Genomic DNA, 57671 nt, shown 5'->3' with positions numbered 1-57671 from the left:
GGCCGAAAGCTGGTTGCCGCGCGCGGCGCGAATGACGCGGGCATTGTCGATGCGGGTCATGGTCGAAAAATCCTTGCAGAAGAGGTCAGAGGAGGCCCGCGGCCACGGCGTGTGAATCGCCATGCCAGACGCGAGCGTGGAGAGGGTTGAAGCCGATCCGGTAGACGAGCTCCGCCGGCCGCTCGATATTCCAGATAGCGAGATCGCAATATTTGCCACGTTCAAGGCTTCCGATGTCATCGAAGCGTCCGAGCGCGCGCGCAGCCTCCCGCGTGACGGCCGAAATGCATTCATCGACGGTAAGGCGAAACAGCGTCGCGCCCATGTTCATCGCCAGCAGCAGCGACGTCAGCGGCGAGGTGCCCGGATTGCTGTCGGTGGCGAGTGCTATTCGTGCGCCGTGGCGCCGCATCGATTCAATCGGCGGCGCCTTCTCCTCGCGGATGAAATAGAACGCGCCCGGCAGAACCACCGCAACGGTGCCGGCCCGGGCCATCGCCGCGATGCCATCGTCGTCGGCATATTCGAGGTGATCCGCCGAAAGCGCGCCGAAGCGCGCGGCAAGTGCGGCGCCGTGCAGGTTCGAGAGCTGATCCGCGTGAAGACGAACGGGCAGGCCGAGTGCTTGCGCTTTCGTAAAAACCCGCGCGGTCTCCTCGGGCGAGAACGCGATGCCTTCGCAGAAAGCGTCGACTGCATCGGCCAGGCCCGCGGCGGCGATCTGCGGAAGCATCGCGTTGCAGACCGCGTCGATATAGGCGCCGCTGTTGCCCTTCATCTCGGGCGGCACCGTGTGCGCGCCGAGAAAGGTCGTCTGGATCGACACCGCGCGCTTGGCTCCGAGCTTCCGCGCGGCCTGTAGCTGTCGCCGCTCGGTGTCGAGTTCGAGGCCGTAGCCGGATTTGATCTCGACCGTGGTCACGCCTTCTGCGATCAGCGCGTCAAGCCGTGGCAGCGAGGCGACCGTCAATTGTTCGGTATTCGCCTGTCGCGTCGCCTTCACGGTCGAGACGATGCCGCCGCCCGCGCGCGCGATCTCCTCGTAACTCGCGCCGGCGAGGCGCTGCTCGAATTCCTGGGCGCGGTTGCCGCCATAGACCAAATGGGTATGGCAGTCGACCAGCCCGGGTGTGATCCAGCGGCCGTCGCAGTTGGTTCGTTGTTCGGCGTCGAGCGAGGGCGGAGCGTCCGCGGCGGGGCCTGCATAGACAATGCGCCCATCGGCGGCGGCGATCAGGCCGTCTTCGACCAGACCGAGGCCTTGGCGTGACGGCGAAAGCGTTGCAAGACGGCAGCCGTGCCAGATGTGATCGACCGATGCCATGAACCCCTTGGCCCATCAGAGGCGTTTAACGTGCTTGGCAGATTGCCTATTTGTCTATACATATTCGCGACGAACCTGTCCAGCGTTTCGCTGACTTCGGAGGCGTGAAGGGTGGTCGGAATATTCTTCGACGAAGCCTTGTTGCCGCAGGGCTGGGCGCGCGACGTCAGGATCACGGTTGCCAACGGCCGGATCGCGAGCATCGCGAACGGCACGGGGGCCGAGCCCGGCGACGAGCGCCACCGGATCGGGCTTTCCGGAATCTGCAATCTGCACAGTCACGCCTTCCAGCGTGGAATGGCGGGTCTTGCCGAGATTAGGGGAACATCCGCGGACAGTTTCTGGACCTGGCGCGAGCTAATGTACCGCTTCGTCGGACGCATGACCCCCGAGGAAATCGAGGCGGTGGCGGCGCAGGCCTATGTCGAGATGCTGGAGGCTGGATTTACTCGGGTCGGCGAGTTTCATTACATCCATCACGATGTGTCTGGCGCGCCTTATGGCAATCCGGCCGAATTGGCCGAACGGATCGCCGCGGCGGCGCAGGCCACCGGGATCGGCCTGACGTTGTTACCGGTGTTCTATGCGCATGCCGGATTTGGTGGTCGAGCTCCCGATAGTGGGCAAAGGCGCTTCATCAACGATATCGACGGGTTCGCACGGTTGCACGAGGCAAGCCGGCGCGCTCTGGCGGGGCATGAGGGCGCAATCGCCGGTATGGCACCGCATTCGCTCCGGGCCGTTACGCCGGTGGAGCTCACGGCCCTGGTGAGCCTTGCCGGATCAGACCCGATTCATATTCATATCGCCGAACAGACCCGCGAAGTCGATGAATGCATCGCCTGGAGCGGCCAGCGGCCACTGGAATGGCTGTTCGACCACGCCGCCGTCGGCCGCAACTGGTGCCTCGTCCATGCCACGCATGCGACCGTTGCCGAAATCGGCTCCATTGCGGAGAGCGGCGCGGCGGCCGGGCTATGCCCGGTGACGGAGGCGAATCTCGGCGACGGCACCTTCAACGCGCCCGAATTCATCAAGCGCGGCGGTGTGTTCGGCGTCGGCTCGGATTCCAACGTCTTGATCGGCGTGAGCGACGAATTGCGGCAGCTCGAATATTCGCAACGTCTCGCGCTGAGGGCGCGTAACGTGATGGCGTCGGGCGGCGCCGCTTCAACGGGCCGCACATTGTTCGACGGCGCGATGCGAGGCGGCGCGCAAGCGCTTGGCGTGAACAGTGCCGGGCTGGTGGAAGGTGCCTTCGCCGACTTCGTCAGTTTGGACGCACAGAGTGTCACCCTGGCCGGCCGCTCCGGCGATGCAATCCTCGACAGCTGGATCTTCGGCACTCGCCGATCGCTGGTCGATTGCGTGTGGGCGCGCGGCCGAAAAGTGGTACAGGACGGCCGGCATCATGGCAGGGAGGCGGCCGCCGAGCGCTTCCGTCAGGTGCTGGAGGGGTTGCTGCAGACATGACCGCGAAACTCAAGCCGGGCACGAAAGCCACGCCCAAGGCGCTGTATCAAGTTATCCGCGGGGACATCGAGGCCAAGATCACCTCGGGCGACTGGCCGCCCGGGCACAAGGTGCCGTTCGAGCATGAACTGATGGAGACCTATTCCTGTTCGCGGATGACCGTGAACAAGGTCATTTCGGCGCTCGCCGAGTCCGGTCTGGTGGTGCGTCGCCGCAGGGCCGGTAGTTTCGTTTCACGGCCGCGGGTGCAATCCGCCATCCTTCAGATTCCCGATCTCAAGGGTGAAGTCGAAAAGCGCGGGGAGCGCTATGCCTACCGGCTGATCGATCTCGGCAAGCGCGCCGCTTCGGCGCGCGACAAAGCCCGGCTCGGCGTCGACGCACGCGCGCAAGTGCTGGCGGTGCGCTGTCTGCATCAGGCCGAAGGACAGCCCTTCGCGCTCGAAGATCGGCTGATCAACCTGCAGGCGGTGCCGGACGCGCTGCGGGAGGATTTCTCGAAGACACCGCCGAACACCTGGCTGGTCGGCCATGTGCCGTGGACCGAAGCCGAGCACCGCATCACGGCCTGCAACGCCGATGAGAAAATCGCCAAGGAGCTCAACATCGAGGAGGGGACCGCGTGCCTGGTGATCGAGCGGCGCACCTGGCGCAACGGGGAGCCGATCACGGCGGTGCGGCTCACCCACCCCGGTCACCTCTATGATCTGATCGCGCGATTCACGCCGACCGGCTGAGCGCTTTCCGCACAGCCTGGCTGCCGACTCATTTCTTTGACGCGCGCTCCACGAATTGGTTGGTCCAGAGATCGTTCTCCGAGGCGGCCGCGTCAAAATCCTTGCCGAAGACGGTGCCGACTTCCTTGGAAAACAGGAACTGGTTCTCGAAGGCCTTCACGTCCAGCTTGCCGCCGTCGGCGACGCCGCTGTTCATCGCCTTGACGGCGGCGCCGATGGCCGCGGGAACGGCTTTGGCAAAGAATTGTTTCTGGATCGCCTCCGCAGTCGACTCCGGCTCCTTGACCAGGGCAGTGCTGGCCGCCTGCATGGCCCGCGCGGTCTTGGCAATCAGCTCGGATGCCTTGTCGTCGATCGGCTTCTTGGCGACCAGGACCAGATAGGGCTGATGCGCGAGCAGCGGAAAATCGTCGCCCAGCGAAACCAGGATCGTGCCGGCGTCCGATTTTGCCGCGAGATAGCCTTCCGGCGGCGACAGCACGAACGCATCGATGCGCTTGTTTTCCAGCGCCGCCTGCAGCGCGACGGGACCACCGACCTGGGCGATCTTGATGTCGGTCTTCGGATTGAGGCCGCCCTTGGCCGCGAGCCAGCGCGCGGCCGTCTCCTGGGTACCGCCGACAGCGGCGACGCCAACCGTCGCGCCTTTCAGGGCCGCAATTCGTTTCTCGAGGGGATCGCCGGCCTTCACGCCGGCCTTTTCCAGAAGGGAAGGCGCCACCACGAGCTCGAGGGTCACCTTCGACATCAGGTTATAGACGATCTCGAACGGCTGGCCCTTGGCAACGGCCCGCAGCGCCGATTCGGTTCCGACGGCGGCGAGATCGGCGTCGCCGGCGTCGAGCGCCGCCAGTGCTGCCGGATCGCCGCCGGGTGAATTCAGCACGGTAGCGGTGAGCCCCTCGGGCGCGAATGTGTTCAGCGCACGCGCGCCCCAGAGCGGGAGGAAACTCAGCGAGGCGAACCCTTGCGCGATGCGGACGCTTTGCTGGGCCGATGCCAAGGTCGGAAGCAACGACAATGTCGCCGCGAGGGTCAGCGCTCGGATCAGGCCTCTGGTCGACTGCATGCTCACTCCTGTCACGTATTTTCTGACCTTCAGATGTCGCTTGGTGCGTGGGCGATCGGGGTTTTCCAGCGCAGGATGCGGCGCTCCAGCTTTCCGGCCATAATGTTGGCCACGACCACGAAGGCGAGAAGGATGACGATGCCGGCGAACACACCGGCCGGATCGTAGGTCGACGACGCCTCGTGGATGAACAGGCCGAGGCCTTGCGTGGAAGACGTGAACTCGCCGACGATCACGCCGATGACGCTGTAGGGCACGGCCATGCGCATGCCGAGCAGGACGTAGGGTGCGGCAGCGGGAAGGTAAACGTGGTAGGTCAACTGGCGCTGGCTGGCACCCATCACCAGCGTCAGGTTAACGAGTTCGCGATCGACCGAGCGGACGCCGGAATAGACGTTGTAGAAAACCAGGAAGAACACCATGATCCCGGCGAGCGCGATCTTCGACCAGATTCCGATGCCGAACCAGATGATGAACAGTGGCGCCAACGCGATCTTTGGAATGCCGTAAAACGCCATGACGTAGGGTTCGAAGATGCTGGCCAGCCGCGGCGAACGACCAAGTGCATAGCCGGCCAGAATTCCGGCGCTGACGCCGAAGACGTAGCCGAGCACGAGCTCCTGGCCGGTGGTCCATAAATGCGGATAGATCTCGCCGGAGCTGAACAGCTCGTACAGCCGCTCCGCGACTGCGGTCGGCTTGCTGACATAGATCTCCTTGATCAGCCGGCCGGAGGCCCATTGCCAGAAGACCAGGATCGCGATGCCCGGCAGCAGCAGCGCCAGGCGGTGCAGGGCCTTGCCGAACCATGCGCGCCTCCTGGCCGCCGGCCGCTCGGCCTCGCTCGGTGGGGTCGCCGTGGCGGCGATGTCGTTCATCGTCCTGCCTTCCTTGTCAGTGCGGCCGTTGCCGGATGTCGATCTGCGACCGGAACACCGACCACACCGCATCATAGGCGGCATCAAAGCCGGGATTGCGGAACGGCTCGAACACGTCGCGCGGCCGCGGCAGGTCGATCGCGATATTGGCGAGCACGCGGGAAGGGCGCTGGCTCATGATCACGACCTTGTCCGCCAGCAGGACGGCCTCAGTGATGTCGTGGGTGATGAAGAGGACGGTGGCTCCGGCCGCGTGCGACAGCATCTGCAGGTCCTCCTGCATCACCATCCTGGTTTGCGCATCGAGCGCGCCGAACGGCTCGTCCATCAGGATGACGTCCGGCCGGTACACCAGTGTCCGGGCAATGGAGCCGCGCTTTTGCATGCCGCCGGACAACTGGCCGGGAAAATAATGTTCGAAACCGCTGAGGCCGACGGCTTCCAGCGCCGCGGCGACACGCTGCTTGCGTTCCGCGCCGGCGACGCCGCGCAGCACCAGCGGCAGCTCGACGTTTTCGGCCAGCGTTTTCCAGGGAAACAGCTGGGCCTGCTGCGGCACGAAGCCGACCTCGCGATTGACGTCGTTGACGGGCCGTCCGCGATGGCGCACGCCGCCGCGCGTCGGCATCAACAGGCCGGCCGCCATCTGCAGCAGGGTGCTCTTGCCGCAGCCGCTCGGCCCGATCACCGCGACGAATTTGCCGCTCCCGACCTCGAAGCTTATGCCGTCGATCACCCGGATGGCCGACTGGGCGCCCGGTGCCGGGAAATCCTGCCGGATGGCGTCAAAGGAGAGGACTGCTTCGCTCATGACGGCAGGGCCCTGCGGGTAAATCATGTCTAGACATATCTAACATGTATAGACATATTTGAAAAGGCTGCCCCTTGGCAAGGGGAGATGATAGGCATCCCTTGTGTAATTGCGACGCAAATTCCGGTGCGCCACGTGATGGTTTTGACTTGGACATTTGCTCTTGATCGTACGCCGTACCGTCGGCGCACTACCGGAGAACGATGTTGATGGACCGCCCGGTTCCAGCTCAGCGCCGCCTCGTCGTCGGCATTTCCGGCGCATCGGGCGTCATCTATGGCGTGCGCGTAATGCAACTGTTGCGCAACGCCGGCGTCGAGGCGCATCTGGTGATGTCAAAGACCGCCGAAATTACCTTTGCCTATGAGACCGCGCTGAAGATTGCCGACGTCAAGGCGGCCGCGCACGCGGTTCACGACATCGACGACATGGCAGCTTCCATCGCCAGCGGATCGTTCCGCACCGGCGGCATGATCGTCGCGCCGTGCTCGATCCGCTCGATGTCGGAAATCGCGACCGGCGTGACGACGGCCCTGCTGACGCGGGCTGCCGATGTCACGTTGAAGGAACGCCGTCGGCTGGTGCTGATGGTGCGGGAAACGCCGCTGCACGGCGGCCATCTTCGCTCCATGGCCGCCTTGTCCGACGTCGGCGCCATCATCGCGCCGCCGGTTCCCGCCTTCTATGCCAAGCCGGAATCGATCGAAGAGATGGTGGATCACACCGTGGGACGGATGCTGGAATTGTTCGAGATCGATGTGGGCAGCGTTCGCCGCTGGGGCGAAGACCGGGATCTGCGATCGCGCCCCGTGAAACGCTGACGGCCCGATCGATGTTACGCGTCTTGCACGGAAGCGCGAGACGCGATGCAGGAGTTAAAGTGGATGGATCGTTTTAACCTTGGCAGCCATTCTAGGACAATCTCGACGGCCTCGCCGGAAGCACAGCGTTGGTTCGACCTTGGCTTGAACTGGTGCTTTGCGTTCAACAAGGCAGAGGGCGTCAAATGCTTCCGAAAGGCGCTCGAATTCGATCCCGAATGCGTCATGGCCTATTGGGGTATCGCCTTCGGCTGCGGGCCTTTTTACAATATGACCTGGCGCGATCACAGCGAGGAAGAGGCCAATACCGCGACCAGAATAGCCCACGAGCACATTCAGCAGGCGCGAGCGCTGACACACAAGGCGACGACGCTCGAAAATTGGCTGGTCGAGGCGCTGGCCTGCCGCGTTCAGAGGCCGCATTCGGTGCCGCCGGAAGAGTTTGATCGTCGGGACGACGACTACGCCGCGGAGTTGCGCAGAGTCTATCACCAGCATTGCGACGATCACGATGTAGTGGCGCTTTTTGTCGAAGCCCTGATCATGCGGACGCCGAGACGCTTGTGGAACGTCAAGACCGGATTGGCGGCGGGAAATTCCGACGTGATCGAAGCCCTCGAAGTCTGCGAGCGCGCGATCGACGCGGCCCAACGACAAGGGAAGAGCAAGCATCCGGCGCTGCTCCATCTGCATATCCATATTCTTGAAATGTCGAATGAGCCGGAACGCGCGAAGGCCTCGGCGGTCGCACTCGCGACGATGTGTCCGGACGCGGGTCACATGAACCATATGCCGGGACATGTCTATGTCTTGTGCGGGCAGTACCGGAAAGCGCAGATCGCCAGCGAACGGGCGATAGCGGCAAACGACAAATATCTCGCTTATGCCGGCTTCCTCACCCCCTACACGACGGCTTGTGCGCATGATCTCCTTTTGATGATGCATGCCAGCATGTTCATGGGCCGATACGGGGACTCGATCGCCGCAGCGAACAAATTGCGTGGCATGCTGACAAAAGAGGTTCTCGGGGTGAAGGGCCGGCCCAAATTCTCAACGAGTCTCGAAGGCTACTATTCGATGAGCGTGCACGTGATGGTGCGTTTCGGACGCTGGCAGGAAATCATCGACGCGCCACTGCCGGACGACCCCGGGCTTTATCTGGTTTCGACAGCGATGCACCATTACGCCAAGGGTATCGCTCACGCCTCGCTCAAGCGTTTCAACGACGCCGACCGCGAGCGACAGCTCTTCCACGATAGTGTGAGACGCATCCCGCCGGAGCGAAAAGTCTTCAACAACAGCGCCCTCAGCATATTGGCGGTGGGCGAGAAGATGCTCGACGGCGAACTCGAATACCACAGGGGTAAGCATGAAGTCGGCTATGCTCACTTACGGGAAGCCGTCGATCGCGACGATAACCTCGAATATATCGAGCCGTGGGCCTGGATGCATCCACCAAGGCATGCGCTGGCGGCCCTGCTGTCCGAACAGGGTCAATACGGTGAGGCGGAGCAGGTCTGTCGCGACGATCTGGGCTTGAGCGGCCGAATTCAACGGTGCGCGCAGCACCCGGATAACGTTTGGGCGCTACATGGTCTGGCGGAATGTCTGCAGCGGCGGGGCGAGGTGGAGGAATTGGCTGACGTGCAAAGAAGGCTTGCGCTCGCGATGGCCCTTGCGGATATGCCAATCGTGTCTTCGTGCATGTGTCGGACGGCGGTTCGCACCGAAAAGCCGGGCTGCTGTTGCGCCGGCGGTATGGACGCAACTGACCGCTAGAGTCAGTCCTTGGCAGATATGCTTCTATAAACGCCTCCGTCTCCCGCCTCGAACGCAGGACGGCGAGTTGACTGACAGCAAACAGCAAAGTGAAGTCAGTTGGCTGAGCCGGTCAGCGCCGGAACTGGAACCGTTCGTCCCGGCTCGCGCGTACGGAAGGTGGATGGAACTTAAGGGGTGCTCCTTTTTAGCAGTCATTCCATCAGGTTCCCTTGGATAAAGTGTCTCGGCCTACCGGGCTCACGCCCCCCAGCCCCGGGCCCGGAAAGCAGGCGACCCTGCCAACGCCCCGCGAAGCGGGGTCGCTTTGTGCGGGACTTCCTGGAGCCAAAGGTGATGCGTCGCTCCCCCTCCATCGTGCCGCATGGCGCCGACTGCGACACCTATGTGGTGCTAAACGATTTTGGCGGCAGGCTCGGGCGCGCTTGGTGCGAAGCAGATGAGCAAGGCACTGACCGGAAGACGCTGGTCCGCCGTCTCATGGAAGACCAGTATAGTCACCCCGTCCGCATCGTCGCCTTCAACACCGCCGAGGGCTGGTCGCGCGACGTCACGGTCGATATTGCCGACGAGCTGCGCCGACGCTTTGCTGAATACGACGAGGTGCCGCGCTCTGTGCAGGAGTTCTTGGAAATCGCTGTCCGGCGCTGAGCTGTTCGCCAAAAAGGCTCTCGGCTCAAGGAGCAGAGCCGAGGGAGAGTGCCTCTTCTTTCGACCTGCCGACGATACGCAACATGTCGGCAAACGGCGAGATTGCCACCGAGCTTCCTGCCTTAACAAATGTGTCGGTTCGCATCCTGGAACGAAAGCAAAAGGCCCCAGCTCTCGGGGGCTGAGCCGGGGCCTGTGCGATCATACTGCCGGGCCGGAAACCGCTGGTCACCTTGCGCGACGCTCCGCTCTACATCACGAAACTGTCCAAGGCAGAGCACGATGCCGAGGAATGGCGGGCCGCGATGAAGGTGCTTACTACCGCTGGGAACGGATAGAGACGCAGCGGTCGGCGTGCTCCACAGAGAAGGATTTGGCTGTCACGCTATCGCTGAGCCAATAACTGACACCCGGTTGCGTCAACGCTTCATAGAAGATCGCGGCTTGCCGAACATCCCGAATGATAATCGGACCAGAAAGAACTGGGTCAATTGGACACGGACTCGGAGCGGCGCAGTTGTCACGCCCAGAAAACCCTGTACCCAACGGCGAAATGACCGGCCGGGGTCAAAGGCTAACTTGTCGGGAATGCCCGCTTATGGCGCGAAGCCGCCGTTCATGGAGACAAGGCGACGGTGAATAGGTGGTTCGCCGCTTGGATTCCGTACGCCCCTGCCATCCGGCTGAGCGTTAATTGACGGCAGAAGTCGACTACCTGAATTCGTACGAAGACACCGGCAGCACCGCGCGTCGAAGCAGTTCTCCGCTTTCCGCTAGGATGGAATGCTGTAGGCCAGTTTCGGAGAGTTGCGCGACCCGCTTGGCCGGCAGGAACCGCTTCATTTCGCCAAGAAACGCGTCGGCGGTCGCTTTCTTGGACAGCTCAGCCAGCCGTTTCTCCGCCTTCGCTTCAATGTCGGAAGTGCCGTAATCGGTGAATTTCTTCTGGACGATCTCGCGCTCGACCTTTGCATCGAGCTTGTTCTGCAGGAACCATACGTCCCAGACGTCGCGGAATTTGAGTGCGTCTCGGGCGGTGAGGGCGACGGCCTTGTCGGCGAGGATCTCGTTGGGCGTTTCGACCGTGAGGATCACGTCCTGGACTTGGACGAGGCCGGGTGTTGCGCGTACCGGCATCGGCTTGGTTTCGTAAGCGGGGACGTTGGCGAATTCGATCTTGATGCGCGATTTCGGTGCGCGCGGCGTCGCTTCGATGGGAACGATGATCTGCCAAGCGGCCACCGTGATCGGCTCCTGCTTGACGAGATCTGGATGCGGGGGCTTCTTGAGCGAGACTTGGTCGGCGGCGATGCCGAAGTCGCGATTGAGCGTCTTCTTGGTTGTTTCCAGCGCGGACTCGATGAGCTCTTTGAATTCGACGTCGGTGAAGTAGGAACCGGCTTTGCCGCAGACGAAGTCGAGGTCCTCGCTATAGCGATCGCCGCCATAGCACAGGCGTAGCGCGGTGCCGCCTTGGAATACGGCATGTCGCAGGATGCCGGCGTCCGACATGGCGGACATGAGATGGAGATGGATGGCCTCCTTGACGAGGTTCTGATCCATCTCGGCGTCGATGCCTTGTCGATGGGCGAATTCCTCGATCGAGCTCTTAAGGCTGGATGCTTTGTTGTTCATGGGTTTTCTCCTCGGCAACGGCCTCGGCAAGCGTTTCGGGGTCGATGAGATCGACGTTTCTGCCGACGCGGCGCAGATCGCGAACGGCCCGGGCGACGGTAGCTTCGAGCGAGCCGTCGTCCCGCCGGTAGACGTCTTTCTCGAGGTCGATGTCGCGATCCGTGTGAGTGAACTCGATGATACCCCATGGCGTCTCGAAGGTGCCGGGGGATCCGGTGGTCATGCAGGTGAGCGCGGTGGTGATTTGCGAGATTGCCCCCGCTTCCGACAGCTTGCTCTCGAGGCTGACGTAGCTGATCTCTCGAGGCCGCAGGAAGCGGATGAGACCACGGCGGACATCGGAAGGAAGGGAACGGGCCTGTGGATTGACGTACACGCCCCTGGCGGCTCTGATCAGAACGCCCTGATCGGTGAGCCGCTTCATCATCAGCTTGAGGTAGTTGGGTTCCACCTGGCCCAAGAGCGCGCCGAAGGTGGGAGGTGTGAAGGCCCAGATCGACTTGCGATCCACCTCAAACAGCTTTTTCGATAGGTCAGCCCTTTTCATAAGTCATATTATAGTTATCAAAAATGATAACTTCAATAGGATATAAGATAAAAAGCTGCGAGCTTTTCCCAAATTGCGGTTCGGGTCACCGGCCCCCTCCTAACAGGCCTGTCAGGGTTTCCGGCGAGGCGCCCCGCCTTCTTAGCTGCCCTGACGGCTTCCCCGATGCTTCTATTTGCGGCCGAGAGAAAATACGCATTTCGGCAAGCGCATCCAGCCGCCGAGCCTTGGGCCGGGAAATTCATGCAGCCGCTTCATAAGGCGCCCATGCGGCGAGGTATTCGGCATGCTAACCGGCCGAAGTTGTGACGCACGTGCCGCGCATCAGCGCGGTCGGACGCGATGCCCGCCGTAGCCTCACAAGCTAACATTCGGAAAATGCCGGCTAGAATAGTGCCGCGCAAACGACCTCCGGCGGGATGCCGGTGGACGACGATTAGAGCTCAATCTGCTCGGCGATATTGAGAGCGTCATCCACCTCAATCCCGAGATATCGGACTGTGCTTTCGCGCGCAGGTTGCCGGTCTTTCGATAGATCTGGGCGGCCTTCGTGCGCCGCATCGAGTGCGTGCCATAAGAGGCCGATTCCAAGCCGATGCTTTCAGCCCAGCGATGCACCAACCGGGCATATTGGCGGGTGGATATGTGAGGCCTTGAAGTCGACTTGGGAAGAGATATCGGGAGCCAGTGGCCCGGAGCATTGGTAGCCAGGCTTCAACGGAGCTCCTCGACTGCTCCGTGATCTCGAACTGGACTGGTCGACCTGTCTTCTTTTGGACGATCGTCGCTCGATGCCGCACTTTTGCTCCTGAGCAAATGTCGTCTAGTCGAAGTTTGACCAGGTCGCAGGCGCGAAGCTTGCTGTCGATGGCCAGATTGAACATGACGAGGTTGCGCCACGATCCTGCGATTTCTAGGCGAACTCGAATGGACCAGACGTGCTTCGGCTCGAGAGTTTTTTTCTGGCCGACGAGCAATCCCTTATTCCAAGGTCGTTGGTCTCTGCCGACAGGACGTACGAGCATGGGAGTTCCTCAGCCACCCCGCCCTCCGCGTCGCTCTATCGCGAGCGATTATTTATACCGACCGAGCAGTCTGGCTCTGCCCAAACAGTACTCGCGACCGACCACCTCTGGCGCGAAGCTGCCGTTCATACACAAACGGGATCTCGTGGTCGATAACGAATGAGTCGAAAACTATCCAGTTTCCAACCGGCAAGGAGATCGCAAAACCTTGTCAGTCTGCTCAGGCGCGGGCAGGGCGCTCGCCAAGGGGCATTCGCGGAATGAGCGCACAGGGCATTAATCGATTCCCAGCAGAGAACAACGTTCGATCGTTTTGCGTCAGATCACGGCAGCCTCAACGGCGACGGCAGCTACACGTAGTGCGCCATCGAGAAACGAAAGCTGCGGTTGATCTGCGAGACATTGCATCGCCGAGACGGGCTCAGCCCAGTTCAGTTCCCGTACGTACATCGTATCGGCGCACTTTCCGAGAACCGCGATCATCGGCCATGAAGATTTCATTCTGATGACGACTTAGGCCGTCCGTCGCCGGAGAGTTTGAGGCAGTTAAGCGTCTAGATTAAGAGTGCATCGGGCCCAAGCTAGTGCCAGGTCCGCTTGGCCAACGTAAGAATTATCAGCCGCCGCCCTCCACATACCTCACAAGAAATAACTGACGGCTATAAAGTCATCGCGCGATCTACCGTTCCCTGATCGTTTTCGCCCCCGAAGTTGGAGTGACAAGGATCCTTCAACTACCGAGGAAGCAGCGACCGTGAAAAATTCGTCTCTGGGGCCAAGGTTCAGAAAGGATGATGTTCTCGCACAACTATTATTTCGAGAACATTTGACCGCGCGTTGCTGCTGCGCCAGTTGTGATCGACATAATGTGCTGTCGGGGACGATACCGCCAACCGCGATTGTCATAGCCTCCTGATGCGCGCCTATCATCGCATCTGTATACCACGCGTGAAGATTGACCGGAGGCTGAGAGCGTCCTAACGCGATGCCGTGCATTTCTGGCGCTCAAAAACGGGATATCCTCGATGCAAGTCACTCTGATGAAAGGCAAGATCCACCGCGCACATGTCACGGAAGCGGATTTGCACTATGAAGGTTCGATCTCAATCGATCGGACACTGATCGAGGCTGCCGGCTTTCTCCTCAACGAGCGCGTCGATATCTACAATATCGACACCGGCGCGCGTTTTTCGACCTACGTCATCGAAGCGCCTGCCGGCTCCGGTATCATCGGGCTGAACGGCGCGGCTGCGCGACTCGCGATGGCGGGCGACAAGGTCATCATCGTTGCCTACGCGAATTTCGACGATGCTGAAGCGCGCAGCTTTCAACCGCGCGTCGTCCTCGTCAACGAGAAGAATCAGAAGCTCTAGGCGTCGACAGCGTCGAGTGCCGGCATCGAGTCGGAACGGCTCACCGCTGTGCCGACGAGACGGGCACGCAAAGCAGACAGCGGCTAAGCTAGACTTGATACCGAAGAGGACGATCCACATGGCCAGGTAGTTTCCGGCCCTGCCAACCGCGCGAGAGGAAAGATAATGCATGACGGGTTTGAAACGGATCTGCGCGAACTCGCGGGGCGGGGTCGGTTACGCTCACTTCGCGAGCGCTCCGGAATAGATTTCACGTCAAACGATTATCTCGGCTTTGCCGAATCCGAGGAATTAAGGCGGGCGGCTGCCGAGGCAGTGGCGCGTGGCGTGCCGGTGGGATCGGGCGGATCGCGTTTGCTGCGCGGCCATCACCCCGAGCATGAAGCGCTCGAAAGCGAAGCTGCAGCCTATTTCGGCGCCGACACGGCGCTCTATTTTGGCGGCGGTTATGTCGCGAATTTCACCATCTTCTCGACTCTACCGCAACGCGGGGATCTCGCGGTCCACGACGAGTTGATTCATGCGAGCGTCCATGAGGGGCTACGTCGGGGACGTGCCGATTTCTTGGGAGTTCCGCACAACAATGTCGACGCCTTCGACGCAGCAATCGTTCGCTGGCGCGCGGCCGGGGGCAAAGGACGGCCCTGGCTTTCGGTCGAAAGCCTCTACAGTATGGACGGCGACAGCCCTGACCTTGCTGAACTGCTTGCGGTCGCAGATCGCCACGAGGCTATGGTCGTCATCGATGAGGCCCATGCAACCGGCGTGCTCGGGCCGCAGGGGCGGGGGCTCGCCGCACCCTTCGAGGGTCGCGACAATGTCATCACGCTGCACACGTGCGGCAAGGCGCTTGGGACGGTCGGCGGTTTTATCCTTGCGCCAAGAATTATCCGCGACTTTCTTGTCAACCGCGCCCGCCCCTTCATCTTCGCGACCGCCCCTTCGCCGCTGATCGCCGCGATCACCCGTGTGGCCCTCGAACTCTCCCGAACCAATCCGGAGCGCCGAGATCGGCTCGGGCGTCTGGTTCAATTCGCGGGAAGCGAGCTTCGCCGTCGGTGCAACATCGAGCCCTCCGGCTCGCATATTCTTCCCGTAATCATCGGCGCCGATCAGGCAGCAGTTGCACTTGCTGCCTCTTTGCAGCGACGAGGTTTTGATATCCGGGCGATACGTCCGCCGACCGTTGCCGAGGGCACCGCGCGTCTCCGCATCGCGCTGACGGCGAACGTCGATGAGGCGATCGTCGCAGGTTTGTTCGAAGCCCTCGCTGAAGACATGCGAAAGGCTACATGACCAGGCGCATCATTGTAGCTGGTACCGATACCGGCGTTGGCAAGACTGTCTTTGCGGCCGCGCTCGCCGGTGCTCTTGGGGCGATCTATTGGAAACCGATCCAGGCCGGTCTCCAGGAGGAGACAGACAGGCAAGCGGTCCTGCGGCTTTCCGGTCTGTCCGAAGAGCGCGTGTTGCCGGAGGCCTACCGGCTGAAGACGCCGGCCTCGCCGCATTTTGCTGCCGAAATTGATGGCGTTGCCATCGATCCGGACGCGCTCATCCTGCCGAACACGAACCGGCCGTTGGTCGTGGAGGGGGCCGGCGGGTTGCTGGTGCCGTTGACGCGCGAAGTCGCCTACATCGATGTCATCGGGCGGTGGCGGGCGCCGGTGGCGCTATGTGCCCGCACGACACTCGGAACGATTAATCACAGCCTCCTGTCGATTGAGGCTCTGCGCAGCCGCGGCGTTCCGCTTCTCGGCATCGTCTTCATCGGGGACGAGAATGCCGAATCCGAGCGCATCATCGCCGACATGGGTCACGCCCGGCGGCTTGGCCGCCTTCCACATCTCACGCCGCTGACGGGTGACGTGCTGCGGGCGGCGTTTGCCCTCCATTTTAATATTGGTGACTTCCTGGAGGACTCTGCCGGATGAAATCGATGTCTCCGATATGGCATCCGTTCACTCAGCATGCCGTGCAGCCCGAGCCGACGCTGATCGCCAGAGGCGAGGGCGCCTGGCTCGAGACCGCCGATGGTCGTCGTATCTTCGACGCCATTTCGTCTTGGTGGGTGGTGACCCACGGTCATCGCCATCCGCACATCGTGCAGGCGATTAAGGATCAGGTGGACCGTCTCGATCAGGTGATTTTCGCCGGTTTCACACACGAGCCAGCGGAACGGCTCGCGCGACGTCTCATCGCGATCACGCCATCCGGGCTCGAATACGTCTTCTTTTCCGATAGCGGGTCGACATCGGTCGAAGTCGCTTTGAAAATGGCGCTGGGTTTCTGGCGACATCGCGGCGAGAAGCGTAGCCGTATCCTGGCTCTGGAGGGCGCTTATCATGGCGATACGATTGGCGGCATGTCGGTTGGTGAACGTGGTGTCTTCAATGCACCCTACGATCCACTACTGTTCGATGTTGAGCGTCTTCCGTTTCCCTCCGCAGGTCGCGAGCAGGCGACGCTGGACGCGTTGAATACGGCATGCCGGAATGGGGCGATCGCCGCGCTCATCGTCGAACCCTTGATCCTCGGCGCAGGCGGCATGCTCATCTATCCGCCTTGGGTTCTTGCGGAAATGAAACGCATTTGCGAAACCCACGGTGTTCTCTTCATCGCCGATGAAGTGATGACAGGGTGGGGCCGGACAGGCACGCTGTTCGCTTGCGAGCAGGCCAGCGTCACGCCGGATATCGCCTGTTATTCCAAAGGTCTTACCGGGGGGTCACTGCCGCTGGCGGTGACCCTCTGCCGCGCGGACATATTCGATGCGCATTATTCAACGGACCGGACCCGAACGTTCTTTCATTCCAGTTCTTATACCGCGAACCCAATCGCCTGTGCGGCCTCTCTTGCGAACCTGGAGATTTGGGAGAGAGAGCCGGTCATGGAGCGCATAGCGCGTGTTGCCACCCTGCACACCAAAAAACTCGATCGCTTCCGCGACGATCGGCGTTTTGCGAATGTCCGCCAGATCGGCACCATCGCGGTGCTCGACATCGCAGCGACTGACGCCGGCTACATGGCCGATATCGGTCCGCGTCTCTACCAGAGCTTTCTCGCGCGTGGCCTGCTGGTCCGGCCGCTTGGCAACACGATCTACATCATGCCGCCCTATTGCTGCACCGCGAGCGAACTCGACCTGGTTTATGGAGCGATCGGTGCAATCGCCGACGAGATAGAGTGAAAATGGCCGGGACACTGAAAGGCCGTGGTCATTCGGCTCTCCTCGTGCGATCGGCTTCTCAACCGGCTACTCTTCACGCATTCCGCGTTCGGCAACGATTACTGCAACCGTGCAACGCGATGCCTTTCACAAGGGCAGGAGGCGAGGTTCAAGGCTGAAACTCTATAGCGAAATCAAGCGAGCGGCTCGTAGGAAGGACTGCCGCGCTCGGAGGCGAGCGAATTACTGGATATGTTCGGCATCGGCCGGCTCGCCGATCGCTGCGTGTCCGAGCTGGCTTACGGCCAGCAGCGCCTGATCGAGATCGCGATCGGGCTGGCGCTCGATCCGAAAGTGTTGCTGCTCGACGAGCCGGCCGCGGGCGTACCGCACGACGAAGCCCCGAAGATTCTGGAAGCCATCGAACGCCTGCCGCCGGACATCGCCGTGCTGATGATCGAGCACGACATGGATCTGGTTTTTCGTTTCGCGAAACGGGTTCTCGTGCTGGCCGACGGCAAACTGATCTTTGCGGGAACGCCGGCCGCCGTCACGGCCGACGAACAGGTCCGCCGCGCCTATCTGGGGAGGTATGCCGATGCCCGCCGCACGGCTTGACGTCGTAAACGTGAGCGCCGGTTACGGAGCTACACGGATCGTTACAGATATGTCGTTCGACGTTCCCGCCGGAGATCGCCTGGCGATCCTCGGCCGCAACGGCATGGGCAAGACCACGTTGCTGGCTACGTTGATGGGGCTTTCAACCTGCCATGCGGGCAAAATCATGATCGACGGAACTGATCTGAAGGATCTTCCCACGTCGTCGCGCTCACGTCTTGGCGTCGGGTATGTTCCGCAGACCCGTGGCATCTTTCGCTCCCTGACCGTGGAGGAGAACCTCTCGGCGGGATTGAAGGACCGCGCGCGTGATGCGATCACCGAAGCCTACGAGATGTTTCCGAGATTGGGTGAGCGAAGGCGTCATCTCGGCATGCAATTATCCGGTGGCGAGCAGCAGATGCTGTCGATGGCGAGAACCCTTCTCGGCAAGCCTTCGATACTGCTGCTTGACGAGCCGCTGGAAGGTCTTGCGCCTGTGATCTGCGACGAACTCATGGCCATGATCTCCGGTCTGGCCGCGTCAGGCGAAGTGACGGTCGTTCTTGTTGAGCAGCAGATCGAACGCGCTTTGGAATTCGCCGGCCGCGTATTGATTCTGGAGCGCGGCCGGGAGGCTTAGCTCGGCCCTTGCAGCGAACTCAGATCGAACCGTGCTCTCGTCGATCGCCTGTTGGGAGTCGGTATTCATTGAGCGGATCTCGATTGTTGCTGAACAGCAGCCATTCGAGCGTACCCGCCATGATGTCGAACGTCGGCGAAGTCATCTCTGCTCAAAAAAATGGCGATGCGCCTACGGTGTTGGCGCATGTACCAAATGCTGTACCTGGCCGCTGACAAGCTTTGGTTGGCGCACGAATTGCCGCCTCAGCGTGCCTTGGGTCGCTTTCGCGCATCGCAGCGTAACATGCAAACCCACAATGGCGTCTATGCGCGCAATCTGCTGCAAGTTCTGGAGCGCCGCGAGCTTTGCAGAGGTCGGTGCGCGGATTGCCGGCGAAACCGGTCTTAGGTTTGCTGAGATCAAGGCGGGCGACCGGTTGACCGGGACCTGTCGGCGGACGCTGACGCTGAACAGTGGGCGGTTTGCCCTGATCGAGCGCGCGCAGGAATTCAGCCTGGTACCATGGCGGCCTGTGCTTGAACGCGCCAAGGGCCAGAGCGTCACTGGTGAGAAAATTTCATGGTCGATCGGACAAAAGCGCGGCTTGGGCTTATCGGTCAGCGGGCGTCAATTCTATTTAAGTATTTGATATGTAAGTGTATTATACTATTTTAGCGATTTTAGTATAACTAGCTTGCTCCTTGCCCTTCAGCGATTATACTATTTTCGCGTAAATAGTATAACGGATCCTCCGCCATGGCTCCTACCCAACGTCTCGATATCACCTACCAGACGCTCTATTCCGAACTGGTCCAGCGCAGCCTCGACGAGAGCTTCACCTCCGAGTTCTCCTCGAACGGCAGATTCGTGGCCGTGGAGGTCAAGGGCAAGAAATACTGGTACTTCGACACGCCCAAGCCCGAGGGCGGCGCCCAGGATCGCCGCTACGTTGGTCCCGTTGACGATCCTGAAATCACCAAAAGGGTCGAGGCGTTCAAGGATCTGAAGGCCGACCTGAAGGGACGTCGCCGTCTCGTCTCCACGTTGACGCGCGAGGCCTATCTGCCGCGCCCCCTGCCGGTGACTGGCCAGGTGGTGGAAGGACTGGCGAAGGCCGGCTTCTTCCGTATGAGGGGAGTGCTCGTCGGCACCGTTGCCTACCAATGTTACCCCGCCGTGCTCGGTACACGCCTTGATGCGGTCGCCATGCAGACCGGCGACGCCGACTTTGCGCAATTCCACGAAATTTCGGTGGCCATCAAGGATTCCATGCCGCCCATCCTGGAGGTGCTTCGACAGGTCGACGCGACCTTTCGCGAGGTTCCAAGCCAAATCGACGGCAGGGTCTCCACCCAATTCGTCTCAAGGGGCAACTTCAAGGTGGAATTCCTGACGCCCAACCTGTGGTCCGATGACCAGGAAGGCAAGCCAGTCCCGATGCCAGCGTTGGGCGGGGCGGCGGCATTCCCGCTACGCTTCCTCGACTACCTGATCTACCAGCCCATCCGCGCCGTGCTGCTGCACGGTGCCGGCGTGCCTGTCCTCATCCCATCACCGGAAAGATACGCCATCCACAAACTCATCGTTGGATCTCGCCGGAAGGAGGACCGCGACGCGACCGCAAAGAGTTCGAAGGACCGGCTTCAGACCAGATCAATCATCGAAGCGATGATCGCGAACCGGCAGCACGCTGATCTCGCCTCTGCCCTTACGGAAGCCTGGGATCGCGGCGATCATTGGAGAGCAGCGATCCGCACTAGCATCGCGACCTACGACGATGACTTCCAGAATTCGTTCCGAACCGAACTTGCCAAGGGCGTAACCGAGCTCGGCTCCGACCCCGCCGATTACGATCTTGTAGATAAGCCAACCGATGCCTCTACGCCGCGCCCAAAATGACGTGCGAATTACGGGCCCCGCGTACCGGTCCCGAGCTGCCGGCGCTAAAATGAATGAATGGCCTCAAAACCCAAGATTGCCGAATAGAATCGGACGATCGCTGGGTCGTGGAGAACGCAGACTCAGGTGTCGGCATGGGTCTGGGAATGCCGAACGCGACGGTCGTTGTTCAAAATGCCGTTCCCCCGGCGAGGCTCGGAATTGCGACCGCCCCCATGTCGTTTCTCAGGGCACTGGGAGGCGCCGTCGGGGTCGTTTTGTCGGGCTTCGTCATGCATTACGTGCTCACTGCTCTGAGTGGTTCATCGTCCCTGCAAAATCTTCAGCACGGGCCGACGTTGCCGCAAAACTATCTTGAACATACCGACCCTACGGATCCTCTTCGCCTCTCCATTGCGGCCAGCTTTGCGCTGGGAGCCGTCATAATGCTCATGGCGTTCATAACGGTTTCGCGGTTGTCGCCGGGTCGTCGGGGCCAATGTCCAAGTGATCGCTCGCGCAGCGTCTGCATTTCCGCGCGGCCGCGCTCATAATTCTTCGTCGTCTTCTGCTCGTCGTGGACGCGGAAGCAGGCGAGGAAGCGCCAGCCGCGCCATTTTGAACCCTGCGGCTTCGGCACGCAGCATGAAGTCCCAGTCCAGCGCCTAATGAAATCTGGTATCGATCGGTCCGATCTTGTCCCATACGCGGCGGCGCCAGAACATGGTCTCCTGGGGAACATAGCCGGCATATGTGAGCGTTTCGGTATTGTGAGCCGGGAAAACGGCGCGGCCGATTTCCCGGCCGGCGTAATCGATAAAGATGCGATGCCCATAGACAAAATCGATGTCCGGCCGCCGCTGGAAGAAATCGGCAACGTAAGCAAGCATTCCCGGCAGCAACGTATCGTCACTGTTCAGGTACGCCATGACCTCGCAGTCGACGCCTGCGAACCCCAGATTGATCGCGTCTGCCTGCCCTTTATCCGGCTCGCTCCGCCACGAGATCCTGTCGCCATAGTTCTTCAGGATATCGACGGTGTCGTCGACAGATCCTCCATTCTGGACATGATACGATAGCCGCGGATGGTTTTGAGCGAGCACGTATCGATCGTCGCGCGCAGGAAACGGCCGTGATTGAAGCTCGCCGTTACGATGGCAATGCGCGGCGGCTGTTTCGGCAGGGCTGGCGGCGCCGGCAGCGAACGCAGGTCGAGCGGACGAGGCGGATGCTGCTCATATGTCCACATCGGCGGACGCAGCCACAATCGTCTGAGATGGGCGCGCGATCTCGCGTAAGCGTCCTTCAGCTGGCTCTGACTGGCGTCGAGGGCGTCGAGCCGTTGCTCGATCGCCTTCAGCCGTTCCAGAAGTTGCTGCCTGAGCTCGTCCATTCCGTCCGTATCTGATCAATTGCCGACCGCAGCCGGTCGGTAGCTAGCCCGCGTTCGCCTTCAGTCCGGCCGCCTCGATGCCCGCGACCGCGCAAGTCTCGTCATTGTCCGAGGTGTCACCGCTGACACCGACGGCCCCCAGCAGGACGCCGCCGTCCTGAATCAGCACTCCGCCGGGCACCGGCACCATGCGGCCTAGCGCCAGCGTATTCACGGCGTCGATGAAAAAGGCCTGCTCCTGCGCGCGCTGAAACAGCGCCCGCGACCCCATGCCCATCGCGAGCGCGCCATAAGCTTTACCGTGCGCGATCTCGGCCCGCATCAGGCTGGTGCCATCCTGCGCCGCGGTCATTTTGACGCAGCCGCGCGCATCGAGAATGGTGATGACCAGCGGTTTAAGCTTTTTCTCGACGCCTTTCGCGAGCGCAGCATCGAGAATCTTGCGGGCGACATCGAGGGTGAGTTCAGCCATGGGTCGGTTCCTTTACAACGGGTGAGGGGGTGAATCGGCTTTTGCGCGGTCGAGGCTCATGGCCAGCACGCGCGCGACGTGAAGCGCGGAACGCTCGCTCCCATCCTTGATCTGATGCCGGCACGAGGTGCCATCGGCAACGATCAGGGTTGCCTGATCGGCGCGGCGCACCGCCGGCAGCAGCGACAGCTCGGCCATTTCCATCGAGGTCTGGTAGGTGTCGGCGCCATAGCCGAACGCGCCGGCCATGCCGCAGCAACTGGATTCGATGGTTTCAACCGCGAGATCGGGAACGAGACGAAGCACTTGTTCGACCGGCCTGAAGGCACCGAAGGATTTTTGATGGCAGTGGCCATGAACCAGGGCCTTGCCGGCGATCGAGCCGAGTGGCAGTTGCAGCCGGCCGGCCTCCGCCTCGCGTACCAGAAATTCCTCGAACAGCAGCGCATGGGCGCTGACGCTCCGGGCGTCATTGTCCGAACGCAGCGATAGCAGTTCGTCGCGGAGCGTCAGCAGGCAACTTGGCTCAAGTCCGACGATCGACACGCCGCGCGCCGCAAACGGCGCGTAGGTCGCGACCAGCCGGTTCAATTCCCCGCGGGCTTCATCGACGAGACCCGCCGAGAGGAACGTCCGCCCGCAACACAACGGCCGGGTTCCGTCTGCGGGCTTCGGCATGTGCACCCGGTATCCGGCTCCGACCAGCACGTGGAGCGCGGCGTCCAGATTTTCCCGCTCATAGGCCCGGTTGAAAGTGTCGGCGAACAGCACGACTTCGCGGCCATCGATGGGCCCGATCACCTCGGCATCGGGTTTGAAAATGTCACGCCGGAACGCAGGCAATGCGCGTTGCGCGCTGATACCGGCAAATTTCTCGAACAGCCTTCGCAACGCCGGACTGCGGTTGCGCCAGTTGGCAAGTGGGGCGAGGCGCGACGCCAGTCCGGCATAGCGCGGGAGATAGCCGACCAGCCGGTCGCGAAGCGAAAGACCGTGCTTGGCCGCACGCGCGGCCAAAACCTCGATCTTCATCTTGGCCATATCGACACCGGTTGGGCACTCGTGGCGGCAAGCCTTGCAGGATACGCAGAGTTTCAGCGCATGCATCATCCCGTCGGAGGACAGCGCGTCCGGTCCAAGCTGGCCTGAGATCGCCAGCCGCAACGTATTGGCACGGCCTCGTGTGACATCCTCCTCATTGCGGGTCGCGCGATAGGACGGGCACATCACGCCGCCCTCGAGCTTGCGGCAGGCGCCATTGTTGTTGCACATCTCGACCGCGCCCTGGAATCCGCCGCCGGCGCCGGGATAGGCCGACCAGTCCAGCGCGGTTTTCAGTTCATCGATGCGGTAGTCCGGCGGATAGCGGAACAGCACCCGGTCGTCCATTTTGGGCGGATCGACGATCTTGCCGGGATTGAGGACGTTGTCGGGGTCGAAGCGCTGCTTGACCTCCCTGAAGTCGGCAACGATGCGCGAGCCGAACATCACTTCATGGAATTCGGAGCGGACCAGGCCGTCGCCATGCTCGCCGGAGTGCGACCCCTTGTATTCGCGCACCATCTCGAACGTTTCCTCGGCGATGGCGCGCATCGCCTTGACGTCCTTCTCCAGCTTGAGGTTGAGCACGGGGCGCACATGCAGGCAGCCTTCGGACGCATGCGCATACATGGTGCCGCGGGTGCCGTGCCTGGCGAAGATGGCATTCAGGCGCTCGGTATAGTCGGCGAGATGGGGCAGCGGCACCGCGCAATCCTCGACAAAGGAGACCGGCTTGCCTTCCTGCTTCATCGACATCATGACGTTGAGGCCGGACGTGCGGAAATCCGAAATCGCCGCTTGCGTCGCGGGCTCGACGACATCGACCACGCCGCCCCATTTGCGTTGCGAATTGTTCCAGCCGAAGCCGAGATCCGACATCAGCTCGGAAAGCTGCTTGAGTTTTTGCAGATTGTCAGCCTGATCTTCCTCCGCGAATTCGACGATCAGCAGCGCATCGGGATCACCGCGCACGGTCGCATCGATCACCGGCCTGAACATCGCAATGTCCCGTCCAAGCGCGATCATCGTGCGGTCGACCAGTTCGACTGCGATCGGACGCAGTTTCACCAGATGCTGGGCGGCATCCATCGCCTCGTAGAAGCTGCCGAAATGGCAGACGCCCAGCACTTTGTTGCGGATCACCGGCCACAGCTTGAGCTCGACCTGGGTAGTGAAGGCCAGCGTCCCCTCCGAGCCGACCAAAAGATGCGCCAGATTGTTGGGCGTATTGCGCGGCACCAGCGCGTCGAGATTGTAGCCACCGACCCGGCGTTGCACCTTGGGGAATTTTTCGGCGATCTCCGTGGCCTCGCGCTCGCCGAGATCGAGCATATCGCGAAACAGGGCAAGTCCGCTCTCGGGCGAATTCACCCGCGCCAGATCGCGCGGCACCTCGCCAAAATGCAGCCGCGTGCCGTCGGCCAGCGCAGCGTCCATCGCGCGCGTGTTGTCGCGCATGGTGCCGTATCTGAGCGAACGTCCGCCGCAGGAATTATTGCCGGCCATCCCGCCGATGCTGGCGCGCGAGGCCGTGGAGACGTCGACCGGAAACCACAGCCCGTGTTTTTTGAGTTGCCGGTTGAGATCGTCGAGCACGATGCCGGGTTCAACCACGCAAGTACGGCCTTCGACATCGAGCGAGAGAATGCGGTTCAGGTGTTTGGAAAAGTCGACGACGATCCCCTCATTGACGGTCTGGCCGCATTGCGAGGTGCCGCCGCCGCGCGGGGTAACGATCCGGCCCGCATCCTTGGCGATGGCGAGCGCCAGCAGCGCCTCGTCCATAGTCCGGGGGACCACCACCCCAAAGGGCATGATCTGGTAGAACGAAGCGTCGGTCGCATAGCGGCCGCGATTGAACGCGTCGAAGAACACGTCGCCGGTAATCTCGCGGGCAAGCCTGTTTTCGAGCGTCACTGAGCCTTTGTTGGACATTCCACCCCCGCTGCTACCTGCAAACGTCGCTCGCTCGTACTTGGGCGGTGAAATAAATGCAATTATTTTGTCTTTGTTTCCGTTTTGAATTCAAAACTGCTAGGCTCGTGAGCGGCGCCCTGTCCGGCCTCGACGGCGACGCCGTCCTTCAGATGTTCGACGGCAGCAGTCCGCTTGTTGCGCAAATGTATAAACAGAATGTCGCTGAGTTCGCTACCAGCGCGGCGACGCAGTGCGTCCAGGATGGTCTCGTGTTCGCGCATGGCTTCCCCCCACCGCTCGCGCTTGCGGGCAAAATTGGCGGAGTAGCGGACCCGGCGAATGCGGCCGGCGAAGTTGGCGTAAGTGTTTCGCAGCGTTGTGTTGCGCGAGGCTTCGACGATCTTGTGGTGGATCAGCTGATTGACGCGGAAATAGCCGTGCATGTCGCGGTTCAGGTAGAATCCGTACATCTCGTAATGCAGCCGCTCGATCTCGGCGATTTCGGTATCGGTGATGTTTTCGCAGGCGAGACGGCCAGCCAGGGCTTCGAGCCCGCCCATGACGTCGAACAGTTCGGCGAGATCGTGCTCGCTCAATTGCCGGACGCGAGCGCCGCGGTTGGGTAGCAATTCCACCAGCCCTTCGGACGCCAATACTTTCAGGGCCTCGCGCAACGGCGTACGCGAGATGCCAAGCATCTCGCAAAGCTGGCGTTCGGGAACGCGGCTGCCGTCCGGAATGTTGCCTTCGACGATGTGGTCGCGCAGTCGCGTCAGGATCTCGTCGTGCAGGGATTGGTCTTCGCGGCCGGGACTCGTGCCGCCTGCAAGCGTTGTCGAATCGGTATCGTGGGGAATCAGCGGTTTCATAGCAGGAGAATAGGCCTCGAACGCGCAATCGTCGATCCAAAACTGTGTACAATATTTTAGTTGATATCATAAAAAATGAATGCAATATTCCTCACCCAACAGACTCAGGCGAGGAATTCATGACTCAGGGACGCCATTTCTTGCAGATTCCCGGGCCAAGCCCGGTTCCGGATCGCGTGCTCCGCGCCATGGACATGCCGGTCATCGACCACCGCAGTTCCGAGTTCGCCGAACTCGGCAGGGCCGTTTTCACCGGCTGCCAAAAGATCTTCAAAACAAACGGACCTGTCATCATCTTTCCTTCGTCGGGTACGGGTGCCTGGGAGGCGGCGATCGTCAATACGCTCTCGCCCGGCGATAAGGTTCTGATGGTCGAGACCGGCCATTTTGCCACGCTGTGGCGGCAGATGGCGGCGCGCTGGGGCATCGAGGTCGATTTTCTGCCGGGCGACTGGCGCCACGGCGCCGACCCTGCGGCGATCGAAGCTGCGCTGGCGCAGGATATCGCGCATGCCGTCAAGGCGGTGATGGTGGTGCATAACGAGACTTCCACCGGTGTCACCAGCCGGATCGGCGACATTCGCGCCGCGATGGACAAGGTCGGCCATCCGGCGCTGCTGCTGGTGGATACGATTTCCTCGTTGGGCTCGGTCGATTACCGGCATGACGAGTGGAGAGTTGACGTCACCGTCAGCTGTTCGCAAAAGGGATTCATGCTGCCGCCGGGGCTCGGCTTCAACGCCATCTCCGAGAAAGCCCGCGCCGCTGCGAAGACCAACAGGATGCCGCGGTCGTATTGGGATTGGGAAGAGATGCTGAAGCCCAACGCGGCGGGCTTTTTCCCCTACACGCCGGCGACCAACTTGCTCTACGGATTGCGCGAAGCCACTGCGATGCTGCTCGAGGAAGGGCTGGACGCGGTGTTCGCTCGACACCAGCGCCTGGCCGCGGCCACCCGCGCTGCCGTCGCGCATTGGGGCCTTGAAGTTTTGTGTCTCGAACCGGCCGAATATTCACCCGTGCTGACGGCTGTGCTGATGCCGCCGGGACACGATGCCGACAAGTTCCGCAAGACCGTGCTCGACACCTACAACATGTCGCTCGGCTCGGGTCTGAGCAAGCTCGCCGGCAAGGTGTTTCGCATTGGTCACCTCGGCGAGTGCAATGAACTGACGTTGATTGGGGCCCTGTCCGGCGTCGAGATGGGTCTCTCCGCCGCGGGCGTGCCGCATCGGGCCGGCGGTGTCGAAGCTGCGATGAAATCGCTGGAAGAGCGGACGCAGTCAAATTCTCCGGCGCACCTGAAGGTGGTCAAACCTGACAGGGTCGCAGACCGTCAGGGCGTTTAGCGCCGTGGGTTCAGCGCAGCCGTTGAAGCAACACAATAAAAAGCGGAACGGGGAGAGAAATATGCGGCTTCGGTTCAAAGCCACCCATGTCGTGCTGGCGATGTTGTGCATCATGTACTTCATCACCTATGTCGACCGGGTCAACATCGGCACGGCGGCCAGTGATATCCAGAAAGAACTCGGTCTGAGCAACACGCAGCTCGGGTTGGTATTCTCGGCCTTCGCCTACCCCTATCTCCTGTTCCAGGTGGTCGGCGGCTGGGTCGGAGACCGCTTCGGGCCGCGCAAGACCTTATTCTGGTGCGGCATGATCTGGGCGGCCGCGACCATCATGACCGGCTTTGTAACCAGCCTGCTGACGTTGTTCATTGCCCGCGTCGCACTCGGCTTCGGCGAAGGGGCGACTTTTCCGACCGCCACGCGCGCCATGCAATACTGGACTCCCGAGACCAAGCGCGGTTTCGCGCAGGGCCTTACGCACGCCTTTGCACGGCTCGGCAACGCGGTTACCCCGCCGTTGATAGCGGCGCTGATAGTTTGGCTTACCTGGCGCGGCTCGTTCATCGCGCTGGGACTGGTCAGCCTGGTTTGGGGTGTGATCTGGGCGCTGTATTTCCGCAACGAACCCAAGGATCATCCCGGGATCACCGAGGCCGAGCTGGCGTCGCTTCCGCCACGCCCGGTCAATATGCGGCCGCAGGTACCATGGGGGCCGCTGTTGCGGCGGATGTGGCCCGTCACGCTCACCTACTTCTGCTATGGCTGGTGCCTGTGGCTATACCTGAACTGGCTGCCGTTATTCTTCAAGAACAGCTACAATCTGGACGTCAGGAATTCGGCGCTGTTCGCCTCGGGTGTCTTCTTTGCCGGCGTCGTCGGCGACAGCCTGGGCGGAATCCTCTCTGATCGCATTCTCAGGAACACAGGCAATGTTCGCCTTGCGCGCTTGAGCGTCACGATCGTCGGCTTTGCCGGCGCCTTCCTGTCGCTGCTTCCGATCCTGTTCATTCACGACATCACGATCGTCGCGCTATGCCTTTCCGGCGGCTTTTTCTTTTCTGAACTCGTGATCGGTCCGATGTGGTCGGTGCCGATGGATATTGCTGCGAAATATTCCGGTACGGCCGCCGGGCTGATGAATACCGGCTCGGCGCTGGCGGCGATCGTTTCGCCTTTGGTCGCCGGTTACGTGATCGACGTCACGGGCAACTGGTACTTGCCGTTCCTGATGTCGATGGGATTGCTCCTGCTTGGCGGATTTTCGGCGTTTCTGATGCATCCTGAAAAACCCTTCGAAGAACTTGCGGAAGTGAATTCGGCCAAGCGAGGTGTACTAGCTCGACAGCTAAAATGATTTCTTTACCACGACAGAGGCGGTCGAGGTCCCATCCGATCATTTTCAGATTGTGAGAGTGCCTACGCGGCGAGCCTTGCCGATATCCAATCAACACCGGAGCCAAACTATGCCCAACTACAAGATTCTTATTCTCGGTGCGTCATACGGTTCGTTACTTGCGTCCAAAATGATGTTCGGCGGCCACAACGTGAAACTTGTTTGTTTGCCGGCTGAGGCTGCTCTCATCAATTTTGAAGGCTTTCGCGTGCGGATGCCGATCCGGGGCCGCAAGGAGCAGATCGAGATCGATTCCCGCAAGTTGCCGGGCAAGGTGTCTGCTTCCGGTCCGGCCGATATAGATCCTAAAGACTATGACCTGATCGGGCTGGCGATGCAGGAGCCGCAATACGGCTCGCCCGGTGTGCGCGAATTGCTCGATGCCGTGGCGAAGTCGCGCGTGCCGTGCATGTCGATTATGAACATGCCGCCGCTGCCTTACATGAAGCGTATCCGCCATCTGAACAGCGAATTGCTCGCGCCAGCATACACCATGCCGGCGGTCTGGGACAGCTTCGATCCCGGCACGTTGACATTGTGCAGCCCGGATCCGCAGGCGGTCCGGCCTCCGGAGGAGAAGGTCAACATACTACAAGTAACTTTGCCGACCAACTTCAAGGTTGCACGCTTTGACAGCGAGAAGAGCAATGTGATTCTTCGCAACATCGAAAAGGATATCGATGCCGTTCGTTTCGATGCCCCGGAAGGCAAGATCGAGCTGCCGGTAAAGTTGCGTGTTCACGACTCGCTTTTCGTGCCATTGGCCAAATGGGCCATGCTAATGGCCGGCAACTACAGGTGTATCACCCGGGACGGCATGCGAACCGCACAGGAAGCGGTGCATACCGACCTCAAGGAAGCGCGTTCGATATACGAGTTCGTCGTGGACGTGTGCGTCAAGCTCGGTGCCTCGCGCGATGAACTTGTACCATTCGAGAAATATGCCGCGGCTGCGGAAAGCCTGTCGCGTCCTGCTTCGGCTGCGCGCGTGCTTAACAATGGCGCGACCAATATCGAACGTGCCGACAAGCTGGTGCAACTCGTCGCCCAACAACAAGGCATGAGCCATCCCGTCCTCGACGCCATTGTCATCCTCGTGGACGAAAGGATCGCAGCAAATCGTAAGAAGGCTGTGGCGGCCTAACAGATCAATGGTCGACAAGAGACCGGTGGGATTGACTTAGACAAGATTTGCGGCCAATCGCGGGATCAATCCTGCTCCTACCCGTCGGGAATACCGCGAGCCTGTCTGCCTTTGAAATGGGGATCAAAATCACAAACGGCCGTAAGCCGTAAGCACGTCAAACATTGTGCAGCGCGTCGTCGACTTCCGCCGAGTTTGCCGATCACAAACTTGAATTTTACGGAAGTTGGGGCCTCGCCGCTCCCGGTAAACCTTCTTATGTATTGACGGCACCCGCCGGGCGCGGGACAAGCCCGCCGAATGGTGATATTCGAGCGGCTCGCGAGACCGCGGCTCTACCGGGAAGGACGCCTATGACCCTGCATACTGGAAGGCATTTTCTGCAGATTCCGGGACCAACCAATGTGCCGGACCGGGTGCTGCGGGCCATGGATATGCCGACCATGGACCATCGCGGTCCCGAATTCGCCGAGATCGGACATGCGGTGCTGGCTGCCATGCAGCGGGTGTTCCGCACAACGCAGCCGGTGATCATTTATCCGTCGTCCGGGACCGGTGCCTGGGAGGCCGCGATCGTCAATACGCTGGTGCCTGGCGACAAGGTGCTGATGGCCGAGACCGGGCAGTTTGCCCTGCTGTGGCGCGGCATCGCCGACAAATTCAAGCTGGACGTCGATTTCCTGCCTGGTGACTGGCGCCATGGCGCCGACCTCGATCAGATCGAGGCGCGGCTCACGGACGACCGCCAGCACAAGATCAAGGCGGTGATGATCGTGCACAACGAGACCTCGACCGGCTGCGTCACGCACCCGCTCGACGTCCGCAAGATCATGGACCGGGTCAAGCATCCGGCGTTGTTGATGGTCGATACCATCTCCGGCCTCGGCTCGCTCGAATATGAGCACGATGCCTGGGGCATCGACGTGTCGGTGGCCGGATCGCAGAAGGGATTGATGCTGCCGCCGGGCCTCGGCTTCAACGCGGTGTCGGAAAAGGCGCTTGCGGTGGCGAAGGCCAACCCCGCCATGCGGTCCTATTGGGACTGGCAGGAGGTTATCGCGATCAACAAGGCGGGCACCTGGCCCTATACGCCGGCGACCAATCTGCTGTTCGGGCTGCGGGAAGCGATCAAGATGCTCGAGGAGGAGGGGCTTGAGAACGTTTTCGCGCGCCACAAGCGCCACAGCGCCGCGACGCGCGCCGCAGCCAAGGTGTGGGGCCTGGAAACGCAGTGCCAGGAGCAGGGCGCCCACTCGCCGGCGCTGACCGGCGTGGTGATGCCGGAAGGCCATGACGCCGACAATTTCCGTAAAGTGGTGCTGGAGAATTTCGACATGTCGCTCGGGACCGGCCTGAACAAGATCAAGGGCAAGGTATTCCGGATCGGCCACATCGGCCACTTCAACGATCTGATGCTGATGGGCACGTTGTCGGGCGTCGAGATGGGTCTCGATCTCGCCAAGGTGCCGCATCGTGGCGGCGGTGTATTGGCGGCGATGGAAGTCCTCAAGGGACGCGATGTCGTGCCGATGCCGAAGACTGCCGTTGCCTGAATTGGCCTGGATCCAAGCATAGAACACAACAGAAAGAGCTGCGATGAACGCCCCGGTAGCTGCGACCGAAGACCTGATCTATTCCGTTGAGGACGGCATCGCCCGGCTGACGTTCAACCGTCCGCAGGCGCGCAACGCCTTGACCTTCGCGATGTACGAGCAAATGGCCGTCATTTGCGAGACCGTCAACGCCGACCGCTCGATCAAGGCCATGATCCTGACCGGCGCCGGCGACAAGGCGTTCGCATCGGGTACCGACATTTCGCAGTTCCGTGCCTTCAAGACCGCGCAGGATTCGCTCGATTACGAGGCCCGGATCGATCGCGTGCTTGGCACGCTGGAGCAGTGCAGGGTGCCGACGATTGCGGCCATTGCCGGCGCCTGCACCGGCGGCGGTGCCGGGATCGCAGCGTGTTGCGATATCCGCATCGGCACCGAGTCGACGCGGATCGGCTTTCCGATCGCGCGCACGCTCGGCAATTGCCTGTCGATGTCGAATATCTCCAGGCTGGTGTCGCTGGTCGGCCCGGCGCGGACCAAGGATCTGATCTTCAAGGCGCGGCTGGTCGAGGCGCCGGAAGCGCTGGCGCTGGGGCTGCTCAATGAAGTGGTGCCCGACGTCGCGACATTGCAGCGCCGCGCCGACGAAACCGCAAAACTCGTGGCCGGTCATGCGCCGATCACGCTCGAAGTCACCAAGGAAGCGGTGCGGCGGATTCGGCGGACGTTGACCCGCGATGAGGGCGAAGATTTGATCCTGCGTGCCTACATGAGCGAGGATTTCCGTGAGGGAATGGATGCCTTCCTCAACAAGCGCGCGCCGAATTTCAAGGGCAAGTAGGGTTCCGCGCCGGGACTTGAGCAAATACCGGAGCGGCTATTTGCGCGACACGCAAATAGCGTTTGTCTCCGGATTTGCGTTTTGGTTCAAAAAATTATTTTCGGTGAATTGAATTTTCCGACGCGGCGTGCTCGATGGCACGCGCATGTTGACGTCACGACAACCTCTGGAATAAGATCGTGAAGGTTGCAGATCGTGGCCTCACATTTTTCAGCCGATACTCGTTACTCGTAAAGCGTTTTGATTTCCGTTGTGACCAGCCGCGCCGCAATCACCAGTCATTAAACTGAGAAACTGCGCCTATAATTTCGACAACGCGACCGCGCCGGCCCTTATTGCCGTTCACCTATCCTGACGCCGACCGCGGCTTGCGAATACGCCAAAATTGATAATCGCGTCGCTGTAGCTCAGCGCGGCGGCGCTCGTGTGGCAAACGCAGGCAGGGGTTTCCTATGACCAATCATACTCCGGTTTTCACGTCCTCATCCGCAACGGGCAGCTTCACCGAAACCGCGAACACCACGGATTCGAACGCGCTGCATCAATTATCCGGCGCGATGAATTTTACCGACGCCGATCACAGCGATACGCACACCACGTCCGCAACGCTGCATTCGGCGGTGTTGTCGAGCGGATCCGTGATCCCCGCTGCATCGCTGGCACATTTCCAGGCCGCGATGACGTCGCATATCACCAGTGACAGCAACGGGTCAGGCAAGCTGACATGGAGTTTCAGCGACGCCGACGACGACTTTGATTTCCTGTCCAAGAACCAGACGCTGGTCCTGACCTACGACATCACGGTTTCCGACAACCATGGCGGCACGACCACGCAGACCGTGAAGGTCACCGTCACGGGTACCGACGACACGCCTGTCATCAACGTGGCGCCGGTCGCGACAGTCACCGAGCAGGCCAATCGGACGCTGTCGCTGTCGCCGGACACGACGCATCTCGCGCTGAATTTCACCGACGACGATCTGACCAACACCGGGCACACCGCGACCGTGATCACCGCGTCCGCGTCGGGGGTAACGACCGGAATGCTGCCCGGCGGATTGGGAACCGCCGAGTTGATGGCGTTCTTCAACGTCGACAGTGTCGTGAAGGCGTCGGGCTCGAGCAGCGGCACCATCAACACGACGTTTTCTGCGCCCGATCTCGCCTTCGATTATCTGGCGGCCGGCCAACACCTCAACATCACCTATACCGTGCAGCTCGACGACCACGCGGGCGGCGTCACCACGCAGAACGTGATGGTCACCGTGATCGGCACCAATGACAAGCCGATCTATCTGAGTGGGCCGGAAGCCGCGCACCTGGTCGAAGGTCAAAACGTCAATCCTTCCGGCAATCTCACCTCCCATGGCGATTTGTTTTTCAGCGATGTCGATCTGTCCGACACGCACTCGGTGTCGACCACCGTCTCGGCCACAGTTTCGGGCGGCGGCCCGGTCCCGATCTCGGACGCCGCGCTGCTCGCCGCTTTCACGACATCGCTCGAGGATTCGACCGGCCATGTGCTCGGTGAGGTCGACTGGAACTTCGCCATGCAAAATGCCATGGCGGGCGCTCTCGGTGGCGGCCAGACGTTGACGGCCACCTATCACGTCACCGTTGTCGATTCGTCAGGCGCATCGGCCGTGCAGGACGTCACGATCACGATCCTCGGCACCAACCATCCGGTGGTCATCGCCAGTGGTCCGGAATCATCGACGGTATCGGAACTCGCCGACACCACCGGCTCAGCGACGGTCGACACCACGCCGACCGTGCCGGCCGGAACGCTTGCTTTCACCGATGCCGACACCGGCGATATCCACGCTGTCGCGGTGACGCTGGCGTCGACGACAGGCGTAGCCGTCCCGGCGGCGACGCAGGCTGATCTTGCCGCCGCGCTCACGACGACCTTGCACGACTCCACCGGTACCGGGACCGGCAGCGTGGACTGGAACTTTGCGATTGCCGACCACGATCTTGACTATCTCGCAGCCGGCGAGACGACGACGCTGACTTACAACGTCAAGGTCAGCGATGCCTCGACCAGCGCGATCCAGACGGTATCGGTGGTCATCACGGGTGCCAATGACGCGCCTGTCATCACCAGCGGGCCGGAATTGGCGTCGCTCGCCGAGCAGCCCGGCGTCACCGGATCGGCTTCCCTGGACACCACGAGCCCGGTGCCAACGGGGACGCTGAACTTCACCGATGTCGATCTGAGCGACAGCCACTCGGTCGCGGTCACATTCGGTTCGGCGGTCTGGTCGGCGAATCCGAGCGTCGTGCCGGGCGGCACACTAGCCGACCTGCAAACAGCATTGACAACTATGCTGCACGACTCGACTGGAACCGGCACCGGGGGCATAGACTGGACATTCAGCGTTCCGGACCGCGATCTGGATTTTCTCAGCGTCGGTGAGACCTTGACGGTGACCTATGACGTCACGGTTATGGATGGATCGACCAGTTCGACCCAGACGGTTACCGTAACCATCGATGGCGCGTCGGACCCACTCGTCGTGACCCCGGTCGACGTGGGTGCCGCGGACACACCTTTCACGGATGCCGGCATCGTCATCGCCAGTGGATTGATTTCCGACGTCTCAGATCCCATTGATTTGAGTACGCCGCGCATGATCACCGAAGTAAATGGAAGTGCAGCTAATGTGGGCAACCCGGTTGCCGGCACCTACGGCTCGCTGTTTCTCGACGCGCAGGGATCTTACTCATACATCGCGAACTCCGCGGTCGATGCGCTGCAGGTCGGCGACAATGCCACGGACCAATTCACGTTTACTGTCGACGACGGCCAAGGTCATCAGGCCACGACCACGCTGACATTCGACATCGCCGGGGCAAACGACAATCCCATCATCACCGGGGCGAATGCCAGCGGGTCGGTTACGGAGGACGCCGGTCCGGCGGCCATCGTCAACGGCGATTTCGAGACTGGCGATCTCACCGGCTGGACCGCCAGCGGTTCGCACATTCATGTCGAGCAAATGGAATTCGGCGGGGCCTTCGGTCACTTCTCGGCACAATTGGCGCCGACCAATATTCCCGAAACACTGTCCCAGGAAATCGCGACCACGCCCGGTCAGCACTACTTCGTGAGCTTCGACATCATCGGCGATGCAGAATCCATCAACAGTCCGCTGTCCGTTACGTGGAACGGCGCGACACTGCTGTCGCTCAGCAATGTGCCGGCCGGCGTCAACCACTACGCATTCGACGTCGTCAGCAATGCAATTCTGTCGAGTACGTCGCTGAGTTTTACCTATACCGACGATACCGATGGCATGGTCCTGGACGCCGTTGCCGTCAATCCGGCGACGGGACCGGCGACCGAGTCGACGTCAGGAACGATTTCGTTCTCCGACGTCGAAACCGCGGATACGCACACGGCAGCTTTTACCCCGCTCGGCAACGGCTACGTTGGAACGTTCTCGCTCGATCCGGTCACTGAGGCGTCGGGCACCGGCTCGGTCGGCTGGCATTTCACGGTCGATAATTCGGACATCCAGTTCCTTGCCCAAGGCCAGACCCTGACCCAGGACTATCTGGTTTCGGTGACCGACGCGCACGGCGGATCGACGATGCAGGATGTCACCGTCACCCTCAACGGCACCAACGATGCGCCGACCGCGGTGAGTGAGAACGTCGTGACCGATGCGGGCGCGAGCGGTACCGTCGACATTCCCACCTGGACGCTGGCGGCGAACGACACCGATCCGGATACGACGGACCATCTGTCCGTCAACAACATCGTTTCGAGCACCGGCGGCACCGCTGTGCCGTTTGGCGACGTCTTCTTCATCGACGACGCGACGCCGGGGGGATCGTTCACCTACACGACCACGGATGGCATTGCGACCAGCGGCAATGCCGCGACCGCGACCGTCATTAACAACGCCGCATCGGCCACGACGCTGACCGGTACCAGCGGTGACGATATCATCATCGCCACCAATGGCACCGAGACGCTCGACGGCGGCGGCGGCAATGACATCCTGATCGGCAATTCCGGCAGCCATACGATGACCGGCGGCAGCGGCAACGATACCTTCGCCTTCCTGCAGACCACGGACGGTCCAGGTATCATCACCGATTTCAACAACACCACCGAGCACGACCATATCGCGATCTCCGCGAACGGATTCGGTGGAGGCTTGGTCGCAGGCATGGACGTAACGCCGCTCTTCGAGACCTCGGCCGACAACCAGTTCTCCGGCTTCGGTCCCGAATTCCACTTCGATACCGGAAACCAGACGCTCTACTTCAGCGCTGACGGGTCCACGGCGTCGGCGATTGCGGTGGCAACGGTCCAGTCTGGCGTGACCCTCAATCCGCACGATCTGCTGATCGTGTGAGCGGGCGATAGCGGCTGACATCGAATAACAGCGCGGGCCCGCGATGAGCCCGCGCTTTTTTGCGGATGCCGAAAACCAGCCGACCAGGGTGGGCGATCTTGGTCTCATGCGAAAGCATAAGCGGCACCGGTGCGGTTCAGCTTGAACTGGCGTCCGTTCCCACGCACAATGGCGCAGCAGGCCAGTTTCGGATTTTGCCAAGCAGAACAAGAACATAGGGAAGAAACACGTGGGACAGTTTCTAAAAGCCACGGCCGCTTTGGCGGCCATGATCGTCAGCGCGCCGGCGTTTGCCGCCTGGGAGCCGACCAAGCCGGTTGAAATCGTCGTCGCGGCGGGCGCCGGCGGCGCCTCCGACCAGATGGCGCGCATGATGCAGGCCGCGATCCAGAAGAACAATCTGATGAAGCAGCCGATGGTGGTGTCGCTCAAGGGCGGAGCGTCAGGCGCCGAGGCGCTGATGTACATGAAGTCCAGCGACGGCGACGCCAACAAGATCCTGATCGCCTACTCGTTGATCTATATGCTGCCGCTGTCGGCAAAAATTCCGTTCAACTGGCGCGAACTGACGCCGGTGTCGGTGATCGCGCTGGATCAGTTCGTATTGTGGGACAATGCCGCCGGGCCGAAGACCGTGAAGGAATTCATCGAAGCCGCCAAGGCGGCAAGCTCGCCGTTCAAGATGGGCGGCACCGGTTCGAAGCGCGAGGATCACGTGCTCACCGTGTTCATGGAGCAGAAGACCGGCGCGAAATTCTCCTATCTGCCCTACAAATCCGGCGGCGAGGCCGCGACGCAACTGGTCGGCAACCACACCGAATCCAACGTCAACAACCCATCCGAAAATCTCGAGGTCTGGCGCGCCGGTCAGGTTCGCGCGCTCTGCGTGTTTGACAAGGAGCGCATTTCCTACACGGCCAAGGTGACCGACACCCAGTCGTGGCACGATATTCCGACCTGCAAGGAAGAGGGGCTCGATGTGCAGTATCTGATGCTGCGCGCGATGTTCCTGCCCGGCAAGGTGACACCGGAGCAGCAGGCGTTCTATGTCGACCTGTTCCAGAAGGTGACGCAAACGGCCGAGTACAAGGACTATATGGAGAAGCAGGCGTTGAAGCCGATCTTCCTCACCGGCAAGGACATGGTCAAGTTCCTCGAGGAGGACGACAAGTTGAATGTCTCGCTGATGAACGAAGCAGGCTTTGTCGCGAAATAGTTTCTCCGCAAGCCACCTATTTCCCGGCCGGGCCGTACCCGGCGATCCGGCCGAGAACATTCTTGATTTCCTTTTTCGACAGCAGTCGTGGTTTGCCGATTTGAAGGCAGCCATGATATTGCCGCGCCAGCGTCTCCACCTCGACGGCAATCCACATCGCTTTCGAGAGCGACGGCCCGATCGCAATCATGCCGTGATGTTCCAGCAGGCAGGCCAGCCGGCCCTCAAGCGCGCGGACGGCATATTGCGAAAGTTCCTGCGTGCCGAAGGTCGCGTAGGGCGCGCAGCGGATCGTATCGCCGCCGGCAACGGCGATCATGTAGTGGATCGGTGGAATCTCCAGCCCCATGATGGCCAGGATCGTCGAATAGGGCGGATGGGCATGAACCACGGCGTTCACTTCCGGCCGGGCCTTGAGGATATCGAGGTGAAAACGCCACTCGCTCGACGGACGCTGGGCGGGATCGAATGAGCCGTCGAGGCCCATGTAGACGATCTGCTCGGGCTGCATCGTCTCGTAGGGCACGCTGGTCGGCGTGATCAGCATGCCGGCCTCGTGGCGCAGGCTGATATTGCCTGATGTGCCCTGATTGATGCCGAGCGCGTTCATGCGCAGACATGCATCGATGATGGATTGGCGCCTTTCCCGGTCATTTGCGGCTAGCATCAATTTTCTCCGAAGCCTGACGGCGCAATGCCATTCAATCACAAGCCCTTTGCAGGCCGAGAACAATGGTTGATTATTGTGTCGCAGTATAGTCGAACATCTGGATGCTTTGGGGGCGGGCTGGAGCAGCCGTCTGCCGTTGAAAAATTCTGGGAGAAATCATGACGAATGCCGTGCTTGGCATTATCGGCGGATCCGGCGTCTACGACCTGCCGGGGCTGGAAAACGTCCGCGACGAGACGATTGAAAGCCCTTGGGGTGAACCTTCCGCGCCGGTCCGGCGTGGCACCATCGCCGGCCTGCCGATCGTGTTTTTGCCGCGGCACGGCAAGGGGCACGTGCTGTCGCCTTCCGACATCAACTACCGCGCCAACATCGACGTGCTGAAACGGGTAGGGGTCACCGACCTGATTTCGCTGTCGGCCTGCGGATCGTTCAGGGAGGAACTGCCGCCCGGCGCGTTCGTGCTCGTCGATCAGTTTGTCGACCGGACGTACAAGCGCGAGAGTTCGTTCTTCGGCAAGGGCTGCGTTGCCCATGTCTCGATGGCGCATCCGGTGTCGCCGCGATTGCTGGCGCATCTGGCGGCGGCCGCGAAAGCCGAGGGCATCGCGGCCGTGCATGGCGGCACCTATGTCTGCATGGAGGGTCCGCAGTTCTCGAGCCTCGCCGAGAGCCTGACCTACAAGGCGCAAGGGTTTTCGGTGATCGGCATGACCAACATGCCGGAGGCCAAGCTCGCCCGCGAGGCGGAGATCTGCTACGCCAGCGTGGCGATGGTCACCGATTTCGATTGCTGGCATCCCGATCATGACGCGGTAACGGTGCAGGACATCATTCGCGTGCTGAACTCGAATGCTGAGAGGGCGAAAGGTCTGGTTGCGCGGCTGGCGCGGGATTTTCCGCGCCAGCATGAGCCATGCCCGGTGGGTTCGGACCGGGCGCTCGACACCGCGCTGATCACGGCGCCTGAGGCTCGCGATCCCGCGCTGTTGCAGAAGCTCGATGCGGTGGCGGGACGGGTGTTGCGGTCGTGAAAATGTCTTCTAGCAGGCGCGCGACGCGAAGGGCGTAGGACATGAAGGTCGATGGTCGGCATTTCCGCAGTATCTGGCTCGAGCCCGACGGCTGGTCGGTCGGCGCGATCGACCAGCGGCGGCTGCCGCATGAATTTGTTGTCGCGCGGTGGACCAGCGCCGATGACGCGGGCGAGGCGATCCGCTCCATGCTGGTGCGCGGTGCGCCGCTGATCGGCGCCACCGCCGCCTATGGCGTCGCGCTGGCCATGCGCGCCGATGCTTCCGATGCGGCGCTCGATCGGGCCTATGAAATGCTGATCGCCACGCGGCCGACCGCGATCAATTTGAAATGGGCACTCGAGGAGATGCAGCGGACGCTTCGGCCGCTGGCGCCTTCGGCCCGTATCGAGGCCGCCTATCAGCGCGCCGCTTCGATTGCCGAAGAGGATGTGGCGATCAACCACGAAATTGGCCGGCATGGTCTGGCGCTGATCGAGGCGATTGCCGCGACCAAAAAGCCCGGCGAACCCGTCAATATATTGACGCATTGCAACGCCGGCTGGCTCGCGACGGTGGATTGGGGAACGGCGACGGCGCCGATTTATTTGGCGCAGGATCGCAGCCTCGCCGTTCATGTCTGGGTTGATGAAACAAGACCCCGCAATCAGGGCGCTTCGCTGACCGCGTGGGAGCTTGGCCATCACGGGGTGCCGCACACGGTGATCCCCGACAATACCGGCGGCCATCTGATGCAACACCGGATGGTCGATCTCGCCATCGTCGGAACCGACCGGGTCGCAGCCAATGGCGACGTTTGCAACAAGATCGGGACCTACCTGAAGGCGCTCGCCGCCCACGACAACGGCGTGCCGTTCTACATCGCGCTGCCGTCGCCAACCATCGACTTTAGTATCGACGATGGCGCACGGATCCCGATCGAGCAGCGCGCGGCCAGCGAAGTAACGCACCTTACCGGGCGCACCGCCGACGGACGGATCGAAACCGTGCGCGTGGTTCCCGAGGGCTCGCCGATCGCCAATTATGGTTTCGACGTAACGCCGGCACGGCTGGTGACCGGATTGATCACCGAACGTGGCGTGCTCAAGCCCGAGCGTGCTGCACTTGCAAGCGCGTTTCCCGAGCGAGCTCGCACACGCTGAAGGCTGCATTGACGCCGGCAACGCCGGCACTGTATCCAGTATGCCAGCGTAGCCAGCCGGATCAATCTCATCCATGTCCAATACCGATATCGAAATTGTCGTCGAGGATCCGACCGCGCCGGAGGCGGATTCGCCGGCGGTGGCCAGCACCGGCGTCGTCGATGTCGTGGTGTCGCTGTTGCTGCTGGCGCTGGCGCTGACGCTCGGATGGGACAATTGGCGCACCGGCGCCGCCTGGGACTCGACCGGCCCGCAGGCGGGCTATTTTCCATTCTATCTGTCGGTCATCCTCGGCGCCGCCAGCCTCTATGGCCTCGCCACCGCCTTCCTGTCGCGCAAGGAAGCCTCGGAGGCCTTCGTTACGCGCGCGCAACTTCGCCGTGTCATGGCGGTGTTCGTGCCGACGCTGCTGTTCTGCCTCGCGACCCAATTTCTCGGCCTCTATGTCGCGAGCTTCCTCTTGATCGCAGCCTTCATGCGAATGGTCGGCAAGATCGCGCTGTGGAAGTCGTTGCTGACCGCCTTCGTGTTCACCGCCGCGATGTTCGTGACCTTCGACATCGCCTTCGACGTCATCATGCCGAAGGGGCCGCTCGAAGCGGCCTTTGGCTATTAAATAGATCGACAGGACTCGCATCATGGAAGCCTTCGGTCTGCTCATGCACGGCTTTGCCGTTCTGCTGACATGGAAAACGCTGCTGCTGATGATGGTTGGGCTGGTGCTCGGCATTTTTGTCGGCGTGCTGCCGGGGCTGGGCGGCCCCAACGGGGTCGCGATCCTGCTGCCGCTGACCTTCACCATGGACCCGACCTCGGCGATCGTGATGCTCTCCTGCATTTACTGGGGCGCGCTGTTCGGCGGGGCCATCACCTCGATCCTGTTCAACATCCCCGGCGAAGCCTGGTCGGTCGCGACCACCTTCGACGGCTATCCGATGGCGCAACAGGGCAAGGCGGCGGAAGCGCTCACCGCGGCTTTCACCTCGTCCTTCATCGGCTCGCTGGTAGCGGTGCTCCTGATCACGTTCCTGGCGCCGATGATCTCCTCCTTTGCGCTGAAGTTCGGGCCGCCCGAATTCTTCGCGGTGTACCTGCTGACCTTCTGCTCTTTTGTCGGGCTCGGCCGCGAGGCCAAGCACAAGACCGTGATCTCGATGTCGCTGGGCCTGCTGCTGGCCGGCGTCGGCATGGACACGGTGTCCGGCCAGTTGCGCATGACATTCGGGTCCACCGACCTGTTGCGCGGCATCAATTTCCTCGTCGCCGTCATCGGCCTGTTCGGCATCAGCGAAATCCTGCTGACGATGGAGGAGCGCCTCGCGTTGCGCGGACACGCCGCCGCCATCAGCCTGCGCGTGGTGCTGTCGGTGTGGAAGGACTTGCCGAAATACTGGGTGACGCTGCTGCGTTCGTCCTTCATCGGTTGCTGGCTTGGGATCACCCCGGGGGGCGCGATCGCGGCCTCCTTCATGGGCTACAATCTGGCAAAGCGTTTTTCCAAGGACCCGGACAGTTTTGGCAAGGGCCGCATCGAGGGCGTGTTCGCGCCGGAGACCGCCGCCCATGCCTCGGGCACCGCGGCGCTGCTGCCGATGCTGGCGCTCGGCATTCCCGGCTCCGGAACCGCGGCGATCCTGCTCGGCGGCCTGATGGTGTGGGGCCTCAATCCCGGGCCGCTGCTGTTCGTCGAGCACAAGGATTTCGTCTGGGGGCTGATCGCCTCGATGTATCTCGGCAATGTCGTTGGCCTGGTGCTGGTGCTGACCACGGTGCCGATCTTCGCCTCGATCCTGCGCGTGCCGTTTGCCGCGGTAGCTCCGATGATCGTCGTGTCCTGCGCGATCGGCGCCTATGCGATCCAGAACGCGATGTTCGACATCTGGCTGATGCTGGGTTTTGGCGTCGTCGGCTATGTCTTCAAGAAGATCGGCATTCCCTTGGCGCCATTCACGCTGGCGCTCGTGCTCGGCAACCGCGCCGAGGATGCGTTCCGGCTGTCGATGATCGGCTCCGGCGGCGACATGAAAGTGTTCTGGTCCAACGGACTCGTGGGTTCGATCAGCACGCTCGCCATCGTTCTGTTGTTCTGGCCGGTGATCGACAAGGCCTTTGGCGGCTTCACGCGCCTATTGCGGCCGGCGAAGACCGTAAGTTAGACCGGCAAGGCGTATTGAGGCGGCACGTCGCAAGAGGTGACGTCACGAGAGGCCCGATGTGCGCTGGAAATACGCGATCGTCTCCTTCAGCCCGTCGTCGAGCGTGACCTTCGGTTGCCAGCCCAGAAGCGCCTTGGCGCGGGAAAGATCGGGTTGGCGCTGCCGCGGATCGTCCTGCGGCAGCTGCTTGAATATCAATTTCGCTTTGGAGTTGGTGAAGCGGATGACCTTCTCCGCCAGCTCCAAGATCGTGAACTCCGAACTGTTGCCGAGGTTGACAGGCCCGGTGCACGCATCTTCCGTCAACATCAGGCGGCTGATCGCCTCGACCAGGTCATCGATGTAGCAAAACGACCGGGTCTGCCCGCCATCGCCAAAAATGGTGATTGGATCGCCCCTGAGCGCCTGCACGATAAAGGAGGAAACGACGCGCCCGTCGTCGGGCTGCATCCGCGGGCCGTAGGTATTGAAGATGCGCGCCACCTTGATCGGCAGCGCGTGCTGGCGCCAATAGTCGAAGAACAGCGTTTCGGCGCAGCGCTTGCCTTCATCATAGCAGGAACGGATTCCGACCGGATTGACGTTGCCCCAATATTCCTCTGTCTGCGGGTGGATCAACGGATCGCCATAGACCTCGCTGGTCGAAGCCTGGAAGATCCGGATCTTGAGACGCTTGGCGAGGCCCAGCATGTTGATCGCGCCGTGGACGCTGGTCTTGGTGGTTTGCACCGGGTCGCGCTGATAATGGATCGGGGAGGCCGGGCAGGCCAGGTTGAAAATCGCATCGACTTCGACATAGAGCGGAAAGGTCACGTCGTGCCGCATCGCTTCGAATAGCGGGTTGTGCAGAAGATGGGCGATGTTGCGGCGGCTGCCGGTAAAGTAGTTGTCAACGGACACCACTTCCGCACCCTCGGCCAGCAGCCGTTCACACAAATGGGAGCCGATGAAACCAGCGCCGCCGGTGACGAGTACTCTGCTGTCCTTGTAATGCTCAAACGACATGATTGCGTCCGGGTTCGTCGGTTTCGACTAGTTCCGATGGGCTTCAGAGTGGTATCGGCAATCGGCCAGTCAGCCAATTGTCATATTTCGGATTGCGGTAACGTGATACTGTTTCGAGGCCATGTGCTCGGCCCGTGTGGCCGTCACCTCGGACCCGTCTCAGCCGCCCCTGCAGCAAGGCGACGTGCGGGCGGCCTTCATGGGAGCCTTTTCACGTTCAAGCCTCATCATGGTCGAGGCCGCGAGATGTACCAGCGAAGACGGGAAGACCTTCGCGCGTGGCGCCAAGAGGGCTTGGAGCAGGGCAGGCCGCTTCGAGCCCGACCGTCGCGATCTTGCCGTTAGATACCAAGCCGCCCAAGCCAAGTTGCGGATTTGACCGATATTTGTCGCAAGACCCGGTCACGGCCGCGAGTACCTCGGGAACAACGACCTCGGCATAGGTGCCGGTTACCGGGTTTTCGTTCTCGCGATTTCACGCGTCTGCTGCGGCAAGTGAAGGCGTAACGCTCACACCACCTTGCGCTGCCTCAAGCCCGCGATCTCGTCCTTGCTGAAGCCGAATTCGGCCAGCACTTCTTCGGTCTGCTCGCCGAATTCCGGCGGGCGCGCGGCCATCTTGCTCGGCGTGCGCGACAGCGTCAGCGGCTGGCCCACCAGTTGAATGTGCCGGTTCTCGTCATTCGGTACATGCTGCGCGATGCCGAGATGTTTGACCTGCGCGTCCTTGAACATCTGATCGATGGCGTAGATTGGTCCGCAGGGCACACCGGCGGCATTGAGTTCGCTCACCCATGTTTCGGTGGATTTCTTCGCGGTGAGCTTGCCGATCGCCGCATTCAGCGCGTCGCGGTTCTTCGAGCGTGCCGGCGCGGTGGCGTAGTCGGGATTGGTGAGCAGTTCGGGCGCGCCGATCGCCTGCGCGCAGCGCTCCCAGATCCGCCCACCGGTGGTGGCAATGTTGATGTAGCCGTCGGAGGTCTTGAAGACGCCGGTCGGGATCGAGGTCGGGTGGTTGTTGCCGGCCTGTTTTGCCACCTCTTTTTCCATCAGCCAGCGCGAGGCCTGGAAATCCAGCATGAAGATCTGGGCCTGCAGCAGCGAGGTCTGCACCCACTGGCCTTCGCCGGAGACGTCGCGTTCCAACAGCGCGGTGAGAATGCCGAGGGCGCAGAACAGTCCGGCCGTGAGATCGGCCACGGGGATGCCGACCCGCATCGGCCCTTCGCCCGGCGCACCGGTGACCGACATCAGCCCGCCCATGCCTTGCGCGATCTGATCGAAGCCTGGCCGCTTGTGATAGGGGCCGTCCTGCCCGAAGCCGGAGATGCTGCCATAGACGATGCGCGGATTGATCTGGCGTAGGCTCTCATAATCGATGCCGAGTTTTGCTTTGACGTCGGGACGGAAATTCTCGACGACGACGTCGGCCTTCTCGGCGAGGCGCTTGAACACCTCGAGGCCTTTCGGGTCCTTAAGGTTGAGCGTCATCGCCCGCTTGTTGCGGTGCAAATTCTGGAAATCCGATCCCTGGCGCGGTCCACCCGGCTGCTCACCGGCGGCGTCCTCCAGCAGCGCATCGATCTTGATGACGTTGGCGCCCCAGTCCGCAAGCTGCCGTACGCAAGTCGGCCCGGAGCGGACGCGGGTGAGATCGAGCACGGTGAAGCGGGACAGGGCTTGCGAGGCACGCGGGAAAGCCATTCAAGGGACTCCAGACTGTAACGCGGGAAGTAGCGGCCTTTTGATCGGCCAGATCTTCCTCAAATTCAATAGCCGATCGCGGGTATGCGGGGCGCGATGGAGCGGGGTCTACCAGGCGCAAAAGGATTCGAAGCGGTGTGGCCGTTGAGGGCGCGGGAGGAGGCCGCCCCGCCCAGACGTGGCAGGAGCCTGCCACCTTGCTGCGGGTCGGATGTCGGAAATCGAGCCGAATTACGCCGTGATTCGAAACCACAAATTAACACGGAGAAAGCATTGTATCGACATCCGGAGGGGTCATACTACGCACGGACCGTTGCGCTCGCTATGACCGCCTTCGACACTTGGGGCTCCGAAAACTATTCCCCGAACGTGGTCGAACAGGCCGGAATTCTTGTTGAGAACCAAAGACTAAGCGATGAAGTCCAAGCTCGGAACCGAACTGCAGGACAATTCTGACTTCGGTCTCAAGATGAGTGAGGCCGTATTAAACGCGGGCTTCTCATTCTCGCCTTCGTTCAACTTCGTTGGAGTTTCCCCGTCCGACACGACTTCCGATTCGACTTCCCCCGTCGAGATTCCTGGGACGCCCGCTCTGACGAGCGAAGCGGTCGCATCCTCGAGCGCTCAAAGCGGCTCGATCTCCGTCGTTTCCATGACGACGGGTGGCATCATCATCAATCTGTTATTCGATGCCGCAGCCATGGCTGCGCCGGCAAGTTTTAGGGCGGGCATCCAGCAGGCGGCATCGTTATTGACCGCGGCGATCTCCGACAGGATCACCGTCAACATCAAGATCGACTATAGCGGCACCGGCGGCGGCGCCGCCGCCGGCCCCGATAACGGCCTGTACGAAAGCTATTCAACTGTCAGGTCCGACCTGATCAACCATGCGACGCTGGGCGATGCGATCTTCAACGCATTACCGACCGGAACGTCGATCCAGGGACAATCCAATGTCGCTGTCTGGAACGCGCAGCTGAAGCTTTGGGGGCTGTTAGGCGCTAACGACACCAGCACCGACGACGGCAGCGCGACCTTTGCGACCGACATCAGTTCGAACCTGCTGGTCGGCGTTGCCCTTCATGAACTGACCCACGCGATGGGCCGCGTGCCGTATGGCTCGCCCTACAGTTCGTCGCCCGATATTTTCGATTTTTATCGTTTCACCAGTGCCGGCGTGCGGCTGTTCGACGGCAACAACACGGCCGTGGCCGCCTACTTCTCGGTCGATGGCGGCAACACGAAATTGGCCGACTACGGCCAGAATTCCGATCCCAGCGATTTCCTCAACAGCGGCGTGCAGGGAGCGAACGATCCGTTTGATGAATATTATTACGGCGGCACGCTTCAGAGTCTTACGGCCGCCGACAAACAACAGCTCGATGCCCTGGGCTTCCATACGTCAACGCCCGTTACAACAGTCATCGAGGCGCTTGGATCGACCAGCCTGGTCCAGGCCGGCTCGTATTATTTTCTTGATACTATCAGCACCGGCTCTGGCCCCGAACTGAAATATGGCGGTTCGCCGGTCCTGGCGGGACAGTTCGCTCCTTATGCGCCGGTCGGCGTGGAGCAGACGGCCAGCGGCTACGAGGTCGCCTTGCAGAACTCCGGCGCGAATCTGTTTTCGATCTGGAATACCGACAGCAACGGTAACTTTCTCTCATATACCGTCTATTCGGGCAGCAGCACGGCGCTGGAATCGCTGGAGACCAGCTTCCATCAGGATTTGAATGGCGACGGCGTGATAGGCATTCCCACGCCTGTGACGATCGAGGCGCTCGGATCGACCAGCTTGGTCCAACTAGGCGATCATTATTATCTCGATAACATAAGCAGCGGGACCGGCCCCGAACTGAAATTTGGTGGCGCCGGCGTTGTCGCGGGGCAGTTCGCTCCCTATACGCCGGTCGGCGTGGAGCAGACGGCCAGCGGCTACGAGGTCGCCTTGCAGAACTCCGGCGCGAATCTGTTTTCGATCTGGAATACCGACAGCAACGGCAACTTCCTCTCCTATACCGTCTATTCGGGCAGCAGCACGGCGCTGGAATCGCTGGAGACCAGCTTTCATCAGGATTTGAATGGCGACGGGGTGATCGGCATTCCCGCTACGGTGATCGAGGCGGCTGGAGCGACCAGCCTGACGGAAGTCGGCAATAATTATTACCTTGATAGCATCAGCAGCGGGACCGGCCCCGAACTGAAATTTGGTGGCGCCGCCGTGACGGCGGGGCAATTCGCGCCCTATACGCCGGTCGCCGTGGAGCAGACGTCGAGCGGCTACGAGGTCGCGTTGGTGAATTCCGGCGCCAATCTGTTTTCGATCTGGAACACCGACAGCAACGGCAACTTTCTCTCCTATACTGTCTATTCGGGCACCAGCTCGGCGCTGGAATCGCTGGAGACCAGCTTCCATCAGGATTTGAATGGCGACGGCGTGATAGGAATTCCCGCCGCCACCGCTGCCGTGATCGAGGCGCTCGGATCGACCAGCCTAGTCGAAGTCGGCAATAGTTATTATCTCGATAACATAAGCAGCGGGACCGGCCCCGAACTGAAATTTGGTGGCGCCGCCGTTGTCGCGGGGCAGTTCGCTCCTTATACGCCGGTCGGCGTAGAGCAGACGGCCACCGGCTACGAGGTGGCCTTGCAGAACTCCGGCGCCAATCTGTTTTCGATCTGGAATACCGACAGCAACGGTAACTTCCTCTCTTATGGCGTCTATTCGGGCACCAGCTCGGCGCTGGAATCACTTGAGACCAGCTTCCATCAGGACTTGAACGGCGACGGCGTGATCGGGATTCCCACGCACCAGGCACCAGGCAATAGCTCCTCGCCGGATGTTACTGCTCAAGGTGCTGGTCTGAGCAATACTGCGTCCCAGCCGGCCTATGCGACCGCGGGAGCCGGCGGCAACGACTCATTTCTTTTTCGCGGCGCTGCTGATCCTCTTTGGAATATTGGCAGCAAAGGCACGTTACAATTCGATGCGCTGTTCTCCTCCATACAGCCGACGCCGAGTTCGACTGATGGCCAGACCGGTCTGCCGCACACGAATTTTCAGCTCGCGGATATCGCTCATGAAACGAGCGACCACGGCCACGAGGCCGTCACGAATGCCAACTTCACCGATCTCCTTTCGGGCCTTTTCATTGTTCACTGAACGTCGTCTTGTTGATCACCCGAACGTCCCGCACCGGCGAAAAACCCTAACAACTTGCTCTCATCGGTTTAATCGCAGCGAATTCCATACGTGCGCGGGGCGTCATCAGGCGCACGTACCTCTGACAACAAATCCGGCCGATATCTTGCCTAAAGGGCCTCGTCGTCGCCGTAATCTGGTTCGGCACCACGGCGCGTCAATGCGTGCCGAAATTCCACCGCTTTGGTCCGAGCCTCGCGCGAAGACGCTCAAAATGGAACTCCGATCCGTCCTCACGGCAGCACCTATCGATTCGCAACATTCCTGAGCCGCAAATTACGATCGGGTGGCTGCCATTCAAATTCCAGATCTTTCCGGCTTCTCGAATTTCAAAGAGCATGTCGGGAAGCGCAGTGACGTCAAGCACTCGAATTGTCTCCCCAGAGCTCACCGTGGTGCGGGCACCAGCGTAGGGGTGACCGACCGCGTTCACAAAGCGCTCGATTGCGTCGGCGCTTTTTGACCATTCAATTTCGTAATCCGCATCATCGCGCCAAATGCTAAACGTCGCATTATCTTCCCGCTGCGGCGTCGATGATAATTCGCCGGCTCGCCATTGCTCGATAATATCGGCGGCGATCTCAACCATCAAACCTGCCTGCAGCTCCAGCGCGGTCTTGATCTTGATGGGGTACGATATCGGCACCCCTCGTTGAGCGATGATCGGCCCTTCGTCTATCGAACCGGTCGGGCTAAGAGCAGTCACGCCAATCTCGCGGTCGCCGTTAATCAGGGCGGTCACTGTCGGTGCAAATCCGCGATACCGGGGCAAAAGAGAGTCGTGGAATACAACGGTCGATGCCGTTGGCGCCGGAAGGAGATACTGCCAGCCGACCAAAAAAGTAAGACTTTCAGGCCGTGGAACGGGATGACGGGTCTCCGTCAGCGTGATCGACAGCCGTAGTGCAAGGCTGCGCAATCGGTCCAAACTTTGGGCCTCATCATCCGGTTGCGGATACGTAACGATCGAACCAATGTTGATCCCTTTTTGAAGGAGACCTTCAATGAATGTTGCGCCCTTCAATCCGGCACCACAGACAACTATGCTTCCAGGCTGCAACATTATTTGGGGGTTCCATCAGCAGGTGATGGGCAATCGCGATTTTCGGAGCGTGCGGCACTCACGTGTATCAGCACTCGATCGACGATGAAGCTCGGCCGTCCTTTTGCCTCGACGAGAATCCGGCCGACATAGAGGCCTGTCAAGCCGAGAGCAAACAGCAAGCAGCCCGCAAGGAACCACAGCGACAGAGCGATGCTGGCCCAGCCCTCAACTGTAAGAATTCCCGTCAAATGCGAAATGAGAATGAGCAGAGTCATGCCGAAGGACAGGAGCGCCATCGCGAATCCCGCGATCATGACCAATTTCAATGGTTTGTCGGAAAAACCGACAATGACATTCAAGCCCAGCTTTACAAGCTTCGCGAAACTGTAGCTTGAGCGGCCGCTGAAGCGTCGATCTTGTTCAACCGCAAGCACCGATTGTGAAAACCCGACCCACGACACGATGGCGGGAAAATATTTCGTTTCTTCCTGCCATTGCGTGAGGACGTCGATAACCTTCCGGCTATAAATTCCAAAATTGGAAAATTCAGGACTCTGATAAGTATCCGTCAGATAGCTCAGAAGCCAGTAAAACGAGGTGGATAAAAGTCGTCGATATCCGGGATCGTTACGATTGATGCGTTTGGCGCGAACGACATCGAATCCTTCGAGCGCCTTGGCCCATAGCCGCGGGACCTCTTCCGGGCGATCCTGCAAGTCGCAATCCATCACAACAATCCATTCGCCTCGCACCCGAGACAGGCCTGCCTGAATTGCCGCATGTTGTCCAAAATTTCGCGAAAGACGAACGCCAACTATCGCATGGTCATTGGCCGCAAGACTGTCGATCGTCTGCCAGGAGTTTTTCGGGCAACGATCGTCGACGAGGATCAATTCGTAAGATGCGCCCATTCCGGTGCAGGTGTCTTTCACGCGTCGGCACAGTGGTTCGAGGCTTTCGGGCGAGCCATAGACGGGGACGACAAAAGATAATGTGGGCTGTGAAGGAACCCCCGTTTGTTGATCGCGGCCTGTCGAGTCGCCCGTATTCGCCGTTGCCCCCGAATCAGTCATCTTATCGCGCTCCGAAGTGCATGGGTCTGAGGTACGTGAGGGCCTGCGAGGCGCGAGGTAATTTCAGAATATCTGGCGCAAAGAAATTGGGCAATTCGCATGAATCAGATAGCGCAGTGCCGGTTGGCATTCCAGTCAGTATTGTGGCCGAATTCCGGTACGGAATGACCGGACATTCGATTCGGAAGCCTTGCTCGGCTTGCGCGAAGGATGGTCCGTCTCCGGAGGGCTTGCTCGGCAATCGAACCTGTTCCTGGTCATCTCACGCTTAAAGAGGTGAAATCTGTTGAACCTTGGGTGGATTACAACGACGTAATATCGTAACGGGTGTGCCGCTTGAATTTTGTCCACGCTCAATTGAAGGTTGTTTGTCGCGGGTTTCCCCCCGTGTTTTTGGACCTGCCGTCCTAAAAAGCCTAGAATAAGCAAATAGGATATGGAAGGTGGGATGCTTGATCGGGGCTTTTTGAAGCGTGCGGCAATATTGCCGTCGCCGGGCGAAATGAAATTTTTCTAAACTATTGTAAATGGCCGAGAAGTGCTCTCGGCAGAACCTTGGGAGGTCGCTAATGCGTCGAATTGCACTATTCACTTTACTTATTGGTTTTGTTCCGTTTTTTGCGTCGGCACCGGCCCACGCCCAAGCGACCCGAACCTGGGTCTCCGGCGTCGGCGACGACGCCAATCCCTGCAGCCGCACTGCGCCGTGCAAGACGTTCGCTGGCGCGATCTCGAAGACGGCCGCGGCCGGAGAGATCAACTGCCTGGATCCCGGCGGGTTTGGAGCTGTCACCGTTACCAAGTCGATGACCATTTCTTGCGATATTGGAACAGCTGGCGTCCTGGTGGCTGGCACCAACGGTATCGTCTTCCAGGGCGCTTCGACCGATTATCTCTATCTAAAAGGTCTTGATATCGAAGGCTTGGGCACCGGTCTTAGCGGCGTCGTGTTCAATTCCGGCAATCTTCTTCATGTTGAAGACTGCTCCATTCGCCACTTCACCGGGTTCGGAGTCCTGGTCAAGCCCAACACTACCGCCTCGTTTGTTGTGACCCGCACCACGGTCTTCGACAATGGCAACGGCACGACGGGTGGAGGAATTGGAGTTCAGCCGACAGCTACGGTTGAAGGGACAATCGACAGGCTCGTGGCCAACCGGAATACCTTTGGAATCTTCGCCGATGGAACCGCTGGTGGCAGCTTCAACATTGCGGTCCGCGACAGCGTACTCAACGCAAACACCCAGGCCGGGTTCTCGCTCTCATCAGGAGCGCCGGTAACCTGGGCGATGCTCACGCGCGTTGTGGTGATGAACAGTCCTATCGGCATTCAGGCTGTCGGGGGGACGAATCAGGTGCGAGTCGGTCAATCTGAGATCACCGGCAACTCAACCGGAGTAAGCGGTACAGTGCTGTCCTTTGTGACTAACCAGCTAAATGGCAACGGCACTGACGGCACCCTGACTCCGATCGGGCCTCCAGCGTTGCACTGATATTTCCGCCAGGGGGCTCCGGACGACGATCAATTCGTCCGGAGCCTCTTTTTGTTGCCTGGGCTCGGAAACATTGGCGTAGAATGGGGCGTTTGAGATCGCGACGCTCGACCCGGCCCAACTGCGTCTGTAAATGCGCATGTCTGGCCACTCCCGTCGGCAGTGGATATAGTCACGTCATGGGAAATTACCCGTCCTCATGAATGTGGCCAATGACAACGCGTGGTTTGTGCCTGGAATGAGCGACGAGTCTGCGCCGGTGCGGCGATGTCTTGTGTGCCGTGGGCTAGAGCCGGTTGCCGAGAATCAGCCGGTCTGGCCGCTCGGCTGGCGATGTTCAGTTTGCGGACACATTGTCGAGCAAGCTGGGGGTATTTCGATGTTCGCACCGGAGCTTGCCGACACGATCGCAGGCTTTGATCCAAAAGCGTTCGACGAACTCGCCGAACTGGAGGCCGAGCATTTCTGGTTCGTCTCACGCAACCGACTGATTGCCGGCTTGGCAAACAAGTTCTTTCCGAATGCGCGCTCGTTTTTGGAAATAGGCTGCGGTACCGGCTTCGTATTGCGGGCCGTCGCTGAATTGCGCCATTGGGAACGGCTGGTCGGTTCTGAATTGCATCCAGCGGGACTTGCTCACGCGCGAAAACGTCTGCCATCCGCAGTGGAGTTCGTGCAGATGGACGCACGGGATATCCCGGCTGCGGGCGTCTTTGATCTCACAGGCGCATTCGATGTCATTGAACATATTGCCGACGACGAGGCTGTATTGCGCGGACTGCGAGCGGCGACGCAAACCGGCGGCGGAACGATCATCACCGTGCCGCAGCATCCGTGGCTGTGGAGTCGCGCTGACGAAGTTGCGCATCATGAACGCCGCTATAGGCGCGGGGAACTGGAGACGAAACTTCGCCGTAACGGATTCGAGGTTTTGTTTTCGTCGTCGTTCACGGCGTTGCTTCTGCCTCTTATGGCCGCTAGCCGTCTGAAGAACCGGGGAAAGAAAACGACCGAAGATATCTACGAGTTCAAGTTGAACCCTGCTCTTAACCGGATTTTCCTCGAGGTGCTGCGTGCGGAAGTTGGGATAACGCTTGCAGGGGTTCGCTGGCCGGCAGGTGGTAGCCGGATAGTGGTCGGGCAAGCAATATAGATTTCCGCATAGCGGAAGACGGGCCCGTCCGAAGCGGCGGCCGAGATTGCACGAATCCAACCTGCCGCCCTGGATCGTATTTTCTAGGAGTTGCGCGCAATCATGATGAAATGGTCATATGGAATCCGGAGCAGATCGTGAAAAACACGGGTTTGAATGTCGAACCCCAGACCGCTCAATAATCCCAGATAACCTTCGGGAGTTCTGATGTTGATCCCGGAGTCAAGTTTATTGATAAGCCTGACCGCGGCGCGCTGACCGGGTAGCCAAACATTGTCGAACGTGACGATCCTTCCATCTGCTTTCAGGAGGCGCTTCAACGAGGTGAAAAGTGAAACAGCTTGGTCGTCATCGAGATGATGGAGCAATGCGGAGACATTTATCAGATCGAACGTCTTTTCTTCCTGCTTCAAATCATCGGCGGCATTCCCGACCATGAAGCGGCCACGGTCTCCGTACCGCCGTCGCGCGTAGTCGATGTGCTTCTCGTTCAAATCGATGCCGGTGTAATCGACCGCGGGAAGATACGCGAGGACATTTGCCGGCCCGCAGCCGACGTCTAATATCTTCATGCCTGCCTTTGGTTGCAGGGCCTCGTCGACATATCGGGTAATCGCATTATCCGCACCGAGCGAAAACATCAGCCCTTTATAGATCGATGGTATCGTAATCAGTCGGTAAGCGCCGGAAATTCGCTGCGCCACTTCACAAACCTCCAGTCCGTGCGCTTCCTGATGCGCTGATCTCAAGTGCCGGGTTGGCGAACATATCATCGCGCGCCTATCGCGAACAGCCGACATATTCCCTAATCGTGCCGTCTGCGGAGCTTTCGCCCATGGCGCGACCGGCAGCGGTATGGATTTTTCGCGCTTTGCGTGATTAACATGCCGGCGCGTCGGTGAGATGGGATTTGCGATGAATAGTGTCTGCGGCGAACATTTGGAAAGGAAACCTGCGATGTCGCCGGGGCTCTCGTTCGCGAACCGGGTCCCTGTCGTCAGGATTGTTCTTGTCGCGGTCGCCGCGGCGATGCTCGTGCTTTCAGCCGGCAGCCTCGCCCATGCCCAGTCGTTCCGGCAGGGCGTATCCGCCTTCAATCGGCAGGATTATCAGCAGGCGTCGCAAATCTTTATTCCGCTGGCCGAGCGCGGCCAGCCGTCGGCCCAGGCCTATCTCGGTTTCCTGTTCGAAACCGGCCGCGGCGTTCCGCAGAACTTGACGGAAGCGGCGATGTGGTACCGCCGGGCCGCGGAACAGGGCGACAGCCTCGCGCAATATTCGCTCGGCCTGCTCTATGACAGGGGGCAGGGGGTGCCGCGCGATATCGTCGAAGCCAGCAAATGGCTCAATCTCTCGACCGCGGGCGCTCCGCGCAGGGCGCGGGAGGCGCGCGCGCGTATCCGCGACGCCGTAACCACCAAGATGACGCGCGGCGAGGTCGCGCGGGCACGCCTGCGGGCGCTGGAGTGGGCGCCGGTTCGCGAACGTTAGATCGCGTATTCGAGCCAAGCATGCCCCGGACTTGATCCGGGGTGGGTACCGGTTCGCATAGCAATCAAGTTTACGTAGATTGCGTGGACTTATCTGCGGTAGAAAACGCGTCAGAATAAAGATGCCAGTTCAACAACACCTCGACCGGAGACACCTTCCTGACGACGCGCGGCTCAGCAGGCGCCCACGGATGCCTGATTCAGTCCATCGACGATGACCTTGCGCCAGGCGAGGCCGTTGCAGGTATCGGTATTGGGGATGCAACTGTTGCCGCCAAACCAGGGACGGTTGAGATTGGAGCTCGTCCAATTGATACCCACCGGTTTGCCGTCCGCGAGTTTATTGACGTTGGTGACCCACGGCAATTTCGCGCGCCCCTGTTCAAACGGCGCGGCGTCCAGCTCAAAGCCGATGAAATTCGACACCGGCGCCTTGAGCACGAACTGACAGAAATAATCGCCCACCGGCAGATAATTGTTCGGCATCGGGCTGGCCTGGAAAAATTGCGTCGCGTCCGTCGGTGCGACGCTTGGCCAGACGATCTTCCGGGCGCGTCCTTTGGCCTTCAACCAGGGAAACAGGAACAGATTCCCCGCGCTGTAAGACCCTTGATTCCCGCGAACGAAGGTCATGCTGACGACGCCAGCGAGCCCGAGATCGGTAGGGTTCTGCCGGAACAGCCGGAAGTTCATCCGTGAGGCGCAGTCGACGGTCAGCCGATTTGGCAAGAAGCCCGGCAGCGAACCGCTGACACACTGAGGTGCCGCGATCGCTGAAACCGAATAAGGTAAAGTCCCTACGGCGACCAACGACGCGCCAATGAAGGCGCGGCGACTAAAATGATCAAACACGACGTACCCCCGTACAACGCAGAAAATAACTTGGCGATAATGACCTGATACCTAGACCGATGATGTTAGGCGAAGACCATCCATCGTCAAACAATCATGGATAGTAAGAAATTCTTGCTGCCACCTGAGCTTTAACAGCTGCTTGGGCGGGACCAGTGACGGCGCGCGGAAGCCGGCTGGGTGCGCCGCACGATCAATCGACCATAACCGGAGTTCACCATTCCTGTTAATTGATGCGGCGCAGGCGTGGGTTCAGGCGTCAGCCGCGGCCGGCCGCCAAAAGCAAGACAGGCTCGTTATCTCAACATCGCCTCGACCAGCCAGCCGATCCAGATCGCCGGCGCGAGGAACAGCCCGAATGGAAGCCGCGCCGTTGCCTTGATCGGACGCTTCCTGAGATAGCCGCTCACGAAGTAGGCGCCGAGCGCCGACAGGGTCGCGAGCTCGACCACCGCAAAGACCGTTACGAAGTTGAGCCACACGCCGGCGACGGCGGCGAGCTTGATATCGCCAAGCCCGAGCCCGTCGCGGCCGCGCCACCATCGGTAACCGGTCATCAGGGCCAGGAAAGGCAGCGCGACGGCCAGCCCCCTCCCGGCGGCCCAGATCACCGCCTCCCAACCCGCCTCCGGTCCGGCCGCCCCGGCGCGGAATAGCGCCAGCGTCAGCGCCGCGCCCGTCAGTTCGTTGGGAATGATGTAGCGGCGGAAGTCGCTGGCCGCGATTGCCAGCATCAGCGCGCCCAGGAACGCGCCCAGCACGCCGTCGAGCCCGGGCGCCGCGGTAAGGCTGACCCCAACCGCCGCCAGCAGCATCAGGCCGAGAAGGGCTTGCCGGCCTGTCGATTGGACGATCACGCGATCAGACCGGCTTGCGGATAATGCATTCCCAAAGCCCGCACCGCTGTCGCGACGGCGCGCTAGCGCGTGGCGCGCGGCGGATCGACCACGACCACGGGATTGCTGGTGCCGACCAGGCGGTTGTTCATCTTGCTGCGCATTTCCTCGGCGATGACATGGGCATCGATGGGGTCCCTGATCACCGTCGGGCGGATGAACAGGATCAACTCGGTCCGCGCCCGCGAGTTGATCTGATGCGAAAACGCGTCGCCGAGGCCGGGAATGGAATCCAGCACCGGAATGCCTTGCCGTTGCTTGTTTTCGGTCTCGCTGATCAGGCCCGCCAGCAGCACGGTCTGGCCGCTCGTCACCGCGATCGAGCTCTTGACGCGCCGCTGCGAAATCGTCGGCGTCAGCGATCCCGCGCTTCCCGCAGCCACGCTGGAGATCTCCTGCTCGATGTCCAGCACGACGTTGCCGTTGGCATTGGCGCGCGGCAGCACGCGAAGGATGATGCCGGTGTTCTTGTAGTCGATGGTGTTGACCACGGTATTGTTCGCGGTCAGCACGGTCGCGGTGCCGGTCGAGAACGGCACCTGGTCGCCGACCTGCAAGGTCGCGGCCTGATTGTCGAGTACGACCAGCGACGGGTTGGACAGCACCTTGACGTTGGTGATGTTATGCAGCGCGTCGAGAATGACGCGCGGCGAATTCTCCGCGCCGACCAAGAGATTGAATCCGGGAACGACACGCCCCAGCAGCGCACCGGCGGCGGCGTTGACGGCGTTGCTGGCGGGCTCGATCGCCGTGGTGGTGCCACCGGTGGTCGTGGTACCGGTGCCGGAAGTGGCGACGCCGGGAAT

46 protein-coding genes and 4 pseudogenes (2 of these 50 only partly in view) are annotated in these 57671 nt (G+C 60.9%); 28 read left to right on the top strand and 22 right to left on the bottom strand.

Annotated features, from left to right (window positions below; translation table 11 throughout):
- Positions 1 to 60, bottom strand: partial view of a urocanate hydratase gene (hutU, locus tag V1289_RS05375; RefSeq protein WP_334395967.1) — the 5' portion only. 1605 nt of this gene lie to the left of the window's left edge; 60 of the gene's 1665 nt are visible here — the first part of the coding sequence; the start codon lies at positions 58 to 60; its stop codon lies off the left edge, out of view.
- A 25-nt stretch (positions 61 to 85) separates the two neighbouring features.
- Entirely contained in the window at positions 86 to 1324 is a 1239-nt protein-coding gene (gene hutI / locus V1289_RS05370) for an imidazolonepropionase (protein WP_334395966.1), read from the bottom strand.
- A 111-nt stretch (positions 1325 to 1435) separates the two neighbouring features.
- Here hutI and V1289_RS05365 point away from each other — a divergent pair, with 111 nt between their 5' ends.
- Together V1289_RS05365 and hutC are read left to right on the top strand one after the other, a co-directional pair.
- Positions 1436 to 2797 (top strand): formimidoylglutamate deiminase, encoded by a 1362-nt coding sequence (locus V1289_RS05365; protein WP_334395965.1) that lies wholly within the window; start codon positions 1436 to 1438, stop codon positions 2795 to 2797.
- Positions 2794 to 3534, top strand: coding sequence for a histidine utilization repressor (gene hutC, locus V1289_RS05360; protein WP_334395964.1), 741 nt, complete (start codon positions 2794 to 2796; stop codon positions 3532 to 3534). The genes V1289_RS05365 and hutC overlap by 4 nt, the downstream gene beginning before the upstream one ends.
- Before the next feature lie 28 nt (positions 3535 to 3562).
- Here hutC and V1289_RS05355 read toward each other — a convergent pair whose 3' ends face one another.
- The 3 genes from V1289_RS05355 to V1289_RS05345 are packed head-to-tail and all read right to left on the bottom strand — an operon-like array spanning position 3563 to position 6292.
- Positions 3563 to 4603 carry an ABC transporter substrate-binding protein gene (locus tag V1289_RS05355; RefSeq protein WP_334395963.1) on the bottom strand — a complete coding sequence of 347 codons (1041 nt, stop codon included), beginning with the start codon at positions 4601 to 4603 and terminating at the stop codon, positions 3563 to 3565.
- 29 nt (positions 4604 to 4632) lie between these two features.
- Complete coding sequence (locus V1289_RS05350) at positions 4633 to 5481, bottom strand: ABC transporter permease (protein ID WP_334395962.1); 849 nt, start codon at positions 5479 to 5481, stop codon at positions 4633 to 4635.
- Positions 5482 to 5497: 16 nt separating this feature from the next.
- Positions 5498 to 6292 (bottom strand): ABC transporter ATP-binding protein, encoded by a 795-nt coding sequence (locus V1289_RS05345; protein WP_309178386.1) that lies wholly within the window; start codon positions 6290 to 6292, stop codon positions 5498 to 5500.
- A gap of 209 nt (positions 6293 to 6501) precedes the next feature.
- Here V1289_RS05345 and V1289_RS05340 point away from each other — a divergent pair, with 209 nt between their 5' ends.
- The 3 genes from V1289_RS05340 to V1289_RS05330 all read left to right on the top strand — a co-directional run bounded on the left by V1289_RS05340 (position 6502) and on the right by V1289_RS05330 (position 9543).
- Positions 6502 to 7113, top strand: coding sequence for a UbiX family flavin prenyltransferase (locus tag V1289_RS05340; protein ID WP_334395961.1), 612 nt, complete (start codon positions 6502 to 6504; stop codon positions 7111 to 7113).
- Between the two features lie 63 nt (positions 7114 to 7176).
- Positions 7177 to 8892, top strand: a complete 1716-nt coding sequence (locus V1289_RS05335) for a hypothetical protein (protein ID WP_334395960.1) — start codon at positions 7177 to 7179, stop codon at positions 8890 to 8892.
- A 336-nt stretch (positions 8893 to 9228) separates the two neighbouring features.
- On the top strand, positions 9229 to 9543 hold the full coding sequence (locus V1289_RS05330; protein WP_334407282.1) for a hypothetical protein: 315 nt from the start codon (positions 9229 to 9231) through the stop codon (positions 9541 to 9543).
- 711 nt (positions 9544 to 10254) lie between these two features.
- Here V1289_RS05330 and V1289_RS05325 read toward each other — a convergent pair.
- From V1289_RS05325 to V1289_RS05315, 3 genes and pseudogenes are all read right to left on the bottom strand, one after another.
- Entirely contained in the window at positions 10255 to 11178 is a 924-nt protein-coding gene (locus V1289_RS05325) for a nucleotidyl transferase AbiEii/AbiGii toxin family protein (protein ID WP_334395959.1), read from the bottom strand.
- Positions 11153 to 11725 carry a type IV toxin-antitoxin system AbiEi family antitoxin gene (abiEi, locus tag V1289_RS05320; RefSeq protein WP_334395958.1) on the bottom strand — a complete coding sequence of 191 codons (573 nt, stop codon included), beginning with the start codon at positions 11723 to 11725 and terminating at the stop codon, positions 11153 to 11155. Before abiEi ends, V1289_RS05325 begins: the two co-directional genes overlap by 26 nt.
- 436 nt (positions 11726 to 12161) lie before the next feature.
- A pseudogene (locus V1289_RS05315) lies at positions 12162 to 12750 on the bottom strand (tyrosine-type recombinase/integrase).
- A 1025-nt stretch (positions 12751 to 13775) separates the two neighbouring features.
- Between V1289_RS05315 and panD the strand changes: the two are divergent.
- The 8 genes and pseudogenes from panD to V1289_RS05275 all read left to right on the top strand — a co-directional run bounded on the left by panD (position 13776) and on the right by V1289_RS05275 (position 20413).
- Positions 13776 to 14123: an aspartate 1-decarboxylase gene (panD, locus tag V1289_RS05310; protein WP_334395957.1), complete on the top strand. Its 348-nt coding sequence runs from the start codon at positions 13776 to 13778 to the stop codon at positions 14121 to 14123.
- A gap of 165 nt (positions 14124 to 14288) precedes the next feature.
- Entirely contained in the window at positions 14289 to 15419 is a 1131-nt protein-coding gene (locus tag V1289_RS05305) for an 8-amino-7-oxononanoate synthase (protein WP_334395956.1), read from the top strand.
- Complete coding sequence (gene bioD, locus V1289_RS05300; RefSeq protein WP_334395955.1) at positions 15416 to 16057, top strand: dethiobiotin synthase; 642 nt, start codon at positions 15416 to 15418, stop codon at positions 16055 to 16057. Before V1289_RS05305 ends, bioD begins: the two co-directional genes overlap by 4 nt.
- Positions 16054 to 17313: an adenosylmethionine--8-amino-7-oxononanoate transaminase gene (locus V1289_RS05295; protein ID WP_334395954.1), complete on the top strand. Its 1260-nt coding sequence runs from the start codon at positions 16054 to 16056 to the stop codon at positions 17311 to 17313. Before bioD ends, V1289_RS05295 begins: the two co-directional genes overlap by 4 nt.
- A 210-nt stretch (positions 17314 to 17523) precedes the next feature.
- Positions 17524 to 17910 (top strand): annotated as a pseudogene (locus V1289_RS05290) (ATP-binding cassette domain-containing protein); the annotation flags it as partial.
- Positions 17891 to 18604: pseudogene (locus V1289_RS05285) on the top strand (ABC transporter ATP-binding protein). The pseudogenes V1289_RS05290 and V1289_RS05285, both read left to right, overlap by 20 nt.
- Positions 18564 to 19163, top strand: coding sequence for a DUF3363 domain-containing protein (locus V1289_RS05280; RefSeq protein ID WP_334395953.1), 600 nt, complete (start codon positions 18564 to 18566; stop codon positions 19161 to 19163). The pseudogene V1289_RS05285 and the gene V1289_RS05280 overlap by 41 nt, the downstream one beginning before the upstream one ends.
- A gap of 107 nt (positions 19164 to 19270) precedes the next feature.
- A complete protein-coding gene (locus V1289_RS05275; protein ID WP_334395952.1) occupies positions 19271 to 20413 on the top strand; it encodes a nucleotidyltransferase family protein in 1143 nt (380 codons plus the stop codon).
- Positions 20414 to 21057: 644 nt separating this feature from the next.
- Here the strand turns inward: V1289_RS05275 and V1289_RS05270 are convergent.
- The 5 genes and pseudogenes from V1289_RS05270 to V1289_RS05250 all read right to left on the bottom strand — a co-directional run bounded on the left by V1289_RS05270 (position 21058) and on the right by V1289_RS05250 (position 26084).
- The gene (locus tag V1289_RS05270; RefSeq protein WP_334395951.1) at positions 21058 to 21495 is read right to left on the bottom strand and encodes a glycosyltransferase; all 438 of its coding nucleotides are present in this window, start codon (positions 21493 to 21495) and stop codon (positions 21058 to 21060) included.
- Complete coding sequence (locus V1289_RS05265) at positions 21417 to 21785, bottom strand: hypothetical protein (protein ID WP_334395950.1); 369 nt, start codon at positions 21783 to 21785, stop codon at positions 21417 to 21419. The genes V1289_RS05270 and V1289_RS05265 overlap by 79 nt, the downstream gene beginning before the upstream one ends.
- Before the next feature lie 43 nt (positions 21786 to 21828).
- Positions 21829 to 22257, bottom strand: a complete 429-nt coding sequence (locus tag V1289_RS05260) for a GlcG/HbpS family heme-binding protein (RefSeq protein WP_334395949.1) — start codon at positions 22255 to 22257, stop codon at positions 21829 to 21831.
- Positions 22250 to 25233 (bottom strand): annotated as a pseudogene (locus tag V1289_RS05255) (FAD-binding and (Fe-S)-binding domain-containing protein). The gene V1289_RS05260 and the pseudogene V1289_RS05255 overlap by 8 nt, the downstream one beginning before the upstream one ends.
- A gap of 62 nt (positions 25234 to 25295) precedes the next feature.
- Entirely contained in the window at positions 25296 to 26084 is a 789-nt protein-coding gene (locus V1289_RS05250; RefSeq protein ID WP_334395947.1) for a GntR family transcriptional regulator, read from the bottom strand.
- A 119-nt stretch (positions 26085 to 26203) separates the two neighbouring features.
- On the opposite strand from V1289_RS05250, the gene V1289_RS05245 reads away from it, so the two are divergent.
- From V1289_RS05245 to V1289_RS05215, 7 genes are all read left to right on the top strand, one after another.
- Entirely contained in the window at positions 26204 to 27433 is a 1230-nt protein-coding gene (locus V1289_RS05245) for a pyridoxal-phosphate-dependent aminotransferase family protein (RefSeq protein ID WP_334395946.1), read from the top strand.
- Between the two features lie 61 nt (positions 27434 to 27494).
- Positions 27495 to 28787 (top strand): MFS transporter, encoded by a 1293-nt coding sequence (locus tag V1289_RS05240; RefSeq protein ID WP_334395944.1) that lies wholly within the window; start codon positions 27495 to 27497, stop codon positions 28785 to 28787.
- 109 nt (positions 28788 to 28896) lie between these two features.
- Positions 28897 to 29970 carry a hypothetical protein gene (locus V1289_RS05235; protein ID WP_334395943.1) on the top strand — a complete coding sequence of 358 codons (1074 nt, stop codon included), beginning with the start codon at positions 28897 to 28899 and terminating at the stop codon, positions 29968 to 29970.
- A 353-nt stretch (positions 29971 to 30323) separates the two neighbouring features.
- Positions 30324 to 31523, top strand: coding sequence for a pyridoxal-phosphate-dependent aminotransferase family protein (locus V1289_RS05230; protein ID WP_334395942.1), 1200 nt, complete (start codon positions 30324 to 30326; stop codon positions 31521 to 31523).
- Between the two features lie 43 nt (positions 31524 to 31566).
- Positions 31567 to 32364 (top strand): enoyl-CoA hydratase/isomerase family protein, encoded by a 798-nt coding sequence (locus V1289_RS05225; RefSeq protein WP_334395941.1) that lies wholly within the window; start codon positions 31567 to 31569, stop codon positions 32362 to 32364.
- A gap of 452 nt (positions 32365 to 32816) precedes the next feature.
- On the top strand, positions 32817 to 36734 hold the full coding sequence (locus V1289_RS05220) for a beta strand repeat-containing protein (RefSeq protein WP_334395940.1): 3918 nt from the start codon (positions 32817 to 32819) through the stop codon (positions 36732 to 36734).
- 268 nt (positions 36735 to 37002) lie between these two features.
- Complete coding sequence (locus tag V1289_RS05215; protein ID WP_334407281.1) at positions 37003 to 37950, top strand: Bug family tripartite tricarboxylate transporter substrate binding protein; 948 nt, start codon at positions 37003 to 37005, stop codon at positions 37948 to 37950.
- A gap of 16 nt (positions 37951 to 37966) precedes the next feature.
- Here V1289_RS05215 and V1289_RS05210 read toward each other — a convergent pair whose 3' ends face one another.
- Positions 37967 to 38620 (bottom strand): class II aldolase/adducin family protein, encoded by a 654-nt coding sequence (locus tag V1289_RS05210; RefSeq protein ID WP_442895947.1) that lies wholly within the window; start codon positions 38618 to 38620, stop codon positions 37967 to 37969.
- A 158-nt stretch (positions 38621 to 38778) separates the two neighbouring features.
- On the opposite strand from V1289_RS05210, the gene V1289_RS05205 reads away from it, so the two are divergent.
- The 4 genes from V1289_RS05205 to V1289_RS05190 all read left to right on the top strand — a co-directional run bounded on the left by V1289_RS05205 (position 38779) and on the right by V1289_RS05190 (position 42952).
- The gene (locus V1289_RS05205) at positions 38779 to 39654 is read left to right on the top strand and encodes an S-methyl-5'-thioadenosine phosphorylase (RefSeq protein ID WP_334395938.1); all 876 of its coding nucleotides are present in this window, start codon (positions 38779 to 38781) and stop codon (positions 39652 to 39654) included.
- A 41-nt stretch (positions 39655 to 39695) separates the two neighbouring features.
- Positions 39696 to 40796, top strand: coding sequence for an S-methyl-5-thioribose-1-phosphate isomerase (gene mtnA, locus V1289_RS05200; RefSeq protein WP_334395937.1), 1101 nt, complete (start codon positions 39696 to 39698; stop codon positions 40794 to 40796).
- 73 nt (positions 40797 to 40869) lie between these two features.
- Positions 40870 to 41412 carry a tripartite tricarboxylate transporter TctB family protein gene (locus V1289_RS05195; protein ID WP_334395936.1) on the top strand — a complete coding sequence of 181 codons (543 nt, stop codon included), beginning with the start codon at positions 40870 to 40872 and terminating at the stop codon, positions 41410 to 41412.
- A 22-nt stretch (positions 41413 to 41434) separates the two neighbouring features.
- Complete coding sequence (locus V1289_RS05190) at positions 41435 to 42952, top strand: tripartite tricarboxylate transporter permease (protein WP_334395935.1); 1518 nt, start codon at positions 41435 to 41437, stop codon at positions 42950 to 42952.
- 42 nt (positions 42953 to 42994) lie between these two features.
- Here the strand turns inward: V1289_RS05190 and V1289_RS05185 are convergent, their stop codons facing one another.
- A complete protein-coding gene (locus V1289_RS05185; RefSeq protein WP_334395934.1) occupies positions 42995 to 43957 on the bottom strand; it encodes a UDP-glucuronic acid decarboxylase family protein in 963 nt (320 codons plus the stop codon).
- 510 nt (positions 43958 to 44467) lie between these two features.
- Positions 44468 to 45661: a CaiB/BaiF CoA transferase family protein gene (locus V1289_RS05180; protein ID WP_334395933.1), complete on the bottom strand. Its 1194-nt coding sequence runs from the start codon at positions 45659 to 45661 to the stop codon at positions 44468 to 44470.
- Positions 45662 to 46076: 415 nt separating this feature from the next.
- On the opposite strand from V1289_RS05180, the gene V1289_RS05175 reads away from it, so the two are divergent.
- The gene (locus V1289_RS05175; protein ID WP_334395932.1) at positions 46077 to 48824 is read left to right on the top strand and encodes an NF038122 family metalloprotease; all 2748 of its coding nucleotides are present in this window, start codon (positions 46077 to 46079) and stop codon (positions 48822 to 48824) included.
- Between the two features lie 196 nt (positions 48825 to 49020).
- On the opposite strand, the gene V1289_RS05170 is transcribed toward V1289_RS05175, so the two are convergent.
- Positions 49021 to 49926, bottom strand: coding sequence for a methionyl-tRNA formyltransferase (locus tag V1289_RS05170; RefSeq protein ID WP_334395931.1), 906 nt, complete (start codon positions 49924 to 49926; stop codon positions 49021 to 49023).
- Positions 49926 to 50981: a glycosyltransferase family 2 protein gene (locus V1289_RS05165; protein ID WP_334395930.1), complete on the bottom strand. Its 1056-nt coding sequence runs from the start codon at positions 50979 to 50981 to the stop codon at positions 49926 to 49928. Before V1289_RS05165 ends, V1289_RS05170 begins: the two co-directional genes overlap by 1 nt.
- Before the next feature lie 569 nt (positions 50982 to 51550).
- Between V1289_RS05165 and V1289_RS05160 the strand changes: the two genes are divergently transcribed.
- Positions 51551 to 52474: a right-handed parallel beta-helix repeat-containing protein gene (locus V1289_RS05160; RefSeq protein ID WP_334395929.1), complete on the top strand. Its 924-nt coding sequence runs from the start codon at positions 51551 to 51553 to the stop codon at positions 52472 to 52474.
- A 199-nt stretch (positions 52475 to 52673) separates the two neighbouring features.
- Positions 52674 to 53627 carry a class I SAM-dependent methyltransferase gene (locus tag V1289_RS05155; protein ID WP_334395928.1) on the top strand — a complete coding sequence of 318 codons (954 nt, stop codon included), beginning with the start codon at positions 52674 to 52676 and terminating at the stop codon, positions 53625 to 53627.
- A gap of 83 nt (positions 53628 to 53710) precedes the next feature.
- On the opposite strand, the gene V1289_RS05150 is transcribed toward V1289_RS05155, so the two are convergent.
- Positions 53711 to 54331 (bottom strand): class I SAM-dependent methyltransferase, encoded by a 621-nt coding sequence (locus V1289_RS05150; protein ID WP_334395927.1) that lies wholly within the window; start codon positions 54329 to 54331, stop codon positions 53711 to 53713.
- Positions 54332 to 54584: 253 nt separating this feature from the next.
- Here V1289_RS05150 and V1289_RS05145 point away from each other — a divergent pair, with 253 nt between their 5' ends.
- Entirely contained in the window at positions 54585 to 55118 is a 534-nt protein-coding gene (locus V1289_RS05145; protein ID WP_334395926.1) for a tetratricopeptide repeat protein, read from the top strand.
- Between the two features lie 173 nt (positions 55119 to 55291).
- On the opposite strand, the gene V1289_RS05140 is transcribed toward V1289_RS05145, so the two are convergent.
- The 3 genes from V1289_RS05140 to gspD form a co-directional block, all read right to left on the bottom strand.
- Positions 55292 to 55969: a hypothetical protein gene (locus V1289_RS05140; protein WP_334395924.1), complete on the bottom strand. Its 678-nt coding sequence runs from the start codon at positions 55967 to 55969 to the stop codon at positions 55292 to 55294.
- 296 nt (positions 55970 to 56265) lie between these two features.
- Complete coding sequence (locus V1289_RS05135) at positions 56266 to 56826, bottom strand: A24 family peptidase (RefSeq protein WP_334395923.1); 561 nt, start codon at positions 56824 to 56826, stop codon at positions 56266 to 56268.
- Positions 56827 to 56888: 62 nt separating this feature from the next.
- Positions 56889 to 57671: the final stretch of a type II secretion system secretin GspD gene (gene gspD / locus V1289_RS05130; protein ID WP_442896168.1), read on the bottom strand. Its footprint extends 1581 nt past the window's final position; 783 of the gene's 2364 nt are visible here — the last part of the coding sequence; its start codon lies beyond the right edge, outside the window; it ends in the stop codon at positions 56889 to 56891.

The organism is Bradyrhizobium sp. AZCC 2289, assembly GCF_036924615.1.
Classification (GTDB): domain Bacteria; phylum Pseudomonadota; class Alphaproteobacteria; order Rhizobiales; family Xanthobacteraceae; genus Bradyrhizobium.
Note: the sequence above shows the minus strand (reverse complement) of the source record. Positions and strands in the feature narration are given on the sequence as shown.

Excerpts from the sequence above, each read along its gene's own strand:
- hutI (WP_334395966.1), bottom strand. The coding sequence starts at position 1,324 with ATGGCATCGGTCGATCACATCTGGCACGGCTGCCGTCTTGCAACGCTT.
- hutC (WP_334395964.1), top strand. The coding sequence starts at position 2,794 with ATGACCGCGAAACTCAAGCCGGGCACGAAAGCCACGCCCAAGGCGCTG.
- V1289_RS05355 (WP_334395963.1), bottom strand. The coding sequence starts at position 4,603 with ATGCAGTCGACCAGAGGCCTGATCCGAGCGCTGACCCTCGCGGCGACA.
- V1289_RS05350 (WP_334395962.1), bottom strand. The coding sequence starts at position 5,481 with ATGAACGACATCGCCGCCACGGCGACCCCACCGAGCGAGGCCGAGCGG.
- V1289_RS05345 (WP_309178386.1), bottom strand. The coding sequence starts at position 6,292 with ATGAGCGAAGCAGTCCTCTCCTTTGACGCCATCCGGCAGGATTTCCCG.
- V1289_RS05340 (WP_334395961.1), top strand. The coding sequence starts at position 6,502 with ATGGACCGCCCGGTTCCAGCTCAGCGCCGCCTCGTCGTCGGCATTTCC.
- V1289_RS05335 (WP_334395960.1), top strand. The coding sequence starts at position 7,177 with ATGGATCGTTTTAACCTTGGCAGCCATTCTAGGACAATCTCGACGGCC.
- V1289_RS05330 (WP_334407282.1), top strand. The coding sequence starts at position 9,229 with ATGCGTCGCTCCCCCTCCATCGTGCCGCATGGCGCCGACTGCGACACC.
- V1289_RS05325 (WP_334395959.1), bottom strand. The coding sequence starts at position 11,178 with ATGAACAACAAAGCATCCAGCCTTAAGAGCTCGATCGAGGAATTCGCC.
- abiEi (WP_334395958.1), bottom strand. The coding sequence starts at position 11,725 with ATGAAAAGGGCTGACCTATCGAAAAAGCTGTTTGAGGTGGATCGCAAG.
- panD (WP_334395957.1), top strand. The coding sequence starts at position 13,776 with ATGCAAGTCACTCTGATGAAAGGCAAGATCCACCGCGCACATGTCACG.
- V1289_RS05305 (WP_334395956.1), top strand. The coding sequence starts at position 14,289 with ATGCATGACGGGTTTGAAACGGATCTGCGCGAACTCGCGGGGCGGGGT.
- bioD (WP_334395955.1), top strand. The coding sequence starts at position 15,416 with ATGACCAGGCGCATCATTGTAGCTGGTACCGATACCGGCGTTGGCAAG.
- V1289_RS05295 (WP_334395954.1), top strand. The coding sequence starts at position 16,054 with ATGAAATCGATGTCTCCGATATGGCATCCGTTCACTCAGCATGCCGTG.
- V1289_RS05275 (WP_334395952.1), top strand. The coding sequence starts at position 19,271 with ATGGCTCCTACCCAACGTCTCGATATCACCTACCAGACGCTCTATTCC.
- V1289_RS05265 (WP_334395950.1), bottom strand. The coding sequence starts at position 21,785 with ATGGACGAGCTCAGGCAGCAACTTCTGGAACGGCTGAAGGCGATCGAG.
- V1289_RS05260 (WP_334395949.1), bottom strand. The coding sequence starts at position 22,257 with ATGGCTGAACTCACCCTCGATGTCGCCCGCAAGATTCTCGATGCTGCG.
- V1289_RS05250 (WP_334395947.1), bottom strand. The coding sequence starts at position 26,084 with ATGAAACCGCTGATTCCCCACGATACCGATTCGACAACGCTTGCAGGC.
- V1289_RS05245 (WP_334395946.1), top strand. The coding sequence starts at position 26,204 with ATGACTCAGGGACGCCATTTCTTGCAGATTCCCGGGCCAAGCCCGGTT.
- V1289_RS05240 (WP_334395944.1), top strand. The coding sequence starts at position 27,495 with ATGCGGCTTCGGTTCAAAGCCACCCATGTCGTGCTGGCGATGTTGTGC.
- V1289_RS05235 (WP_334395943.1), top strand. The coding sequence starts at position 28,897 with ATGCCCAACTACAAGATTCTTATTCTCGGTGCGTCATACGGTTCGTTA.
- V1289_RS05230 (WP_334395942.1), top strand. The coding sequence starts at position 30,324 with ATGACCCTGCATACTGGAAGGCATTTTCTGCAGATTCCGGGACCAACC.
- V1289_RS05225 (WP_334395941.1), top strand. The coding sequence starts at position 31,567 with ATGAACGCCCCGGTAGCTGCGACCGAAGACCTGATCTATTCCGTTGAG.
- V1289_RS05220 (WP_334395940.1), top strand. The coding sequence starts at position 32,817 with ATGACCAATCATACTCCGGTTTTCACGTCCTCATCCGCAACGGGCAGC.
- V1289_RS05215 (WP_334407281.1), top strand. The coding sequence starts at position 37,003 with ATGATCGTCAGCGCGCCGGCGTTTGCCGCCTGGGAGCCGACCAAGCCG.
- V1289_RS05205 (WP_334395938.1), top strand. The coding sequence starts at position 38,779 with ATGACGAATGCCGTGCTTGGCATTATCGGCGGATCCGGCGTCTACGAC.
- mtnA (WP_334395937.1), top strand. The coding sequence starts at position 39,696 with ATGAAGGTCGATGGTCGGCATTTCCGCAGTATCTGGCTCGAGCCCGAC.
- V1289_RS05195 (WP_334395936.1), top strand. The coding sequence starts at position 40,870 with ATGTCCAATACCGATATCGAAATTGTCGTCGAGGATCCGACCGCGCCG.
- V1289_RS05190 (WP_334395935.1), top strand. The coding sequence starts at position 41,435 with ATGGAAGCCTTCGGTCTGCTCATGCACGGCTTTGCCGTTCTGCTGACA.
- V1289_RS05185 (WP_334395934.1), bottom strand. The coding sequence starts at position 43,957 with ATGTCGTTTGAGCATTACAAGGACAGCAGAGTACTCGTCACCGGCGGC.
- V1289_RS05180 (WP_334395933.1), bottom strand. The coding sequence starts at position 45,661 with ATGGCTTTCCCGCGTGCCTCGCAAGCCCTGTCCCGCTTCACCGTGCTC.
- V1289_RS05175 (WP_334395932.1), top strand. The coding sequence starts at position 46,077 with ATGAAGTCCAAGCTCGGAACCGAACTGCAGGACAATTCTGACTTCGGT.
- V1289_RS05170 (WP_334395931.1), bottom strand. The coding sequence starts at position 49,926 with ATGTTGCAGCCTGGAAGCATAGTTGTCTGTGGTGCCGGATTGAAGGGC.
- V1289_RS05165 (WP_334395930.1), bottom strand. The coding sequence starts at position 50,981 with ATGACTGATTCGGGGGCAACGGCGAATACGGGCGACTCGACAGGCCGC.
- V1289_RS05160 (WP_334395929.1), top strand. The coding sequence starts at position 51,551 with ATGCGTCGAATTGCACTATTCACTTTACTTATTGGTTTTGTTCCGTTT.
- V1289_RS05155 (WP_334395928.1), top strand. The coding sequence starts at position 52,674 with ATGAATGTGGCCAATGACAACGCGTGGTTTGTGCCTGGAATGAGCGAC.
- V1289_RS05145 (WP_334395926.1), top strand. The coding sequence starts at position 54,585 with ATGTCGCCGGGGCTCTCGTTCGCGAACCGGGTCCCTGTCGTCAGGATT.